At 43.7% G+C, this 55,966-nt stretch carries 66 protein-coding genes and 1 pseudogene (1 of these 67 cut by a window edge); 16 read left to right on the plus strand and 51 right to left on the minus strand.

Annotated features, from left to right (window positions below; all coding sequences use genetic code 11):
- Positions 1–35 precede the first annotated feature (35 nt).
- Genes BM278_RS00005 through BM278_RS00015 form a run of 3 tightly spaced genes read right to left on the minus strand, consistent with a single transcriptional unit; the run spans position 36 to position 791 of the window.
- Positions 36–311 (minus strand): hypothetical protein, encoded by a 276-nt coding sequence (locus BM278_RS00005; protein WP_090947376.1) that lies wholly within the window; start codon positions 309–311, stop codon positions 36–38.
- Positions 283–477, minus strand: coding sequence for a hypothetical protein (locus BM278_RS00010; protein WP_090947377.1), 195 nt, complete (start codon positions 475–477; stop codon positions 283–285). Before BM278_RS00010 ends, BM278_RS00005 begins: the two co-directional genes overlap by 29 nt.
- Before the next feature lie 53 nt (positions 478–530).
- Positions 531–791, minus strand: a complete 261-nt coding sequence (locus BM278_RS00015; protein ID WP_244151060.1) for a helix-turn-helix transcriptional regulator — start codon at positions 789–791, stop codon at positions 531–533.
- 174 nt (positions 792–965) lie between these two features.
- On the opposite strand from BM278_RS00015, the gene BM278_RS00020 reads away from it, so the two are divergent.
- Positions 966–1,637 carry a helix-turn-helix domain-containing protein gene (locus BM278_RS00020; RefSeq protein ID WP_208601723.1) on the plus strand — a complete coding sequence of 224 codons (672 nt, stop codon included), beginning with the start codon at positions 966–968 and terminating at the stop codon, positions 1,635–1,637.
- Positions 1,638–1,717: 80 nt separating this feature from the next.
- Entirely contained in the window at positions 1,718–3,169 is a 1,452-nt protein-coding gene (locus tag BM278_RS00025) for a recombinase family protein (protein WP_090947379.1), read from the plus strand.
- A gap of 29 nt (positions 3,170–3,198) precedes the next feature.
- Here the strand turns inward: BM278_RS00025 and BM278_RS00030 are convergent.
- A pseudogene (locus tag BM278_RS00030) lies at positions 3,199–3,906 on the minus strand (ATPase, T2SS/T4P/T4SS family); the annotation flags it as partial.
- Between the two features lie 200 nt (positions 3,907–4,106).
- Between BM278_RS00030 and BM278_RS00035 the strand changes: the two are divergent.
- Together BM278_RS00035 and BM278_RS00040 are read left to right on the plus strand one after the other, a co-directional pair.
- Positions 4,107–4,805: a helix-turn-helix transcriptional regulator gene (locus tag BM278_RS00035; protein WP_090947380.1), complete on the plus strand. Its 699-nt coding sequence runs from the start codon at positions 4,107–4,109 to the stop codon at positions 4,803–4,805.
- A gap of 199 nt (positions 4,806–5,004) precedes the next feature.
- The gene (locus BM278_RS00040; RefSeq protein ID WP_090947381.1) at positions 5,005–5,247 is read left to right on the plus strand and encodes a DUF2626 family protein; all 243 of its coding nucleotides are present in this window, start codon (positions 5,005–5,007) and stop codon (positions 5,245–5,247) included.
- A gap of 48 nt (positions 5,248–5,295) precedes the next feature.
- Here the strand turns inward: BM278_RS00040 and BM278_RS00045 are convergent, their stop codons facing one another.
- Both BM278_RS00045 and BM278_RS00050 read right to left on the minus strand, forming a co-directional pair.
- Positions 5,296–6,429, minus strand: a complete 1,134-nt coding sequence (locus BM278_RS00045; protein ID WP_090947382.1) for a class I SAM-dependent methyltransferase — start codon at positions 6,427–6,429, stop codon at positions 5,296–5,298.
- A 323-nt stretch (positions 6,430–6,752) separates the two neighbouring features.
- Positions 6,753–7,385 carry an MBL fold metallo-hydrolase gene (locus BM278_RS00050; RefSeq protein ID WP_090947383.1) on the minus strand — a complete coding sequence of 211 codons (633 nt, stop codon included), beginning with the start codon at positions 7,383–7,385 and terminating at the stop codon, positions 6,753–6,755.
- Positions 7,386–7,722: 337 nt separating this feature from the next.
- Between BM278_RS00050 and BM278_RS00055 the strand changes: the two genes are divergently transcribed.
- The gene (locus BM278_RS00055; protein WP_090947384.1) at positions 7,723–7,899 is read left to right on the plus strand and encodes a DUF2759 domain-containing protein; all 177 of its coding nucleotides are present in this window, start codon (positions 7,723–7,725) and stop codon (positions 7,897–7,899) included.
- 31 nt (positions 7,900–7,930) lie between these two features.
- Here the strand turns inward: BM278_RS00055 and BM278_RS00060 are convergent, their stop codons facing one another.
- The 5 genes from BM278_RS00060 to BM278_RS00080 all read right to left on the minus strand — a co-directional run bounded on the left by BM278_RS00060 (position 7,931) and on the right by BM278_RS00080 (position 12,341).
- Positions 7,931–8,242 (minus strand): MTH1187 family thiamine-binding protein, encoded by a 312-nt coding sequence (locus tag BM278_RS00060; RefSeq protein ID WP_003249171.1) that lies wholly within the window; start codon positions 8,240–8,242, stop codon positions 7,931–7,933.
- 57 nt (positions 8,243–8,299) lie between these two features.
- Positions 8,300–9,463: a M14 family metallopeptidase gene (locus BM278_RS00065; RefSeq protein ID WP_090947736.1), complete on the minus strand. Its 1,164-nt coding sequence runs from the start codon at positions 9,461–9,463 to the stop codon at positions 8,300–8,302.
- A gap of 119 nt (positions 9,464–9,582) precedes the next feature.
- Positions 9,583–10,539, minus strand: coding sequence for an ROK family glucokinase (locus tag BM278_RS00070; protein ID WP_090947737.1), 957 nt, complete (start codon positions 10,537–10,539; stop codon positions 9,583–9,585).
- A gap of 8 nt (positions 10,540–10,547) precedes the next feature.
- The gene (locus BM278_RS00075; RefSeq protein ID WP_090947385.1) at positions 10,548–10,760 is read right to left on the minus strand and encodes a YqgQ family protein; all 213 of its coding nucleotides are present in this window, start codon (positions 10,758–10,760) and stop codon (positions 10,548–10,550) included.
- 117 nt (positions 10,761–10,877) lie between these two features.
- A complete protein-coding gene (locus BM278_RS00080; RefSeq protein WP_090947386.1) occupies positions 10,878–12,341 on the minus strand; it encodes a spore germination protein in 1,464 nt (487 codons plus the stop codon).
- 125 nt (positions 12,342–12,466) lie between these two features.
- On the opposite strand from BM278_RS00080, the gene BM278_RS00085 reads away from it, so the two are divergent.
- Positions 12,467–13,327 carry a hypothetical protein gene (locus BM278_RS00085; RefSeq protein ID WP_090947387.1) on the plus strand — a complete coding sequence of 287 codons (861 nt, stop codon included), beginning with the start codon at positions 12,467–12,469 and terminating at the stop codon, positions 13,325–13,327.
- Here BM278_RS00085 and BM278_RS00090 read toward each other — a convergent pair.
- The 5 genes from BM278_RS00090 to rpmG form a co-directional block, all read right to left on the minus strand.
- Positions 13,324–14,493 carry a rhomboid family intramembrane serine protease gene (locus tag BM278_RS00090; RefSeq protein WP_090947388.1) on the minus strand — a complete coding sequence of 390 codons (1,170 nt, stop codon included), beginning with the start codon at positions 14,491–14,493 and terminating at the stop codon, positions 13,324–13,326. The two genes, BM278_RS00085 and BM278_RS00090, sit on opposite strands and share 4 nt — an antisense overlap.
- Positions 14,494–14,662: 169 nt before the next feature.
- Positions 14,663–14,839 (minus strand): hypothetical protein, encoded by a 177-nt coding sequence (locus BM278_RS18580; RefSeq protein WP_167359558.1) that lies wholly within the window; start codon positions 14,837–14,839, stop codon positions 14,663–14,665.
- A 133-nt stretch (positions 14,840–14,972) separates the two neighbouring features.
- Complete coding sequence (locus tag BM278_RS00095; RefSeq protein WP_090947389.1) at positions 14,973–15,752, minus strand: DUF92 domain-containing protein; 780 nt, start codon at positions 15,750–15,752, stop codon at positions 14,973–14,975.
- The gene (locus BM278_RS00100; protein WP_090947390.1) at positions 15,745–16,314 is read right to left on the minus strand and encodes a 5-formyltetrahydrofolate cyclo-ligase; all 570 of its coding nucleotides are present in this window, start codon (positions 16,312–16,314) and stop codon (positions 15,745–15,747) included. Before BM278_RS00100 ends, BM278_RS00095 begins: the two co-directional genes overlap by 8 nt.
- A 142-nt stretch (positions 16,315–16,456) precedes the next feature.
- On the minus strand, positions 16,457–16,606 hold the full coding sequence (gene rpmG, locus BM278_RS00105; RefSeq protein ID WP_003249157.1) for a 50S ribosomal protein L33: 150 nt from the start codon (positions 16,604–16,606) through the stop codon (positions 16,457–16,459).
- 151 nt (positions 16,607–16,757) lie between these two features.
- Here rpmG and BM278_RS00110 point away from each other — a divergent pair, with 151 nt between their 5' ends.
- Together BM278_RS00110 and BM278_RS00115 are read left to right on the plus strand one after the other, a co-directional pair.
- On the plus strand, positions 16,758–17,120 hold the full coding sequence (locus BM278_RS00110) for a hypothetical protein (RefSeq protein WP_090947391.1): 363 nt from the start codon (positions 16,758–16,760) through the stop codon (positions 17,118–17,120).
- Positions 17,117–17,563 carry an endolytic transglycosylase MltG gene (locus BM278_RS00115; RefSeq protein ID WP_090947392.1) on the plus strand — a complete coding sequence of 149 codons (447 nt, stop codon included), beginning with the start codon at positions 17,117–17,119 and terminating at the stop codon, positions 17,561–17,563. The genes BM278_RS00110 and BM278_RS00115 overlap by 4 nt, the downstream gene beginning before the upstream one ends.
- A gap of 46 nt (positions 17,564–17,609) precedes the next feature.
- Here BM278_RS00115 and pstB read toward each other — a convergent pair whose 3' ends face one another.
- The 4 genes from pstB to sodA form a co-directional block, all read right to left on the minus strand.
- Positions 17,610–18,425, minus strand: coding sequence for a phosphate ABC transporter ATP-binding protein PstB (gene pstB / locus BM278_RS00120; RefSeq protein ID WP_090947393.1), 816 nt, complete (start codon positions 18,423–18,425; stop codon positions 17,610–17,612).
- Between the two features lie 213 nt (positions 18,426–18,638).
- A complete protein-coding gene (locus BM278_RS00125; RefSeq protein ID WP_090947394.1) occupies positions 18,639–20,768 on the minus strand; it encodes a peptidoglycan D,D-transpeptidase FtsI family protein in 2,130 nt (709 codons plus the stop codon).
- A 95-nt stretch (positions 20,769–20,863) separates the two neighbouring features.
- The gene (locus BM278_RS00130; RefSeq protein ID WP_090947395.1) at positions 20,864–22,150 is read right to left on the minus strand and encodes an MFS transporter; all 1,287 of its coding nucleotides are present in this window, start codon (positions 22,148–22,150) and stop codon (positions 20,864–20,866) included.
- Positions 22,151–22,396: 246 nt separating this feature from the next.
- A complete protein-coding gene (sodA, locus tag BM278_RS00135) occupies positions 22,397–23,011 on the minus strand; it encodes a superoxide dismutase SodA (protein ID WP_090947396.1) in 615 nt (204 codons plus the stop codon).
- A gap of 227 nt (positions 23,012–23,238) precedes the next feature.
- On the opposite strand from sodA, the gene BM278_RS00140 reads away from it, so the two are divergent.
- Both BM278_RS00140 and BM278_RS00145 read left to right on the plus strand, forming a co-directional pair.
- The gene (locus BM278_RS00140; protein WP_090947397.1) at positions 23,239–24,969 is read left to right on the plus strand and encodes a methyl-accepting chemotaxis protein; all 1,731 of its coding nucleotides are present in this window, start codon (positions 23,239–23,241) and stop codon (positions 24,967–24,969) included.
- A 118-nt stretch (positions 24,970–25,087) separates the two neighbouring features.
- Positions 25,088–25,864, plus strand: a complete 777-nt coding sequence (locus tag BM278_RS00145) for a DUF1189 domain-containing protein (RefSeq protein WP_090947398.1) — start codon at positions 25,088–25,090, stop codon at positions 25,862–25,864.
- 29 nt (positions 25,865–25,893) lie between these two features.
- Here the strand turns inward: BM278_RS00145 and pstA are convergent, their stop codons facing one another.
- Genes pstA through BM278_RS00160 form a run of 3 tightly spaced genes read right to left on the minus strand, consistent with a single transcriptional unit; the run spans position 25,894 to position 28,653 of the window.
- Positions 25,894–26,811 (minus strand): phosphate ABC transporter permease PstA, encoded by a 918-nt coding sequence (gene pstA, locus BM278_RS00150; protein ID WP_090947399.1) that lies wholly within the window; start codon positions 26,809–26,811, stop codon positions 25,894–25,896.
- A gap of 1 nt (position 26,812) precedes the next feature.
- Positions 26,813–27,703 (minus strand): phosphate ABC transporter permease subunit PstC, encoded by an 891-nt coding sequence (gene pstC, locus BM278_RS00155; RefSeq protein WP_090947400.1) that lies wholly within the window; start codon positions 27,701–27,703, stop codon positions 26,813–26,815.
- A gap of 59 nt (positions 27,704–27,762) precedes the next feature.
- Positions 27,763–28,653: a phosphate ABC transporter substrate-binding protein PstS family protein gene (locus BM278_RS00160; RefSeq protein WP_090947401.1), complete on the minus strand. Its 891-nt coding sequence runs from the start codon at positions 28,651–28,653 to the stop codon at positions 27,763–27,765.
- A gap of 175 nt (positions 28,654–28,828) precedes the next feature.
- On the opposite strand from BM278_RS00160, the gene BM278_RS00165 reads away from it, so the two are divergent.
- Together BM278_RS00165 and ispG are read left to right on the plus strand one after the other, a co-directional pair.
- Entirely contained in the window at positions 28,829–29,146 is a 318-nt protein-coding gene (locus BM278_RS00165) for a LysM peptidoglycan-binding domain-containing protein (protein WP_090947402.1), read from the plus strand.
- A gap of 89 nt (positions 29,147–29,235) precedes the next feature.
- Positions 29,236–30,333: a flavodoxin-dependent (E)-4-hydroxy-3-methylbut-2-enyl-diphosphate synthase gene (ispG, locus tag BM278_RS00170; RefSeq protein ID WP_090947403.1), complete on the plus strand. Its 1,098-nt coding sequence runs from the start codon at positions 29,236–29,238 to the stop codon at positions 30,331–30,333.
- A gap of 25 nt (positions 30,334–30,358) precedes the next feature.
- Here ispG and BM278_RS00175 read toward each other — a convergent pair whose 3' ends face one another.
- Positions 30,359–30,706: a hypothetical protein gene (locus BM278_RS00175; protein ID WP_090947404.1), complete on the minus strand. Its 348-nt coding sequence runs from the start codon at positions 30,704–30,706 to the stop codon at positions 30,359–30,361.
- A gap of 238 nt (positions 30,707–30,944) precedes the next feature.
- On the opposite strand from BM278_RS00175, the gene BM278_RS00180 reads away from it, so the two are divergent.
- Entirely contained in the window at positions 30,945–31,505 is a 561-nt protein-coding gene (locus tag BM278_RS00180) for a hypothetical protein (RefSeq protein ID WP_090947405.1), read from the plus strand.
- 23 nt (positions 31,506–31,528) lie between these two features.
- On the opposite strand, the gene zur is transcribed toward BM278_RS00180, so the two are convergent.
- From zur to BM278_RS00200, 4 genes are all read right to left on the minus strand, one after another.
- On the minus strand, positions 31,529–31,954 hold the full coding sequence (zur, locus tag BM278_RS00185; RefSeq protein WP_090947406.1) for a zinc uptake transcriptional repressor Zur: 426 nt from the start codon (positions 31,952–31,954) through the stop codon (positions 31,529–31,531).
- Positions 31,955–31,959: 5 nt separating this feature from the next.
- The gene (locus BM278_RS00190) at positions 31,960–32,793 is read right to left on the minus strand and encodes a metal ABC transporter permease (protein WP_090947407.1); all 834 of its coding nucleotides are present in this window, start codon (positions 32,791–32,793) and stop codon (positions 31,960–31,962) included.
- Between the two features lie 15 nt (positions 32,794–32,808).
- The gene (locus BM278_RS00195; protein ID WP_090947408.1) at positions 32,809–33,567 is read right to left on the minus strand and encodes a metal ABC transporter ATP-binding protein; all 759 of its coding nucleotides are present in this window, start codon (positions 33,565–33,567) and stop codon (positions 32,809–32,811) included.
- A gap of 80 nt (positions 33,568–33,647) precedes the next feature.
- Positions 33,648–34,529: a YitT family protein gene (locus BM278_RS00200; RefSeq protein WP_090947409.1), complete on the minus strand. Its 882-nt coding sequence runs from the start codon at positions 34,527–34,529 to the stop codon at positions 33,648–33,650.
- Positions 34,530–34,618: 89 nt separating this feature from the next.
- On the opposite strand from BM278_RS00200, the gene BM278_RS00205 reads away from it, so the two are divergent.
- Entirely contained in the window at positions 34,619–34,879 is a 261-nt protein-coding gene (locus BM278_RS00205) for a DUF2624 domain-containing protein (RefSeq protein WP_090947410.1), read from the plus strand.
- A 24-nt stretch (positions 34,880–34,903) separates the two neighbouring features.
- On the opposite strand, the gene BM278_RS00210 is transcribed toward BM278_RS00205, so the two are convergent.
- A complete protein-coding gene (locus tag BM278_RS00210; protein WP_090947411.1) occupies positions 34,904–35,800 on the minus strand; it encodes a deoxyribonuclease IV in 897 nt (298 codons plus the stop codon).
- A 28-nt stretch (positions 35,801–35,828) separates the two neighbouring features.
- Positions 35,829–37,136 (minus strand): DEAD/DEAH box helicase, encoded by a 1,308-nt coding sequence (locus BM278_RS00215; RefSeq protein ID WP_090947412.1) that lies wholly within the window; start codon positions 37,134–37,136, stop codon positions 35,829–35,831.
- Between the two features lie 184 nt (positions 37,137–37,320).
- On the opposite strand from BM278_RS00215, the gene vrrA reads away from it, so the two are divergent.
- Together vrrA and BM278_RS00225 are read left to right on the plus strand one after the other, a co-directional pair.
- A complete protein-coding gene (vrrA, locus tag BM278_RS00220; RefSeq protein WP_090947413.1) occupies positions 37,321–37,845 on the plus strand; it encodes a VrrA/YqfQ family protein in 525 nt (174 codons plus the stop codon).
- Positions 37,846–37,934: 89 nt separating this feature from the next.
- Positions 37,935–38,891 (plus strand): 4-hydroxy-3-methylbut-2-enyl diphosphate reductase, encoded by a 957-nt coding sequence (locus BM278_RS00225; RefSeq protein ID WP_090947414.1) that lies wholly within the window; start codon positions 37,935–37,937, stop codon positions 38,889–38,891.
- A gap of 51 nt (positions 38,892–38,942) precedes the next feature.
- On the opposite strand, the gene BM278_RS00230 is transcribed toward BM278_RS00225, so the two are convergent.
- The 21 genes from BM278_RS00230 to rpsU form a co-directional block, all read right to left on the minus strand.
- Positions 38,943–40,064: a Nif3-like dinuclear metal center hexameric protein gene (locus BM278_RS00230; RefSeq protein ID WP_090947415.1), complete on the minus strand. Its 1,122-nt coding sequence runs from the start codon at positions 40,062–40,064 to the stop codon at positions 38,943–38,945.
- Complete coding sequence (locus BM278_RS00235) at positions 40,061–40,765, minus strand: tRNA (adenine(22)-N(1))-methyltransferase (protein ID WP_090947738.1); 705 nt, start codon at positions 40,763–40,765, stop codon at positions 40,061–40,063. Before BM278_RS00235 ends, BM278_RS00230 begins: the two co-directional genes overlap by 4 nt.
- A gap of 84 nt (positions 40,766–40,849) precedes the next feature.
- Positions 40,850–41,212: a cytochrome c550 gene (gene cccA / locus BM278_RS00240; protein WP_090947416.1), complete on the minus strand. Its 363-nt coding sequence runs from the start codon at positions 41,210–41,212 to the stop codon at positions 40,850–40,852.
- A gap of 136 nt (positions 41,213–41,348) precedes the next feature.
- Entirely contained in the window at positions 41,349–41,888 is a 540-nt protein-coding gene (locus BM278_RS00245) for a hypothetical protein (protein WP_090947417.1), read from the minus strand.
- Positions 41,889–41,970: 82 nt separating this feature from the next.
- A complete protein-coding gene (gene rpoD, locus BM278_RS00250; RefSeq protein WP_090947418.1) occupies positions 41,971–43,092 on the minus strand; it encodes an RNA polymerase sigma factor RpoD in 1,122 nt (373 codons plus the stop codon).
- A gap of 34 nt (positions 43,093–43,126) precedes the next feature.
- Positions 43,127–44,923 (minus strand): DNA primase, encoded by a 1,797-nt coding sequence (dnaG, locus tag BM278_RS00255; protein ID WP_090947419.1) that lies wholly within the window; start codon positions 44,921–44,923, stop codon positions 43,127–43,129.
- A 37-nt stretch (positions 44,924–44,960) separates the two neighbouring features.
- Entirely contained in the window at positions 44,961–45,410 is a 450-nt protein-coding gene (locus tag BM278_RS00260) for a YaiI/YqxD family protein (protein WP_090947420.1), read from the minus strand.
- 303 nt (positions 45,411–45,713) lie between these two features.
- Positions 45,714–46,514 (minus strand): pyruvate, water dikinase regulatory protein, encoded by an 801-nt coding sequence (locus BM278_RS00265; protein ID WP_090947421.1) that lies wholly within the window; start codon positions 46,512–46,514, stop codon positions 45,714–45,716.
- A 25-nt stretch (positions 46,515–46,539) separates the two neighbouring features.
- The gene (gene ccpN, locus BM278_RS00270) at positions 46,540–47,169 is read right to left on the minus strand and encodes a transcriptional regulator CcpN (RefSeq protein ID WP_279625731.1); all 630 of its coding nucleotides are present in this window, start codon (positions 47,167–47,169) and stop codon (positions 46,540–46,542) included.
- Positions 47,170–47,292: 123 nt separating this feature from the next.
- Complete coding sequence (gene recO, locus BM278_RS00275) at positions 47,293–48,087, minus strand: DNA repair protein RecO (protein WP_090947423.1); 795 nt, start codon at positions 48,085–48,087, stop codon at positions 47,293–47,295.
- A 29-nt stretch (positions 48,088–48,116) separates the two neighbouring features.
- Positions 48,117–48,260, minus strand: a complete 144-nt coding sequence (locus BM278_RS00280) for a YqzL family protein (RefSeq protein WP_090947424.1) — start codon at positions 48,258–48,260, stop codon at positions 48,117–48,119.
- 98 nt (positions 48,261–48,358) lie between these two features.
- Positions 48,359–49,267 (minus strand): GTPase Era, encoded by a 909-nt coding sequence (era, locus tag BM278_RS00285; protein ID WP_090947425.1) that lies wholly within the window; start codon positions 49,265–49,267, stop codon positions 48,359–48,361.
- Complete coding sequence (locus tag BM278_RS00290) at positions 49,260–49,658, minus strand: cytidine deaminase (protein ID WP_090947426.1); 399 nt, start codon at positions 49,656–49,658, stop codon at positions 49,260–49,262. The genes era and BM278_RS00290 overlap by 8 nt, the downstream gene beginning before the upstream one ends.
- Before the next feature lie 130 nt (positions 49,659–49,788).
- Positions 49,789–50,142, minus strand: a complete 354-nt coding sequence (locus BM278_RS00295; RefSeq protein WP_090947427.1) for a diacylglycerol kinase family protein — start codon at positions 50,140–50,142, stop codon at positions 49,789–49,791.
- 3 nt (positions 50,143–50,145) lie between these two features.
- Positions 50,146–50,616, minus strand: coding sequence for an rRNA maturation RNase YbeY (ybeY, locus tag BM278_RS00300; protein ID WP_090947428.1), 471 nt, complete (start codon positions 50,614–50,616; stop codon positions 50,146–50,148).
- Positions 50,613–52,718: an HD family phosphohydrolase gene (locus BM278_RS00305; RefSeq protein WP_090947429.1), complete on the minus strand. Its 2,106-nt coding sequence runs from the start codon at positions 52,716–52,718 to the stop codon at positions 50,613–50,615. Before BM278_RS00305 ends, ybeY begins: the two co-directional genes overlap by 4 nt.
- Before the next feature lie 50 nt (positions 52,719–52,768).
- Entirely contained in the window at positions 52,769–53,731 is a 963-nt protein-coding gene (locus BM278_RS00310; RefSeq protein ID WP_090947430.1) for a PhoH family protein, read from the minus strand.
- 2 nt (positions 53,732–53,733) lie between these two features.
- Positions 53,734–54,921, minus strand: a complete 1,188-nt coding sequence (gene yqfD / locus BM278_RS00315; RefSeq protein ID WP_090947431.1) for a sporulation protein YqfD — start codon at positions 54,919–54,921, stop codon at positions 53,734–53,736.
- Positions 54,922–54,975: 54 nt separating this feature from the next.
- Positions 54,976–55,260: a sporulation protein YqfC gene (gene yqfC / locus BM278_RS00320; RefSeq protein ID WP_090947432.1), complete on the minus strand. Its 285-nt coding sequence runs from the start codon at positions 55,258–55,260 to the stop codon at positions 54,976–54,978.
- Positions 55,261–55,374: 114 nt separating this feature from the next.
- Entirely contained in the window at positions 55,375–55,824 is a 450-nt protein-coding gene (locus BM278_RS00325; protein WP_003249066.1) for a GatB/YqeY domain-containing protein, read from the minus strand.
- Positions 55,825–55,838: 14 nt separating this feature from the next.
- Positions 55,839–55,966, minus strand: partial view of a 30S ribosomal protein S21 gene (rpsU, locus tag BM278_RS00330; RefSeq protein ID WP_003249064.1) — the 3' portion only. It continues 46 nt past the right edge of the window; 128 of the gene's 174 nt are visible here — the last part of the coding sequence; its start codon lies off the right edge, out of view; it ends in the stop codon at positions 55,839–55,841.

The raw sequence follows: 55,966 nt of genomic DNA on the forward strand, positions 1-55,966 counted from the left end.
TCCCGCTTGTCCGCTTTTCTTCCAAAAGGAATGCCTCATTCGAGACCAAAGCGTTCTGGATACTTTTTGAGTGCCTCTACCACCGTTCCAAGCATGACCGTTGATTCGTGTCTCACACCTGCTCCTTCCTCGAATGTCACTTCAGCGATGACGTTCCGGTCTAAATCCAGCACACACACTTCGTACAATGAAGGCGCAAAGGAAAACTCAAACACAGTCGCTTTGACAAAGAGTGGCTTCTTATATCCGGCTTCAATCCCTTTGCGAACGAATTCAGGCAACTCATCGAACGAGACGTTGCGGATTTGCATGGGCGGTCACCTCCTTCGCTCGCACAAGCTGCCCGTTTTCCCAAACAAGTTCTCCGCGATCAAGTGCAGCTAAAATACGCGGAATGGACGTTTTCATGAAGAACTCAACCATAATTCGCTGAGCTTTTTTAGACGGTTGATTCATGATAACATTGTCATTCTGCATAACATCTCGCCCCTTGTTTGTTTTGAAGATGGACAGTATTTGATTAGCTCAAATCATGATGCGTCTTGTTTCGTTTTCGAAACTTGCGGTTCAATAAAAAATTCGTCAGCACTAATGCCTAGAGTCATGCAAATCAAACGCACTTCGCTTAATGAAAAATCGCCGCCGGTGCCATTTAGATTTTGGTTGAGTGCGTATCTTGACTTGTTAAGCAATTTAGCTAATTCAGCCTGCGTCATGCCAATTTCATTTAAGTATGCTTTTAACTTCGTATATGGAGCATGACGTCTTTTTATTTCTTTTTTCATACCCATATCGATCACCACCCCTCCATGTTTCGTATTCGAAACTCAACTTCTGATTCAAATATACTATTTATATGTTTCGAAGTCAACTACTTTTTTATCATTTTTTTGCAAAAAATATTGCGGTATCGAAACCGATACCGTATAATGTGTTTAGATGTATCTAAACTAAATAAAAAGGAGGTGAGTAAAATAGCGGAATATTCGTTTGGTAAAAAATTAAAAGCGTTAAGAACATCAATGAATTTAACACAAGAAGGACTGGCGAAAGCTCTTAATACCAAATATGGGACAAACTTTAATAAGGGTATGATCTCAAAATGGGAAAACGATAAAGAAGAACCTAGAATCGACTCTGTGCGATACATAGCAGACTTTTTTGGTATGTCGTTGGATGAAATTCTAGGCTTAAAAGATAATGAATTAAGTATGTATGAAGTAATAAACAAGGATTTTTCAAACATTACAAACATTCCTATTGTCGGAACTATTGCTGCTGGGCAACCTATACTTGCTGAACAAAATATCGAGGGATACATGCCAATCCTTTCATCTTTCTTAAATAAACATAAAGAGTATTTTTATTTGAAGGTAAAAGGCAATAGTATGAATTTAGAGTTCCCAGAAGGTTCTTATGTTCTTGTGGAGAGAACCAGCACGGTTGAAAACGGCTCAATCGCTGTGGTGTTAGTGAACGGCTACGAAGCCACAGTGAAAAAAGTATCGATAAACAAAAATATAATCACTCTTATTCCGATGAGTAACGATCCATCTTACCAACCGCAAATATATGACATCATGAAAGATGAGGTTAAGATTATTGGTAAAGTTGTACAAGCTGTAAAAATTTATTAAATCTCTAGCACTAGGGATTTAATCAAAACAGGTGGGCAGGCAACATGCCCGCCCTCCTTTTTTCAAGGAGGCGAAACACATTGAGAACAGCACTATACATTCGTGTCAGTACAGAGGACCAAGCACGGGAAGGATATTCGATTCAAGCGCAAAAGAACAAATTAGAAGCATACTGCGTTTCCCAAGGATGGGATATTGCAGGATTTTATGTTGATGATGGGTATAGCGCAAAAGATTTAGAAAGACCCGAAATGAAACGAATGATAAAACATATCAAGCAAGGATTGATCGATTGCGTTTTGGTATATCGACTCGATCGCTTGACACGTTCCGTGCTAGACTTGTACAAACTCCTTGAACTATTCGAGAAGCACGATTGCAAGTTCAAGTCGGCTACGGAAGTGTATGACACCACAACAGCGATGGGTAGAATGTTCATTACCATCGTCGCTGCACTGGCGCAATGGGAACGTGAAAACCTTGCTGAGCGTGTGCGGGTGGGATTACAAGAGAAGGCTCGACAAGGGAAATGGGTTACCAATAAAGCGCCGTTTGGTTATGAAATTGACCGAGAGAACGATACGTTAAAAATTATTGAGGAAGAAGCTGCAGTGGTAAGAAAAATATTTGACTTATATATTTCTGGAAAAGGAATGAGCAAAATAGCAGTTGAACTGAATAAATCACAAATTCGTACTAAATCGGGATTTGGATGGTGTGACAGTAAAATAAAGTATATCCTCAAGAATCCTGTTTATATCGGCACAATGCGTTACAATTATCGCGTCAATCAAGAAAATTATTTTGAGGTAAAAAACGCGGTTCCAGCAATCATTTCAGAAGAAACTTTCGAAAAGGCGCAAAAAATAATGAATAAACGTAGCAAAGTACACCCTAAAGCAGCTACAAGCGAATTTATTTTTTCGGGTATAGCCAGATGCGCTCGCTGTGGAGGCCCTCTTTCCGGAAAACATGGCTATTCAAAACGTAAAACAAAAACACACAAATTAAAAACATACTATTGCTACAACCGTCGTTACGGATTATGCGATCTGCCGTATATGTCAGAACGATTCATTGAACAACAATTTTTAAAATTTATTGAAACTATTAAAATTCAAGATGAAATATTAGATGATTTGCAACACAACGATGAGGATGATTCAAAAGAACGTATCAAGGCTATTCAAAACGAACTGAAATCAATTGAAAAAAGACGTGCAAAATGGCAATATGCTTGGGTAAACGAAATAATAAGCGATGATGATTTTGCACAACGAATGAAGGAAGAAAACGAAAAAGAAGAAGAACTTAAGAAGGAACTTGAAAAGATACAACCTAAACAAGGGAAAATGCTGCCTATAGATAAACTAAAAGAACTAGCAAAAAACATTCGTAATAACTGGGAATACATGGAGCCTCTCGAAAAGAAATCTCTGTTGCAAATGATTGTAAAAAAATTGGTTATCGATAAAATTAGCCGACAACCTAAACCAGAAAGCGTGAAAATTGTGGATATTGAATTTTATTGAATTGGTGTTTATATGCATAGGTCTATTATAATGACCAAATGTCCTGTCATCGCAGAACGTACCGCAATTTTTGCCGTCTCGGCGTCCCGGATTTCACCGATCATCACGACGTTCGGGTCGTGCCGCAAAACTGCTTTTAAACCATTTGCATACGTGATTCCTGCTTTCTCATTAATTTGCACTTGCAATATATTGTCGATTCGCTTTTCAACGGGATCTTCGAGTGTGATGACATTGCGATTCCATTCGGATTGGCAGACGCGCAACAACGTATACAATGTCGTCGTCTTTCCTGACCCGGCTGGTCCTGTGAAAATAATTAACCCTTGAGGCTGCTGAAAAAGGGAAAGCAACGTTTTCGCGGCGTTGGCGAATAAAGAAAGCTGTGATAGAGGAAGAAACAAGTTTTGCGGAAGAAGCCGAATGACGAGGCTTTCATCGTAAGCGGTCGGCAATGTGGAAAGGCGCAAGTGAATGATTTCTCCATGCTGCTTCGTTTCCATCGCTCCGCTTTGCGGCCGGCGACGTTCTCCAATGTCCATTCCAGCTAAAAACTTAAAATGCGTAATAAGGCGCTCGCATATTTCTTTTGTGAGCACTTCTTTTTCCATAAGCGATCCATCTAATCGGAAACGCACTGCTGCATCGTCTTTACGCGGAACGATGTGAATGTCAGACACATGAAGTAAACTCGCTTCTTTGATGAGACGATCAGCGAGATATTCGATTTCGTTCATTTGTTCATGCCATTCCCCCTTTCTGTTTTTTACATATTTCGACTCGTTTTTTTATTTTCCTGCTTCCAACATAAAAATTTTTCATGAACATTTCATGAACTTTTCACGATATTGATGATAGCAGCGATAAATACCATTCCCTTCAAAAAAACCGTTGTATTATAATAAAAATGTAATGATTGGTTTAGGAGTGAAAAGGAATGGAACAAACATTAAAAATTACGAACGTATTATCGGACCCAACACGCTACCATATTTATGAGTACATTATAAAAAAGCATAAGAAAGTATCGGTGCAAGAAATCGCGGAAGCGTTTAACATCCATCCAAATGTCGCGCGCCTTCATTTAACAAAACTGGAAGATGTGAATATGATCGTGTCGGAAACGCAAAAAACAGGAAAAGGAGGACGCCCAAGCCGACTTTATCGTCTATCTGACGACGTAATCCAACTTTATTTTCCGTTTCGCGATTACCAGCTTCTTTCTAAAATTGCGATACAAACAATGATGAAGCTTGGAGACGCCGGAAAACAAGCGCTTTATGAAACAGGGAAAACGTTTGGAAAAGAACTTGTTGCCCAACGAATCCCTCATGACAAATCTCCACAGCAGCTAACGTTCGCCGAAAAAGCGGAAATCATTAAAGAGGCAGCGGAAACAGCAGGATTTTATCCGACATTGGAATATAATGAAAAAGAAAAGAAAATGTATTTACAAATTTTCAACTGTCCATTTAAAGAAATTGCTCTGCAAGAACCGGAAGTCACTTGCCAAATGCATCACGCCTTTTTGCAAGGAATGTTTGAAGTTCTTTTCCCAGACATCGAACTAGCGGAAATCGAAAATATAACGAACGGATGCGACCGTTGTTCCTACCGTGCGGACGTGGCAAAGTAAACATGTTGCACTACGCTTAACGATACGCAAATTCACCGCTTTTCTGTCGATTGCGGCAGAAAAGCGGTCTACGTTTGGCTGCCATCGCCAATTCATATATCAACATCGCTTCACACTGAAAGCGTTATTTACATTCATATAAATTGTACATTATAATAGTTAAAGATAGGGACTTGCTTATAAAAAGGAGGGATACATAATGGATCGCATGTTCCGCGTCCTCGCATTTTGGACTGGAATTTTTGCAGTTATGTTTTATCTCGGACATATGCCTACGACCTCATTAATTTTCTTTGGTCAAACGGTGTTTTTCTTATTTCTCGGCTTTTTGAAATTGACGGAAAGAATGTACATTTATATTTTTGGGGCATACTTAACAATTTTCTTCGCTGCGTTTACGTATTGGACAACATTTATGATGGTTCCGGGAATGGGAGAATAAAGAAAAAGAGCGGGAGGACGATTTCTCCCGCTCTTTTTTGCACAGTGCTTATGAAAATGATAAAAACTCCCGTTGCGCCCATATATGATCCCAATGAACGTTCACTCCTTTTTGCTGGATCATTACATGAAAAGCGGCACTCATCCCATCATCCATCATTAACGAACGAATTGCACGATTTTGCCGGACTTTTTCGGAAAACGGATTCTCGTCATCATGTTCTTCTAAATATTGTAATATCCCCGCTGCAAGCAAAAAGCGGTCTTGCCTTAACAGAGAAACGCATTGCCATCCCGCTTGTTCGCCGTACATCCGCAACGCGTCCCATTGAATATGGGCAGTTATATCCATTTTGCCGGGATGACAAAGCGGGTTTGCTATCAACTTGTGGCGATAATACCCTCGCAAACTTCCTTGCCGCCTTGCCGGCAATCGTAATTCTTCGTCCGTGTAGCCATAATCAATCGTAAACATGACGCAATGACGAAAAAACTTTGCTGTCTTCAAAAGAAACGTTTTCAGCGCGAGCGGCACTTCCAAACGTTGTCCCTCTGCTAAAGAAAGCTGCCTTTCGCGCAAATATTCGATAATGCGTTCATTTTCTAACGGATGTTTTTCCTCTACTAATTTGTCGCCGTCTATCGTAATAAACAGTTCATATAACGTTCCATTTTCTTTTGTGATGACATGAACGGGAAAAGCATCAAAAAACTCATTGCTAAACACAATTCCTGAAAACGAAGCGGCGTGCTTCTGAAACTCCTGTATATTTTTATATTGCTTCACTTTTTCGGAAACAGCGCCAAGCGTTTGCAGCTGTCGTGCCCGTTGCTTTAGACTTGTTTCAAGCACCGTATACGTTAGCTGCTCATACGTATTTGGGCTTTTTTCTTTCCATTCGTTCAACACGGCGCGAGCGAATTTGCCGTCTCCGCCTCCAAATTCGCAAATATGCGGGGGGACATAATTTCTCTCAACGAGGCGAAGAAAAACAGAAGCGAACAGTTTGCCGAACACATCGGAAACATGGCTGTTCGTAAAAAAGTCCCCTTCTTTTCCTATCTGCGCTCTTTCCCTCATATAATAGCCATACCGTTCATCGTATAAAGCAAGCCGCATGTACTCTGCGTACGATAATCGCCGCTGCGCCGAAGCTTCGATCGCTTTATAAATCGGATTCATCGCCCGCTTATTCTCCTTCTATCCCATTTTTACTATTGACATAATGAAAATACTGTTATATTGTTATAGTAGCTTAACTATATCCCCTCCCATTATATGGATAGAACATCCCCCAAAAACTCTTCTTTACTAAAGAAGGGTTTTTTGTTTTTCATGAAGATGAAGCGTAGAAATCGAATAAAAAGAAAACGACAAAAAGCAAATCTTGTTTGTCAACGCCCTATTGCGAACTTTTACGTAATAATCAAAACTTGACCTTTTCGACAAAAAGCGAATCGACACAATTGACTTAAAAGAAAAGGAAGGAGACATCCTTCCACTCATTAAAATCCATGGAGAAACGGATTCGTATCCATCTCCGCTCCAATGGTTGTTTCACGTCCGTGTCCAGATAACACGATCGTTTCTTCCGGCAGCGCAAGCAGCTTATCATGAATGCTGCGCAACAGCTGTTCGTGATTACCACCAGGCAAATCAGTGCGTCCAATGCTTCCTAAAAAAAGCACATCACCTGAAAACACCGCTTCTATCTCTTTGCAATAATAAGAAATGCTTCCTGGCGAATGGCCCGGTGTTTCCAACAGTTCAAAAGCAAACGCTCCGATTTGTAACGTTTGCTCCCCGCGCAAGCACGTCGGTTCATGGTGGACGACAACTTGCCCGCCGCCAAAATAAGCGGATCCGTTTAAAGCAGGGTCAACAAGCCACTCTTTTTCTTTTTCATGAATATAAATCGGCAACTCCCATTTTTGCTTCATTTCATTAATGCCGCCGATATGGTCAAAATGAGCGTGCGTCAATAAAATCGCAAGCGGCGTTAATTGCTGTTCTTCAATGCGCCGCACAATTTTGTCACCTTCGCCGCCCGGATCGAAAATAACGCAAGTCCCATCCTCGTGTGATAAAATGTAGGCATTTGCCTGAATCGGCCCAACCGGGATACGTTCCCATTTCATGATGATTCCTCCTTATCGTTCCAAATAAAATCCGTTTCAACGAATGCAACAGTAAATATAAAAAATACACTTTCTCTGCTTCGTCCAAAAGCGATTGGCACATCATTATTTTATCGCAACCTTTATTTATTTGCCATTCGCAAACGGATGCGCTTACATCTTTTCAAAAATCGTGTTACAATGAAAAAGGATGTAAAAAAGTCGTTGATGGGTATTTGTGATGGTTCATATTTTCGCCCTCGACAAATAATGAAAAAATGATTACAATGAAAAGGAATTAGTCGGTTTTCTACATAATCTTGTATACGGACGATTCCAAAAAGGAGGGGAAACAATAGTGGGCACAGTCATTATCTTTGGATTAATAACACTGTTAGCGCTTTACGGAATTGTACGTTCATTGCGCGCCAAAAATATACTCGGAATTCTTTTCGCCCTCGGGACTTTCGCCGTATTTGGCTGGTTTACCGTCATGACCGTATTACACCACGGTTTTCCGACAGGTACGCATTAAAACGCAAGAGGCGTGCATGCCTCTTGCGTTTTTATTTCATTTTTTCCTGTACGCTTGCGATTTTGTCCGCCATTCGCCGTTTCTTATCGCGACGGTCGTCGATGCGAATATTTGTCGCCACGCGTTGAATTCCTTTCGAAAACGGCACTTCGTGAATCGCTTGAATCACTTCAAACAATACAGGCAATTCGCCTTCAATAATCGTATTCATCGGAGTTAACATAAAATCGATTTTCCCGTCACGTTTGTACGTTTCGAGCACTTTTTGCATTTCTGCGACATATTCGCTAACACTCGGCGTCGGTGTGCCGATAGGAATGACCGTTACATCGACAATCGCCATCTTCTTTTCTCCTTTCCCTACTCTTTACTTTATTATAGTGCGATATTTCTTTTTTCCTCAAGCCATATACAAGGCTGCTAGAAAAATGCCAAGGCTATCTTCGTAAATCTCCGTAAACTGTTCCATTGGTAGCGGATTGACTCCTTCCCCCAATTCCACCGTATACCCTCTTCGTTTCCATGTTTGAATAAACCAATCGCGATATCCCGCGTGGCTGTCGATATACTTTACCGCTTGATAACCGCTCGTTTTCGCAAATTCCATCGCCGTTTTTTCCGCACAAGGCGGCTCCAATCCTTCATACCCCCAGTATATCTCTTTTCCTTGCGTATGAAACGCTACAATCATGTCAAAATCACTTTCTTCTGTCAATGCGGCCATCGCTTTTGCTTCCGGTTCCGTAAGCGGCGCGAATCCCGGAAAATCGCGGGGCGCCGGCGCTTTCGGAATTTTCCGAGCGCGTTCCACTTCCCATTTTGCCGGAAATTGGTTATTCAAATCAACGCCGCGAATGTTCGCCTTCCATTGCGAAAAATCAGCGGATCCCCCGTTCATTCGCACAACTTCGCTGCGATGCGGTTCTTGCCTAGGGGGGCCGTGCAACACGAGGTTGACGCCATCCGGATTCACCATCGGCACAGCCGATAATGTCACTTTTTGATAATAATCAAGCATATGATGCCCTCGAAGCGTTTTTCCGTTTGTCACTGCCAACAAGTAATCGTTGAGAAACGTCATGATAATCGCCGACGTAATCCATTCGTTCGCATGGAACGAACCGTTCAGATGGACGCGAATCGGTCCTTGCCCAATTTGAATTTCGATCAATGGCAAACCGAGCACACTATATCCGACCGCCCTTGTGCGCATAAACGGATAGCAGCGGCAAAGCGCTTCAATATCTTGCTTTAGCGCGAAAAAATCGTACGCCTTTTGTCCTTGAATGACACGGGAAATCACGCGTTTTGGCAACTGCACCGATCCGCGGACGATTTGCTCCGTTCCTTTCATCCGCCGCAACGCTTCTTTATGCACAAAGAAAAAATGCTCCAACTCTTCCCACATACAAACGGTTTCATATCCTGGGATACGCACCACTTCTCCTTGCTCTAGCCGATCTTTTTTGATGTGCGGATTAGAATCTCGCAGTAATTCGTAAGGGACAGAAAACCATTCGCTGTACGCTGTCAACGCGTCACCGCGAGAAGCATATATGTCCAAAGCATCCTCCCCTTCCTGATGTTCTACCTTCAACATATGAGCGCGGGAGGCGGAAAATGAAACAAAAAAACGATTCACCGAAAGCTATTCCCTCGGTGAATCGCTTCATTTCTCGGTAATCAAACGCAGAACGACGTTTTCGCCAACCATGCGCCGCCGATGACTCCCGCGTCGTTGCCAAGCGTCGCCAGCACCATCGTCGCTCCTTCTGCGACGCGCGGAAACGCAAAGCGCCGGAAATAAGCGTTGACGCGTTCTACCAATATATCGCCTGCTTTTGACACGCCACCGCCAATCACGATTTTTTCCGGATTGGACACGTTCGCGGCGTTTGCCAGCGCCAATCCTAAGTAAAACGTCGCTTCATCCACCACCTCGAGCGCCAATTCATCGTTCGCTTTCGCCGCATCAAACACCGCTTTGGCGGTTACAGTTTCGCTGCGAAGCAATGTCGGCTTGTTCCACCGTGATAATTTTTCTTTCGCGATTCTCACAATTCCCGTTGCAGAAGCGATCGTTTCCAAACAGCCGGTTTTGCCGCAATTGCACGGCGCGCCACCTTTTGGAATCATTGTCATGTGGCCAATTTCTCCACCGGCGCCATTGACGCCATGCACAATTTGGCCATTGGCGATCACTCCGCCGCCAACGCCGGTGCCAAGCGTGACGCAAATAAGATCGCGCGCACCATTGCCGGCCCCTTTCCACATTTCTCCAAGCGCAGCAATATTTGCGTCATTATCTACCGCGACAGGAAGCGCTGTTTCCTGCTCTAGCCGTTCTTTGAGAGGATAATTTTTCCACCCCAAATTCACCGTTTCATAAAGCATCCCTGTTTCCTTATGTACCGGTCCCGGCGCGCCAATCCCGATCGCTAACAGCCGGTCTTTGCTTTCGCCTAGACGACGCAACGTATCCTCTAGCGATTGCGCGATATGTTTGACGATGTTTTCCCCTTTGTTTGAAAGATCCGTATCGATTTCCCATTTATGTACAATATCACCATCTGTCGTCAAAAACGCCATTTTAACCGTCGTTCCACCTAAATCAACACCAACAAGCCATTTTTCCGCCATGTTTTGCTTCATTCCTTTTTCATTCGTTTTTCTCTTTCGATTTGTGCCTCATGCCTTAATATGAAAAGCGCCATTTGGTAATCTTTCACATCGATCAACTGCGACCGATATAGCTCTTTTAATTCCTCCTCCATCAACTCTAAATCTGCCAAACGATCCCCTACGTAAATAATCGTCCCAAACCGCTTTAAAAGCTGCTGCACATCGTATACCGTTTTCATTGTTTCACCTGCACGTTTTTTTACCCAATATAAATGTATAAAGAAACAGATCATCCGTCAAGAAAAGAGCAAAAAGAAAAACAGGCTGCTTGGGGGAAAACGCTTATAGAGCCTGTTTTACCGATCAGGATCACGTGGATGTAACACCGTCGGGCGCCGGTTTTTTAAAGGCATTGGAGAGCGAATAAGCACATCGCGCATCGCCCGATAAGAAAATGGGATAAACGGCCACAAATACGGGATGCCAAACGAATTCATCCGCATAAGGGCGATAATCCACGCGGTAATGCCAATCATGTAACCGTATATGCTAAACAATCCCGTCAACACTAACAACCCGATCCGCACAAGGCGATTCGCGAGCCCCATTTCATAGCTTGGCGTCGCAAACGTGCCGATTGCCGCCACCGAAAAATATAAAATGACTTCGTTCGAAAACAACCCGACTTCCACCGCTATCCCGCCGATCATCAGTGCGGCAACGAGCCCAAGTGCGGTAGCTAACGAAGAAGGGGTATGAATAGCCGCCATCCGCAACATATCAATGCCAATTTCAATCATGACAATTTGCGCAAACAGCGGGATATCGCCAAGTTTTGCTTTTGCTAAAAAGGATAACGAAGACGGCAACCATTGCGGTTCTGTCATCATTAAATACCAGAGTGGCAAAAGAAAAAGAGACGCCCAAACCGCCAAAAAACGAACTAGCCGCAAATACGCGCCAACGATCGGTTTATTCCGGTATTCTTCCGCATGCTGAAGATGGTGCCAAAACGTTACCGGGGCAATTAACACGCTCGGGGAGCCATCGACAATAACTAACACATGACCTTCATATAAATGGATTGCGGCTGTATCCGGTCGTTCCGTATAACGGACGACCGGATACGGATTCCAATGCCGCCCCGAAATAAACTCTTCCACTGTTTTCTCTCCCATCGCCAACCCATCCGTATCAATATTGGCAATCGCTTTTTTTACATTCTGGATAATTTCAGGGGCGGCAATATCTTCAATATAACAAACGCAAATATCCGTTTTGGAACGACGGCCAACTTGCAAATATTCCATGCGCAATGATGGGTCGCGAACGCGCCGACGAATTAACGCCGTATTGAATACAATCGTTTCTACAAAACCGTCACGCGCCCCGCGAACAACCCGCTCAACGTCAGGTTCTTGCGGACCGCGAACAGGATATGTGCGCGCATCGATGAGAATGATATAATCAACACCATCGACGACCAATGCCGTCGGTCCAGCGAGCACCGCATCGACGGCTTCATCTAAATCATTCGTTTTGTTTAATTCCACGTAAGGAAGATACGTTTTCAGCAATTTTTCGAGCGGATGTACTTGCAGTTGTTTTTCCTCAAGGAAAGACAATCTCCTCATTAAGTAATGCAAAATATCATCTTTGACAAATCCATCAATCATAAATAATGACATTGCTCTCCCGGCATACTCTACATCAAGCTGAATCACATCAAAACTTTTTCCAACGCCAAGTTTTTTACGCAAATACGCTATGTTTTCGTGAATATGCGAAGAAACGAATCGCTTTTTTCTTTCCTTTTCCATTCTCTCACCTGCATCTTGTTCCAACCGTGATATCATCCATGATTGACAACGAAAAATAAATTCATACATACTTTTCCCTTTACGCTCATATATTGGTAACAAACTTGTCCACATAGGGGGCTATGATGAAAAAATTAGTTTCGATAGCGATGCTTTTATTGATCGTCTCATTATTTTCTCTTTTCATCCACCGCCCGACAAAGGAAACGATCATCTTTTTCCCGATTCATCCGCACGTAACGTTTAGCGAGGCAACAACAACGCTTGAGTTGCAACCGCAAAAGCGGGAAGGAACATATTCTTTGCTTTGGTCGACGTCATCTGCATTAGACCGGAACGCCTACTTGCGCCAAGATATTTCCTTGCTTTTTGCAGACGGGCGTCTCATTGATCGTCTCTCCAAATGGAAGACGAATAGCCAAACATTAACGCAAGAAAAAATAGTGAAAGCGAGAGATAGCCGTTTTTTTCAAGCTATTTCGTTTCACCATGGAGAACTTCATGAAGGGGAAGCAATTATGAGCAGCCAAACGATGACAAGCGATTACTTATACGTGATCGATTCTCCGTACAGCCCGCTTGCCTCCTTTCACAGCGCAGCGACACGGGAGGAAAAAGAGTGGCAAAACGTATTAAACAAAGCAACAACCGAATTCCTTCGACGCACATCGGAATCGCTTTTATCGCATTTTTCCATCCAAAAGCAGCAATACTATTCTTTATATTTGCCTGACTTAATCGTTTACAACGAACAACCATTGCCCGATCTTTCCATGGAAAAAACGCAAGAAATAATCGGAAAACTGTGGGAAGGATTATATAAATCCTATTTTCTCGGCATAAAAAAAGAGGATGGATCCATCCTCTCGCCAATCGGCAGCACAATGCCGCTTATTTTAATAAGCAAAGATTATTCCCATTTACTTGTGCTCACCGAGACAAAAGACGGAGAAAAAATCCGCCTCATCCAGCAAATTTTTCGTTAAAACCCGACATATAAACCGAAAGCGGCGATGCTTACTGTGATAAGCAATGATCGCATTTGTCTTTTCCAATCGAAATGGTTTGGCAAATGGACGATGCCAGCGGCAAGAAATCCGCCAATTAATCCGCCGATATGCCCAGCATTATCAATTCCCGGCACCATCATTCCAAATACTAAATTGATAACGATCAAACTGATAATATTTGTTCCGATCGTTTGAAAAAACAGATGGCGATACACCGTTCCAAAATATAGGAGCGCTCCAAACAAGCCAAAAATGGCGCCTGACGCTCCTGCGGAAAGAGAAGCAGTGAATAAAAAGCTGCCAAGCGTCCCAAAAAACCCGGCGGTAAAATAGATAAAGAAAAATCGCCACGATCCGTAAAGCCGTTCAACCGCCATGCCCAAATAGTAAAGGGCGAACGTATTCATTAATAAATGCAAAAAACCGATATGTAAAAAAATCGGCGTAAAAAAGCGCCACCACTCCCCCGCTTGAATAAGAGGATTAAATTTTGCGCCATATTGGATCAACACGTCCGGATTCGTGCTGCCTCCGCTTCGCTCCATGAGCAGAAAGACAATCACTTGCAGCGCGATAAAAATATACGTAAAAACAGGTTTGCCGTATTCAAACAATCGTCTTTCTCTTTCCTGCTGTTCTCTTGCTTCCCGTAAAATAGCCCGCTTGAGCCGCTCTGCTTCGAAAAATGGATCACGGTCGCCCGCTAACGGCGGAAAAGCGATAGGCGTTTGGACGATATCCGCTAATTGCTGCAATGAAATATGGATGTTGCCGGAATGAATAAGAAATGTTTGAAAAGCAGCATTGCGCTGCTGTGAAAGCGGCAGCGGTTTCTCGATTAAAAATTCCCAATCGTCAACTGGGGGATATGTTGAAATATAAATATTGACAATTTTATTGAATTTCCCTAGCCTCCGTTTTGAAATTTGTTCGGCAACGCGCCAAGCATATTCTATATCCCGTTTCAACCATTGGCTCCAATCGATGTCATCACGCACAAGCCGAACAATCGGAACATGTTTGTTTTCCAACGACTCCAGCCAAATTTCACGTGAATCGTTTGCGAGCTGGACGATGCGATAACGCTGCTTAATAAAAAAATAAACAAGCTGCCAAAACAGCAATTCCATTTTCCCATTCAAAGTCTCCTCTCCCTTCTTTTCGCAAAATGAAACTCCCCGCAATTTTACATGATCACATAATGAAAAGAGAACGTCTTTTTGAAAAAAACATAGGGAATGACAGCGCGAAACGCGCCCTCATAGCCAGCAAATGCGGCAAATAGCATCCTGCTGTTTCATTGTACCACACTTATCGGAATACTTGAGAAATGATTGTATTGCGGACAAACGGAACGCTCATCGCAGAGCGAACGAGCCATGTTTGCAAAGGCCGGATGCGCAATATCGCGTTCACAAACGAGTAACGGTAACGATACACGATGACACCGGTAATCAGCACCAATGCTAAATAGACAAACTTATTCATTCTTCTTCCTCCCTCATGATACGAATCCCTTTTTATTTCTTTTTCCCATCCGCTCATCCATTTATGAAACCGCATTTATATAAGACAACAAAAAACGGGCCAAAAATGGACCGTTTTGTATGAAAATATTCGCCTAATCAATTGCAAAGAAAAGATAAACGATCGTGCTGCAAGCAATCGATAAAGCATTGACTACATCGTTATTGACAAAGCGGCACCCTTTGATATGCATTGTTTGCTGCCCACAATGTTCCTTCCGTTCCGTCTCAAGTCCGCACACTGGACAACGGTAAACCGCTTGCCAAACCGCGCCGAACAATGTGTCAAAAAAGCTGCCGAGCCATCCGAAAAACGCTATCGTAATAACGGAAATGTCTTTCCATTGGATAGCGCTCGCAGCGCCAATAAAAGCGGCTCCTAAAAAAGCAGCAATCGTTCCTAACAGCGTCACCGCCCCTGACGTTCCAGCTTCGACCTTTTTGAAATTTGTCAATAATCTCGGCGCTTGCCGGCTTAAACCGCCAATTTCTGACGCCCATGTATCCGCGTTCGCGGCAGCGATGGAAATAATAAAAAGATCGAGCCAAAGCGAAGATGGATGAAAAATCGCCAATAAACTAATAAGTGCGGCGACTCCCCCGTTCGCAAACACTTGAATATAGTCGCGCCGTTCCCCTTTTTCTACTTTTTCCGTCAATTTCTTTTTTCTTTTTTTGCCAATTTTACTCCAAACGCTGGAACTGATGAAAAACACGCCTAATAAAATCATCCCTTTCCATGAAAATGCTTTGCCGACTATCGTTCCGACAAGCACCGTTGCCATCGCGCCGGAAATGGAAAGGGAACGAACAAACAAGCCGCCAATCGCCACCATGGCGGAAGCGAACGCGTACAGCCATTCGTTTTCATTCATTACATTTGATAACTCCTTCGTTTGTAATAATCATTTGAACAGGAATGTCATGTTTTTCGACAGGAAGAGACTCAACGACTTGAAACGAATAAGCTAATGAAACCGTCGGCATAGAAGCATGCTGCAAATAGCGGTCATAATACCCCCCTCCATATCCAATCCGGTAGCCATCTTTTGCAAAACATATTCCCGGAACAACCATGATATCGATATTGCTTCCTTTGACTTCATCCGTTAGCTTCTCAATTGGCTCCCATAGCCCGAAATAAACGGATTCTAGTTGCGAAAAAGATTGAATTTTCCGAAATACCATTGTCTTTGTTGCTGGATCGCATTTTGGCACGCTCACCGTTTTCCCTTCATGCCATGCCCGTTCAATAATCGATTTTGTATCAACTTCTTTTCCTTTAGAAATAGTAATGCCGATCGTTTTCGCCCTTTTCCATAATGGAAGCTCGTATAGCCTTTCAGCGATTTGTTTATCATATGCTCGTTTTTCTTCTTCTGTTAATTGTTGCAGCTGCACTTTCATTTTGTTACGAATCTGCTTTTTTTCATCCATCGCGCTTTTCCTCCATTCATCTCGCTTTTTCAGCGTTCCGCCAAAAATTTTCTGATCGTCTCACTGTTTCGCGGCAACCGAAAAAAACAGTTCCCTGCCGCATAAAAAGACAAAAAGCAGCAGGAAACCTGTTTCCTACTGCTTACTTCGTTTCGCGATGAAGCGTCACCTTTTTGTCTCTTGGGCAATATTTTCTTAATTCAAGGCGATCTGGATTGTTGCGTTTATTTTTGGACGTAGTATAGTTACGTTCACCGCATTCTGTGCAAGCTAATGTGATGTTTACGCGCATGCATCTTCCCTCCCAAACTACTATAGTTAAACTTATTATAATCAGACTTTTCTATGATAGCATTTTTTCGCGGCAATTTCCACATCTAAATTTACGATTAAGTATTTATCGAAAAAACAAAGCTATGATATAGTGAAATGGGGTGATGATAATGATCGAATATGCAATGATCGCTTTGCTCGGCTTATCGGTTTTCCTTTTTTTTATTTCTTTTTTTGCCAAAGACGATATAAAACAAATAGAAGAACAGCTCGATCATCTCACACTATCGCTCGCGCAAGAAACGTATCAACTGAAAAAACGATTGCAAGTGTTAGAAGAAGAATTGTTAATTCGCCATGAAATCGCGCCGAATACCGCGTCAGCACATGACAGCGATCGACACGCTTCCACTTCCATAAAAAACCGCGTATTCATGCTCTATAAGCAAGGGCTTTCGTATGAGCAAATCGCCCGCGAAACCGCCCTGACAATAGAAGAAGTGCGCATGATTTTAAGGGGGCTTGCACGATGACGAAACAAAAAATACGCGCCATCGCCCTTGGCATGCTATTTGCTACTTCCGTTATTGGCGCCGCTTATTACATGGAGTTTGGCTCCATGGCCGCTGCCAAACTTCATGACACCTTGAAAAAAGAAGGAAAGGTCGCCATTAGCGAAACGGAATATAAAAAATTGAAAGAGGCGGCGAAACAAAATAAAAACACTGCCGTTTCCAACAATCAGCAGCCTCCAAAAATCGTATATGTTTACTTTTTGACGATTCAAAAAGGCGAAAAAACAAACGACTTCGCACAAAAGTTGGAGGACGCTCATATTATTCCCGATGCGGATAAGTTTGTCGCTTATTTACGAACGCACGGGCTAACCCGCTACGTCCGCGCCGGCACTTACAAAGTACATAGCGGCATGAACTATGAAGAAATAGCCAATTTGATCGCGAAAAAACCCGGATAAAAACGGGGCATTCCCTAACGCAAGGGAATAGCCCCGTTTTCGCTTTTTATCCGAACCGTCCTGAAATATAGTCTTCTGTCCGTTTATCTCTTGGATTCGAAAACAATTGCTGTGTATCTCCGTACTCTATTACTTCCCCGTTTAAGAAAAACGCCGTTTTATCCGAAATGCGAGCCGCTTGCTGCATATTATGTGTAACGATAATAATGCTATAATGCTCTTTCAGCTGTTGCATCAATTCTTCAATTTTCGCCGTCGAAATCGGGTCGAGCGCCGAAGTAGGTTCGTCCATCAAAATGACGTCAGGCTCCACCGCCAAACAGCGGGCGATGCACAGCCGTTGCTGTTGTCCTCCGGAAAGCGCGTGCGCATGCTCATGAAGGCGGTCTTTTACTTCATCCCAAAGCGCCGCAGCGCGCAAACTTTTTTCGACAATCTCGTCTAATACGCGTTTATTTCGTATTCCATGAATGCGCGGACCGTAAGCAACATTATCGTAAATCGATTTCGGAAACGGGTTCGGCTTTTGAAAAACCATTCCGACATTCGTGCGCAATTGTTCTACATGATAAGAACGATCAAAAATATTGCGGCCGCGATAAGTAACTTCTCCAGTAATGCGAACATTTGGCGATAATTCAATCATTCGGTTTAGCGTTTTAATATAGGTGGATTTTCCGCAACCAGACGGACCGATGATCGCCGTAATTTCATTTTCATAAAAAGATAAATTGATATTTTTTAAAGCGTGATGCTCTCCGTACCATACATTTAGTTGATGTGCACGGTATATCGTCTCTTTTTTTACCGCTTCCCTTAATGTATTCACATTCGCCCGTTCCATTACCACTGTTACACCCATAAATGTCTCCCCTTTTATTTTTACTATAAAAAGGTAAATCCCACCCAAATCTCTATCACTTTCATGAAAAACGTCCCATCACTTGATTTTACTTAGTTCTTCTTTATTTAGCTTATAACGAAACTATTAACGACATTTTAATCGAATGTTAAAATTTTGTTAAAAAAAGAAGGCACCGTACGAAAAGTGCCTTCTTTTTGCTATGAATGGTTGTTATTCATTTGCTTCGGCATTTGTCGCCGCGTCTGTGGTTGTCGCATCGTTCGTGACATTTCCTTTTGCTCTCTCGGCTTTCAGCTCAAAATACGTATCTAAAATTCGTCTGCCGATTCGATTGTTAATTCCGTCGCTATTTCCTTGCGTCGCCCAAGGGACGACAACAGCAAACGACACTTCCGGATTATCATACGGAGCATATCCGACTAATGTCAAATTATATGTTGGATCATTTCGTCTGCTTTGTATTGGCCCGTCATAAAATGCTTCCGCTGTTCCTGTTTTTCCAGCCGGTTTATATGGCGCGCCGGAGAAATACGCATACGCAGTTCCTTTCGGAGTCTGCATCACGCGGCGAAATCCTTCCTGCACCCGTTTAATATACTCTGTTTTCATGTCAATACGGTTTAATACAACCGGCTCAAAGCGTTGAATGACCGGCCCTAATTCCTTCGCATCATCCGTTGGTTTGCGAATCTCTTTGATAATTTGCGGTTTCATGCGATAGCCGCCGTTCGCAATCGTTGATACATATTGCGCCATTTGCAGCGGGGTGTACATATCGTATTGGCCAATGGAAAGGTCTAGCAATTTCCCAGCTCCCGTTTCTTTTCCTTGAAAGCCGCCGAGTTCGTTTGGCAAATCAATTCCTGTTTTCACTCCAAGTCCAAACTGAGCAAAATATTTGCGAATTGTCGTAAATGCTTCGGGATTAATCTTTAATGACCGGTGTGGACGATACTTCCCGCCGCCGATGGCAATCGCCGTTTTAAACATGTATACGTTCGAGGAACGCTGCAATGCGGTCAACTCATTGATCGTCCCCATCGTCTGCCACGATTTTTTACGAGGCGTTCCTTTAATATATAACGGTTCGTCAACGATGTAAGTATTCGGATGCAACACTCCTGTTTGAAAGCCCGTCAGCACCGTCGCTCCCTTTACGGCCGAACCCATGGCATAAGCGGAAGTGATGTTGCCAATCGCAAAATCAACAAATTGCGTTTTTCCATCTTCCCCCTTTGTAAGCAGTTTTCCAGCCATAGATAACACTTCCCCCGTTTTCGGGTTCATCATCACCACAAACGCCCGATCAAGCAAAGGGGAGTTTCCCTTCCGTTTTGTAGCCATGATTTCTTCTTCGATGATCTTTTCCACCCGCTGCTGCAGTTCGACGTCAATCGTCAGCACAAGATCCTTTCCTCGCTCCCCATCATATACTTTCTCTGTAGCGATGACATTGCCAGATTTATCAACAATGTTTCTAATTTTTGCTTTTTTGCCGTGCAATACATCCTCGAATTGCGCTTCAAGATAGCTTTTGCCAACGCGATCATTGCGGCTGTAATCACGCGCCAAAAAATAATCTAAACGTTCGCGCGGTACACCTTCGTCATCTTCTGTAATGTTGCCGAGCACCGAGCGGAACGTATTTTCATATACATAATGACGCTTCCAATCCGTCGTTGCGCTTACTCCCGGCAACTCCTCCAAATGTTCGCTGACAACTGCGTATTCTCTATTCGTTACCCCATTATTTTTTACGATTTGCGGCGTTAGCGCATAACCGCTATCCATTTCATGCTTGATCGCGATAATTTCCAATTCTTCTTTTGTAATCTCACGCAAATCCTCTGGAGTAATGCGCTTTAATGTAAGTTCATATATTTTTTTATCGATTTCTTTTTGCGATAATCCTTGCTTTTCAAACTCTTTTCGCTCTTTTTTGCTTACTTTTTTCTCTGCTTTCTCTTTTCTCGTTAAAATCCAATAGTCTTTCATATCGCGTTCCGTCACTTTGTCAACCGGTTTGTCGATATATTTCGCCAATTTGCGCGCCACTTTCAACGTATCTTCCGGCGTTGTCGTTTTCGAACGCGTATATGTAATCGCATTTTCCGGAATATTATCGACAATGACGCGATGAAAGCGGTCGTAAATTTTTCCGCGCGGCACCGGAGTGTTGACAATTTCATCTTCCGTACGTTCTACCTCTTTCCGGTAGTCTTCCCCATAGACAATTTGTACGACGCCGAGCCGTAAAATAAGCGCTGAAAACAGCAAAAACACAACGAAAAAAAGTATATTCAGCCGAAACGGCACTTGTGCTATTTTTTTCTTTTTCAACTAGCCTCCTCCTTTTCTTTTGCCGCTTTTTTTTCTATTGTAAAAGAAAGATGGCAACTTTTCTAGAAAAAAGACCATGGAAAAAGAGGGCTTGCCTATACTGGAGAGCCCCCTTCTTCGTTTGCTAGCTTTGGCGGAATGAGGGAACGCTTCTTTTCATCTGTTCCGTTATCTTCTAAATGAATGCGCCGCACAAATAAATAAATGATCAAATGCCCAGCGCCGAGCATCAACATTAAAACAGGGATGCCCAATTTTTCCTCGAAAAACGCGATCATAGTCAAAAAAGCGAGAATGGAAGCGATGCGTCCGCCGTTTAAAAACAACTCGCGAACAACAATGTATTCGATTCGCATTTCCGCCGACTTCCAGCTTCTCCCTATCACGTCAAATGTCAGTGACGAATATGGGACGAGCAATAAAGGGTAAGCGATGGCAATAGTAACCGCGTACAAAATAAGGCGTGGGTAAGAAACGTGAAAAACGATTAGGAAAATGGCGCCATATAACAATAGGCCGCCGCATAAAATCGCTTTCTTGCGATATTTTTGCTTCATCAATCTCGAAACAACATAGTAGGCGATAAACGATGTCAGCGAGTTCACGAAACCGAATTTTCCAAGCGCCAACTCACTGTTCGAAGTAATGTACACAAATACGGAAATGACGAAAACGAACGTTCCTTCGCGCAATCCTTGAAAAAAATGGGCGTTCGTAATTAACCGCCAATTTTTATTATAACTTCTCTCTCTTAAAATGCGAAGAAATAAATAATTACCTTTTGCGGGGCGGCGCTTGAGAAAAAAACTGAAAATGACAGCAATGACGAACAAGCCAAGCGAAATCGAAAAAATCAGCGTATATCCTTTCGCATTCGCCAATGAAGAAATAATATATCCGGAAGCGATCGGTCCAACCATTCCAGCCAGCGAAGTGAGAATGCCGAAAAACCCGTTAAAAAAATCGCGAGTTTCCGGTTCGGTAATTTCAAATGTTAATACGTTAAAAGCAAGCCAATAAAACCCATACCCGACACCTAAAAGAGCGCCTAATAAAATCAAGTAGTTATGCGCGCTGCTGCCGACAAGCAAAACGGTAATAAAAAAAACCGCCAAAAACGATACGCCTAACCGCAATACGATAATGCGGTCGACTTTTTTCGCCAATTTTCCAGCTACAATAAACGTCAGCGGCTGCAATGTAACAATCGACAAATTGTACACTGCTAAATCGCGGAACTCTCTAGATTGTTTCCATAAATACACGTTGACAAACGTATTGGAAAGGGAAACGCTCAATGCGTAAAGCCCGCCGATGCATAACAGCAAGACTAAATCCCGGGTAATTTGTTCTTGACCAGTAATTTTTTTGATGATTGCCATAGTAAACTCCCCTTTTTCGTCTAAAGGGTAGTTTGGCGATTTTCCGCTGTTCTATGCATCAATGATAGGTTAAGCTCTAATGATTGTGTAAAATTTCATCCTCGATTCAGCGAACTTATATCTTCGGAAAAATAACAGCGCTTTTTGCTGTTTCTTTTTACGCAAATTCCCAAACTTTAAACATTCGACAAAATAAAAAAAGACTAAGCTAAACGGTGCGTTTAGCTTAGTCTTTTTCGTTTATGATTATTTCGCTTTTGCTTCGCTGTAACGTCTTGCTACTTCATCCCAGTTTACAATGTTCCAGAACGCTGCGATATATTCTGGACGGCGGTTTTGATATTTTAAATAATAAGCATGTTCCCAAACGTCTAAACCAAGAATCGGAGTTTTTCCTTCCATTAATGGCGAGTCTTGGTTTGGGGTGCTTGTCACTTCAAGTTCGCCGTTGTTGACAACAAGCCAAGCCCATCCGGAACCGAAGCGAGTCGCAGCCGCTTTTGTAAATTCTTCTTTAAACGCTGCAAAGCTTCCGAATTTTTTGTTAATAGCTTCCGCTAATTCGCCAGTTGGTTCGCCGCCGCCGTTTGGCGAAAGAATCGTCCAGAATAGAGAATGGTTCGCGTGTCCGCCGCCGTTGTTGCGAACTGCTGTGCGAATGCTTTCTGGAAGTGCTTCCAAATTGCCGAGCAATTCTTCAAGCGATTTGTTTTGTAAATCCGCATGCCCTTCTAAAGCGGCATTTAAGTTTGTTACATACGTATTATGATGTTTCGTGTGGTGAATGTTCATCGTTTCTTTGTCAATGTGCGGCTCTAGCGCATCGTAAGCATAAGGTAATTGTGGCAATTCAAAAGCCATATGAACTCCTCCTTTTTTGTTTTATGTATCCGAACGCAAAATAGTATAACCACTATGCGTTCGTTTAAAATTAGCTTATCAAAATTACCACAATGTTTCAATTTATTTGTTTGTAAACTTCCCCCTCTCACTTAACACACTCTATACACTCCCTTAACAAAATATTCAAAATGATTCGCTACATTGAGATATGACTAGATTTCATATAAGATAAAGGAGCGTATAAAATGAAACGACAAAAGCGTGCTTGGCCAAAGCTGCCTTCATTCTCATCTAAAACCAACGCCACGCGTTTCGCGCTGTTATCGTGGATCAGCAACTGGAACTTACAAACTATCTTAATGTTCATCATTATTTTGATTACGTGCATCTCCTCATCAATAACCGCTTATATCGGTTATGAAAAAAACAAGCAAGTCGCCATCCGCGCTGTTGAACAACAAATGCAACTTTCCACCGAAGTAATGGTTGAAAAAATTTCTATGTTAAAATCTTCAACCACCAATGAAGAATTTCAGAAAAAGCTTCCTTATGCGCTCATGCTGAATCAGCGCAAGTTTCAATCCCTTGGCTTGCGGCCGATGCAATTTGTCATTACAAACGAAAAAGGGGTTGAAAAGCTAGGGGATTTTTCTAGCCGACTACCGTCCTTGCCTCGTTCGGTCATCAAGCAAATCGAAAAACAAAAACAAGGAATCATCCATTTCCAAGGATTGACTTTATCATTTGCACGTTCGATTGATTTAAACGGTCAAATATATGTTTTAGCTCTCGAAAAAGAAGACTATTTGCGGCCCGTTGTGGAATATGGATGGATTAGTATCCTTGTCTCGCTGCTTACCATATTGTTTGCGAGCTTCATTGGCTTTTTGATGATCCGCCGATTTACTCAACCGATCGCTTCGCTAAAACAAGCGATGAACGAAGTGGGACAAGGAAATTTGCGAACAAAAATCGAGCTTGCTTATTCTAGCAAAGATATCCGAACATTGGCGGATGGATTTAACCAAATGGTCGACAGCCTTACGACACTTATTGAACATGTCGATGTAAGCTCGAAACATATTGCCGCATCTTCGCACACGCTACGTCGCATCTCCTCTGAAACGAAAAAAGCGTCAGAACAAATTGCCATCGCCATGGACGAAGCGGCAAGCGGCACCGAAAAGCAAGCGAATTCTTCCGCAAACATTTCGCAATTTTTTCGGGAAATCGCCAGCGGAATGGAGCAGGCGGCCGCTTCCATCGCTGATGTGGAAACTTCGACAAGCAAAGCAAGCGAGCAAGCTCGTGCAGGAAATGAACTTGCAAATCAAACAGCAAAACAGATGGGCGTCGTACAAAAAACAGTGGGAGAAACGGCGGAATCCATCTATCTGTTAGGAGAACAATCGAAGCAAATCGGCCAAATCGTCTCCTTAATTAGCAATATCGCGAACCAAACGAATCTTCTTTCGCTCAACGCGGCGATCGAAGCGGCCCGGGCCGGGGAGCATGGTAAAGGGTTTTCTGTAGTGGCCAACGAAATTAGAAAATTGGCTTCTCAAACTGGCCAAGCTTCGAAACAAATTCAAACTATTATTAAAGAAATTCAGCATGAAGTCGAACGAGCGGTGCAATCGATGACCCGCGGTTCGCAAGTGCTCGAGTACGGAATGGACATGGTCTATCAAACGGAGGCGGCGTTTAAAGGAATTGTCCATGCGGTAAACAACGTTTCACGACAGTCGCAAGAAGTATCTGCCATTATTCATGACGTCAATACACAAACAAAACAAATGTCCACGAGCATGGAAGAGATTGCTTCGATTGCGCAACAAATCGCTGGAAACATGGAACATGTAGCGGCCGTCACTCGTCAGCAAAGCGCCTCCATGGACGAAGTTTTACATGCTTCCCAATCGTTAACCGAACTCGTCGATCAGTTGAATGGACTTTTGCAAACGTTTAAAGTGTAATGATGTTTTCCCTAGGAGCAAAAACGTTCCTAGGAATTTTTTTGTTTGCGTCTTTAGTTGAATTATCAACGTGCACAATATACAATGAACAATGGAGAATAGGAAGGATGTGTCAAGGATGAACGTATTTGTGCAGCTATGGAAAAGTTTATATTCGCCAAAAGATATCGCGCGTTTCCGTTTTCAAGGAATTGGAAAAACAATCGGATATGTGTTTTTGCTCACTTTTCTTTCAATTTTGCCGATGGCCTATTACTTAACGACTTCTTTCGTAGAAGGAATCCGCAATACGAGCGCTCTTTTACAAAACGAACTTCCTTCATTTACGATTGAAAACGGCCAATTGCATTCTTCTGCAAAAGAGCCGATTCATATCGATCAGCACGGCTTTACGATCATTTTTGACAGCACCGGCCAAGTAACAAAAGAGGACATGGAACGCTTCAACAACGCCATCGGTCTTTTAAAACACGAGGTCGTATTAATTGCCAATCATCAAACGCAATATTACAGCTACTCAACGTTTCCAGATGTGAAAATAACAGACGAAGACGTCCATTCCTTTATCGAAACGATGCAGTCGCTATTGCCTGTTTTTATCCCGCTATTGTTCATTATTATTTATTTATTTGCCAGCGCAAGCAAATTTATCGGCATCTGTATTCTCGCTTTCTTCGGATTGATTTTGCGCAGCACGCTTGATAAAAAATTGCAATATCGCCATACTTGGATTATGTCAGCATATGCCGTTACTTTATCCACAGTATTTTTCGCGGTGATGGAGGCGCTGCAAACGGTTGTGCCATACGCCCCGTTTATTCATTGGTTCGTCTCGATTGCCGTGCTATTTTTGGCAATGAAAGAAGTTCCTTCATCCAAACCGCACAACGAATAGGCCACTATCAGCAACGATAGTGGCCTTTTTTATGCAGCATCACTCATCTTCTTTTTTGTTGTTCGACGATTTCCTGCAAAATAGCGCTGCAAGGCAACGGATGCAAAACGGGCGGCAACATTAAATAAAAGAACCATAATCACTAATATCGCCGCGGATTTCGCTGCAATAATTTTGGCGTCCGGAACAATTCCTTCCGAATTTAGCTTCCAAATGTGCACGGTCAACGTTTCCGCCGGCCGAAAAATATTCAACGGATGCGCCGGACTTGATAAATCAGCGGCAAAGTTCAATAACGGCGTCGTTAACCCTGCTGTATAAATTAATGCGGCCGCCTCGCCAAAAATCCGCCCCGCCGCCAAAATAACCCCTGTCATGATTTGCGGGAGAGCGGCCGGGAGAATGACTCTCACTAACGTTTGCCACCGCGTCGCCCCTAATGCGAGACTGCCTTCCTTTATGTTTGCAGGAACGTCTAAAATCGCGTTTTCACATATGCGCGTCAATCCCGGCAAATTTAATATCGTAATCGCCAGCGCGCCGCCAATTAGCGTATAGCCCCATCCCGTCAGCGTCACAAACGCCAACAAGCCAAACAATCCGACGACAATCGACGGAAGGGATGCCATCGTTTCGATGCACAGCCGAATGAAGTTAAGCATTCTTCCTTGCTTGGCGTATTCCGCCAAATAAATTCCCGCTCCTAATCCTAACGGAACAGAAATCAACAACGTAATGACAAGCATATAAAGCGAGTTAATGAGCTGCGGACCAACCCCTCCCCCCGCCTGCGTGTTGCTCGGTTTGCCAAACAGAAAATCCGGTTGCCAAAATCCCCAACCTTTCGATAAAATCGCCGCAAAAAATAAAACAAGCAAGCCAACGACGAATGCCGCGACGACATAAAATACGCCCGTCCAAACTTTATCCACTATTCTTGATACCATATTACCGTTCCCCTTTTCGTCCAATCATTCTTATCAGAAAAATAAAGAGAAAGGAGATAAACAACAAAATCATCGCCAATGTCCACAACGCATTGTTCCAAGCAGTGCCGTTTATCGTATTAGCCATATCCATCGTTAAAATTCCCGTCAACGTCGCTGTCGGACTATACAATCCTGACGGAAGTTTCACCGCATTTCCGATCACCATCTGAACAGCCAACGCTTCGCCAAACGCTCGCGCTAATCCAAGGACGATGCCGGTGAAAATTCCTGTTTTTGCTGCTGGAACAATCACCCGGCTGATCGCCTGCCATCTTGTTGATCCAAGCCCGTATGACGCTTCTAAATAAGAAAACGGAACGCCGCTTAGCGCGTCTGACGCAATGCTAGTGATCGTCGGCAAAATCATCACGCTTAACACGATAATTCCGGCCAGCAAACTAAATCCTACGCCGCCAAACGATTCGCGAAGAAGCGGGATAAGAATCGTGACACCTAGCCAACCGTAAACGACGGACGGAATGCCGACAAGCAGTTCCAAAACAGGTTTTAGCACAGCCGATCCGAACTTTGGCGAAATAAAATTAATAAAAATAGCAAGAGCAAGCGCGATCGGCGTACTTAATAACACCGCTCCAATCGACACAAGCGTCGATCCGACGATAAAAATAACGGCGCCGTATTTCGGATCAGAATCGCTCGGCTTCCACTCGGTCGAAAACAGCATTTCCTTAAGCGAAATACCGCTTTCTGTAAATGACTGGATTCCTTTTCCGCATATAAACACGATAATCGAAAGAGTAGTAATAACGATCAATAGGCCGCAAAAAGTGACGAGCGCTCTTCCGATATATTCGCTTTTCCAATAATTGAGCTGTCCTTTCCCTTTCATTCTTCCATCACCTCACGAAGAATAAGACTGGCTAACGGTATAGCCAGCCTTTCATCAAATTACTCCAATTCCGACATAGGAATGTAACCCATTTCTTTTACTTTCGGAGCAAATTCTTCGCTTTTTACATATTCGATAAATCCGCGCACTGCATCTTTTGGTTCGCCTTTCGTAATCATGTATTCATAAGACCAGAAAGGATATTTTTCCGTTTTGATATTTTCGACCGTCGGTTCCACACCATCGATTTTTAACGTTTTTAAATCTTTCTTTTCGCCGATTAAGTATGACATCGCAACATAACTAATCGATCCTGGCGTCGAGTTGATCGCTTGTTCAACAGCGCCATTGGAATCTTGCACCGTTCCGATCGCTTCGTTTATTTTTACGCCTTTCATCACCGTTTTTTCAAACGTCGCGCGCGTTCCAGAGGAAGCAGGGCGGTTAATGACATTAATTTTTTCATCTTTTCCGCCAACATCTTTCCAGTTTGTAATTTTTCCAGAGAAAATATCTTGAATTTGTTTCAATGTTAATGAATCGACGTTGACATCTTTATTCACTACAATCGCAAAAGCAATTCCCGCTACTTTATGATCAATGAGCTCTCCTGCTTTTGATTTATCTTCCAACTTTTCCGCAGATGGAACATCCGAGTTCCCGATTTGCACAGCGCCAGCGGCAACTTGGTTCACACCTGTTCCGCTTCCGCCTCCTTGCACCGTAATCGAGACGTTAGGATATTTTCCCATAAATTCATTCGCTGCTTCCTCTGCCAACGGTTGAAGGGCGGTGGATCCAGCTAACGTAATCGTTCCGGAGTACGATTCTTGCTTCGCTTCTCCATTGTCAGCATTTCCTTCCGCGGTGCTATCCGATTTTCCGCACCCCGCAAGCACCCCCGTTATTAGCAATGCAGCGATTCCAAATTTTACGGACTTCTTCCACATCGGTTGACCCTCCTATTGTCATTTGTCATCCACGTACAAGCACATTGTAACGAAAAAGTTTTATGCGTTTATTAAGCGAATGTTAAGTTTCCGTAAAACAAGCAAACGCATTTTACATATTCTTTTCGGGACAAGCATACATAGTTACTAACAACGTTCATTGGGGGAATAACGCGTGAAAAAAGCGATCATCATCGCCTTCGTCGTGTGCCTTTCCATCTATATCATTTACCATGATGTCACAACAGGAACATTGAGCATTTCCACAAAAACAGCGGCAGGACCCGAACGCGCGGCAGATGGAATTCCGTATGAAACGGTGACCGTCACTCCCGGGGATACGCTGTTATCCATTATGGAAAGGCAGCAAAACGGGCCGCTTCCGGTTTCCATTGACAAAGCCATCGCCGATTTTGAAGCGTTGAATCCAGGGGAAAAAGCGCAAACATTAAAAATTGGAAAAAAGTATAAAATACCGGTATACAAACGCTAAGCTGCGAATTTCTTGTCAAATGACGATAAACATTGTTACAATAATTCAGAAAGCGACATGAACTTGTTTCTTAAAGGAGCGAATTTCTCGTGGGTGAAATTATTCATCGTTCAAAAACTCGTCCTGTCCGCGTTGGCAATTTAACGATCGGCGGAAAAAACGAGGTTATCATTCAAAGCATGACAACGACGAAAACGCATGACGTAGAAGCGACAGTTGCGCAAATAAAGCGGCTGGAAGAGGCAGGCTGCCAAATCGTCCGCGTCGCCTGCCCGGACGAGCGCGCGGCCAACGCGATTCCGGAAATAAAAAAACGCATTAACATTCCGCTCGTTGCCGATATTCATTTTGACTATAAACTTGCCCTGAAAGCAATTGAGGGCGGAGCTGATAAAATCCGAATCAATCCCGGCAATATCGGGCGCCGCGAAAAAGTCGAAGCGGTCGTCAAAGCGGCGAAAGAACGCGGCATACCGATCCGCATTGGCGTCAATGCCGGATCGTTGGAAAAACGGATTTTGGAAAAATACGGCTATCCTACCGCTGACGGCATGGTCGAAAGCGCGCTATACCATATTCGCATTTTAGAAGAGCTTGATTTCCATGATATTATCGTATCGTTAAAGGCATCCGATGTGCGATTGGCGATCGAGGCATACGAAAAAGCGGCGCGCACGTTTGATTATCCGCTCCATGTCGGGATTACCGAATCCGGAACACTATTTGCCGGAACGATCAAAAGCGCCGTCGGCATCGGTGCGATTTTAAGCAAAGGGATCGGCAATACGATTCGCGTTTCGCTTAGCGCCGATCCGGTTGAAGAAGTAAAGGTAGCAAGGGAAATATTAAAATCGTTCGGCTTGGCGTCCAATGCAGCGACGCTAATTTCCTGTCCGACGTGCGGACGCATTGAAATCGATTTGATCAGCATCGCCAACGAGATCGAAGAATATATTTCGAAAATTAAAGCGCCGATTAAAGTGGCCGTGCTCGGATGCGCCGTCAACGGACCGGGCGAGGCGCGCGAAGCCGATATCGGCATCGCCGGCGCACGCGGCGAAGGCTTATTATTCCGGCACGGCAAAATCGTTCGCAAAGTTCCAGAAGAAAAAATGGTCGAAGAATTGAAAAAAGAAGTGGACAAATTGGCGGAAGAATATTTTGCCAAACAAAGCCAAAAAGCTTGACGCTTAAAGCGCCAAGCTTTTTTCGTTAATAATAAAATGGCATGATGAACAGACGGACGATCATCGCCACAGCTCCGATGCCGATTGCCCACGCGCCCAACGTTTCTGCGCCACGGCGGCGTGCGATAAAGCCGACAATAATGCCTGCCGCTCCCATTAAGACAGGCCAAATAAATAAGGAAATAATCGAAAGAGCGAGCGCCAGCCAACCTAGCCCTGCTCCATCGGTTTCTTCTTTGCCTCGTTCATCATAACGGCGGACCGGTTCGGCCATTTCTGCCGCCGTTTCTTCCATAAAATCACGTTCTTGTTCATCTTTCCCTGTCGATTGCACGTAGCTTTCGTTATACGTGCGATCGCGATCATCCACCATATGCTTCCCTCGCTTTCCTTAAGTAAGGAGCATTTATTAGTATGAAAAGTTTATGCGAAATTATAAATGTGAATATTTTCTATGGCGAAAAAACGAACGGGAAGCATTGTTATCGTTTTTGTCCAATTACGGGTTCCGCACATGTAAAACAAACATGTTAGCAGCGAAACATATACTATCTGTTCGAATGGTGCTACAATATACACGGACGTTCGATTAAAGGGAGTGGAGAAACAATATGAAAAAACGGCTTGGCATCGATATTGACGGAACGGTTACTTGCCCGAGCACTTTTATTCCGTACTTGAACAAATCTTTTCAAAAAAATTTGACATTAAATGACATCACCCAATATAATTTAGCCCCGCTGTATGATACGACAGAAGAAGAAATGGACCGGTGGATGGAAAAATACGAGGCGATGATTTACGAGCGCGCCCCGCTCGCGGAACATGCGCTTGAAGTAATCAACAGCTGGAAAAACAAATTTGAATTATTTTATATAAGCGCCCGCGGAAAACATTTATATGATCTTACGGAACGGTGGTTCCAAACAAACGGCGTTCATTATCATCATATTGAATTGGTCGGCTCGCACGACAAAATTGAAGCGGTAAAAACGTACCATATCTCCGCCTTTTTCGAAGATAAATACGACAACGCTTGCGATATTGCCGAAAAATGCAATATTCCCGTCATTTTATTTGATACGCCATATAATCAAGGCCCTCTTCCAAAACAAGTGATCCGCGTCAAAAACTGGCTTGAAGCAAAGCAGCATATTGAACGGCTTCTATAAAATAAGCAAAGGGATATCTCGCCTTACGTCGAGGTATCCCTTTGACATTCCGGGCATTTTCCGTATATTTCGAATTTATGATCCGATATTTTATATCCTTCCAATTGTTCGCGTAAACCGTCCATCGGGCAAGTCGTAATTTCTTTCGCTTTTCCACATTGTACACAAATAAAATGGTGATGATGATGGTACGCGCTGCATGCGAAACGGAAGTGTTTTTCGCCCGATAACTCGGTCATCTCCAAAATGCCAAGGCCTACAAACAACGATAAATTGCGGTAAATCGTATCAAAGCTTAATCCCGGATAATCGTCCCGCAATGCTTCTAATACATCTTTGGCAGTTAAATATTTATCGGTGCTGGCAAATAGCTGCAGCATATCTTCCCGCTTGCCCGTATGTTTAAACCCTTTTTCTTTCATGAGGCGAATCGCTTCCGCAACATTCATACCTCTTATCCCCTTTTCCATTTTTTCCATATGATGACGATCAGCAAAATGAGAACGGCAAGCATGACGATCGTTCCACCAGGCGCCAGATCAAGCTGATAGGACAGCAGCAACCCGACGATCACCGATAATTCACCAAACAAAATCGAATAGCCAATCGCCTGCTTAAACCCTTTCGCAATTCGAATGCTCGCAGCAACAGGAAGCGTCATTAACGAAGAAATAAGCAAAACGCCGACAATCCGCATCGACGCGGCGATCACAAGCGCTACCAAAACGATAAAGATAAAATGAATCAGCTTTGCGCGAATGCCGGAGATCACCGCATATTCTTCATCGAATGAAAGGAGAAACAGCTCTTTATATAACAATACGACAATGCCGATAACGACACAGGCGATTGCCAGCACTGCCCATACGTCTTGGCGGCTTACAGCACTGACACTGCCAAATAAATAGGAAAATAAATCGGTATTAAATCCATCCGCAAGGGAAATAAAAATAACGCTAAGACCGATTCCTCCGGAAAGAATGATCGGAATCGCCAACTCTTGATAATATTTATATATCGACCGCAATTTTTCCACAAACAGTGCGCCGACGACAGAAAATCCCATTCCAGCATAAAGCGGGTTCCAGTTCGCAAAATAAGCAAAGTTTTTCCCTAAAAGCAAATTTGCGGCAATGCCGGCAAGCGTCACATGGCTGAGCGCATCGGCAATTAACGACAAACGGCGAACGACAATAAACACACCGAGGAGCGGAGCAACAAACCCAATTAATATTCCAGCGATAAACGCGTTACGTAAAAATTCGTATTGCCATATTGCTTCAATCATCGCGCCATTCCTCCATCAATGCTGATGAGAAAGCACTTGCAGTGGATGTCCGTAAAACTGTGACAATGTCTGCTCCCCGAGCTTTTCAAACTCTTCGGCTTTCCCATGAAAATATAAATGTTTATTTAGGCACGCAACGTGCGTCACTTTTTCCGTGATCGTTCCAATGTCATGCGTGACGAGGATCAGCGTCATGCCGAGGCGCCGATTCAGCTCATCGAGCATGGTGTAAAAACTTTGCACATGGTGAATATCGACGCCAACCGTCGGCTCATCTAGAATCAACAATTCAGGCTTGCTGACAATCGCCCGGGCAATAAATACGCGCTGCTGCTGCCCGCCGGACAATTCTCCGATGTTTCGTTGCGCAAAAGCGCTCATCCCCACTGCTTCAATCGCTTCTGACACGGCCTGTCTGTCTTTTTTCGTAAAAAAGCGGAACATTCCTCGCTTAGCCGCCAATCCGCTTGCGACGACCTCGTAGACGGTGGCGGGGAACCCGGTATTAAAACTGTTTGCTTTTTGCGATACATAACCGACACGGTGCCAATCTTTAAACGCTTCAATGGGGGTTCCGAACAAATAAATCTTGCCTTGCTGCGGCTTTAATAATCCTAATACACATTTGAACAACGTCGATTTTCCCGATCCGTTCGGGCCGACGATTCCTACAAACGCACCTTTTGGCACGGCCAAATTAATATCCTCCAATACGTTCTCTTTTTCATATCGAAACGATACATGTTCCATTTTCAACACATACTCTGTTTCCATAGCGTTCTCTCCCGATAATTCAGAATGATTACGATTTATCTACGAACGTAGTATAACGGATCGAACGCCATTTGTAAACGTTAATGAATCGCCGATTTAAATTTAGCACCTTTTACCTCGTGCGTTACCATAATCGCAATGAATGCGTCAGGATCAATTTCATTCACAATTGACTTTAATTTCGTGACTTCCAAACGGGTTACTACCGCGTAAATGACTTCTTTTTGTTCATCGGTATAGCCGCCCTTGCCGAGCAGTTTAGTCGTGCCGCGCCCTAACCGATGCAAAATCGCATCCGATATTTCTTCATAACGATCGGAAACGATGAGAACCGCCCTTGTTTCGTCCAATCCTTCAATGACTGCATCGATCGTTTTAAATGCGATGTAATACGTCATCACCGAGTACATTGCTTGTTCCATCCCAAAAACAAACGCCGCCCAGCTGAAAATAAAAACGTTAATAAACATTACAAACTCGCCGACGGAAAACGGAAGCTTTTTCGTCAATAAAATTCCTAAAATTTCTGTTCCATCTAGCGACCCGCCGTGCCGAATCACAAGGCCGACGCCAAGCCCGAGCGCGAGCCCTCCGAAAACAGTGGCCAAAATCGGCTGTGTCGTCAGCGGTTCAAAATGGTGAAAAAAACGTTCCGCACCAGCAAGAAATAGAACGCCAACGATCGAGGAAAGCATAAACGTCTTTCCGATTTGCTTATAGCCAAAATACATAAAAGGGGCGTTAAGGAGAATGACAAGAGTCGCAAAGTTTAACAACGACCAATCATCCGGAATTAAATAATCTAAAATAAGCGAAACCCCGATGACTCCACCGTCAATAATTTGGTTTGGTATTAAAAGCCGCTCGATGGAAAATGCCGCAAGCGAAGCGCCTAAAAAAATAAAGAAAAGGCGATAGGCAATATGGCTGGGAGTCTCTTTTTTATGTTGTTTCTGTGCCAAAAAACCACCCTCCTTTTTTTATTTTATTATACCATACACGCTTATGTTCTTCATTTCATATGATACGTATGGAAGAGGAGGAGTCGAAAATGAACCTTTATCAACAGCTTATTCAGCAAAAAATAAAAACGATAACCCCAGAAGAGCTTGTTTCCTACAGCCATGATTACGGCATTCCATTAACAGTGGAACAAGCGAAAAAAATTCTCCATATCGCCCGGACGAATAAAATTAATGTGTTTGATCCGCAGGAAAGAAAAAAATGGATCAAAGAACTTGCAAAAATTACATCGCCGCAAATCGCGAAAAAAGCAAACGAACTATTTTTAACATTCGTTCATAAAAAATAAAAAGGGCATTTAGCTTTGCCCTTTTTATTCTTCATTCATGATTTTTGTCAACAATTCTTCATCGAACGTTTGCGCGCGCAACATGGCGATTTCGTGCTTGTACGGCGGCTTTTTATTGTTTTTATCCTCTCCGACGTACGGTGTCTCTAAAATTTTTGGAATATCGGCAAGCTGTGGATGATGAACGATGTAGTTTAATGCGGCAAAGCCGATATGCCCAAAACCGATGTTTTCGTGGCGGTCTTTCCGGCTTCCGCGCGGATTTTTGCTATCGTTAATGTGAAGCACTTTAAGACGGTCTAAACCGATGATCCGGTCAAATTCTTGCAAAACGCCATCAAAATCATCAACGATGTTATAACCGGCATCATGCGTATGGCATGTGTCAAAACAAACAGACAATTTCTCGTTATGGGTGACGCCGTCAATAATTTGCGCGAGCTCCTCAAAGCTGCGTCCACACTCCGAACCTTTTCCCGCCATCGTTTCTAACGCGATTTGCACCGTTTGTTCGCGCGTTAACACTTCGTTTAACCCTTCAATAATTTTGCGGATTCCCGCTTCCGAACCCGCCCCGACATGCGCCCCTGGATGAAGAACGATTTGTTTCGCGCCAATCGCCTCCGTCCGTTCGATTTCCGAACGTAAAAATTCTACGCCGAGGGCGAACGTATCCGGATTTTTCGTATTGCCGATATTGATGATATACGGAGCGTGCACGACAATTTCTTCAATGCCGTGCTCTTTCATATGGGCAAGCCCCGCTTCAATGTTTAATTCCTCGATTTTTTTGCGCTTTGTATTTTGCGGCGCTCCCGTGTAAATCATAAACGTGTTTGCTCCGTAGGAAACTGCTTCCTCGCTTGCTGCAAGCAGCATCTTTTTTCCGCTCATCGATACATGTGAACCGATTTTTAACATTTCTCTTCTCCCTTTCCTGTGTCACGTGTTATTGTTTCTTTAAGCGCCGCAGCCGCTTTTTTTGTTTTGCCATTTCAGCAAGCAGCTTTTTCTTATAGCCCGGCTTGACCTGCTTCACTTTTTTGATTTTCGCCAGAAGCTGCTCTATTTCTGGATCTTGCTTTGCCCGCTTACTGCGTCGATTCCAAGGCGGCAAATCTACCCATTCTCCGCGGATAAGGTCACGGTGAAGAAATTCAATCCCCATTTTTTCTAATTTGGTGATCGCATCTTGATCCGACGGCTCATAAATCGTCGCCGCAATTCCCGTGTAACCGGCGCGCGCCGTGCGTCCGACGCGATGGATGTAAAACTGCAAATCTTTTGGCAATTCATAGTTAATGACATGGCTTACCCCTTCAATATCAATGCCGCGGGCCGCCAAATCGGTAGCAACGATATACTGAAACTCTAAATCGCGAATTTGCTTCATCATCTTTTTTCGCTCGCGCGGCGACAAATCGCCGTGCAAAATCCCGACTTTCATTCCTTTTTCAATCAGCTTGTCCGCCACTTCATCCGCCATTTTTCTTGTATTGGTAAATACAATGGCTAAATATGGATTATACGCAATCAACATGTCATATAGCAATTTCACTTTATCGCGGCTGCGAAGCGGCACAAGAACGTGCTCAATTTTTTCCGCCGCCACTTGATTTGGCGCAACGTGGACGTATTTTGGATTTTCCATATATTTTTTCAAAAACGGCTTTAACTTTTCCGGAATTGTCGCGGAAAAGACGAGCATTTGCAGCTCTTTCGGCATGCGTGCGGCAATTTGGTCAACATCGACAATAAATCCCATATCTAGCATTAAATCTGCTTCGTCGACGACGAGCGTATTTGCCGTACGAACGAGCAGCGCCTGTTCGCGAATGAGGTCGTTAATTCGTCCCGGCGTTCCGACGACGATATGCGGCTGCGTTTTTAATTTTTCGATCGCTTTTTGCTTATCGGTTCCGCCAATAAAACAGCGCGCCGTAATTTGTCGATCGTTCGGACAAAATTTTGTAATTTTTAAAATTTCATGGTAAATTTGCGTCGCGAGTTCCCGCGTCGGTGCGGTAATCACCGCTTGTACTGCTTGGCGATCCGGATTGATTTTCTCAATAATTGGCAGCAAATAGGCGTGCGTTTTTCCCGTTCCTGTTTGCGACTGGCCGATCACGCTTTCGCCGCGAAGAGCGATTGGAATGACCCGCTCTTGAATTTCTGTTGGTTTATAAAAACGAAGCGCCTTAATCGCTTCAATAATAAATGGCTGAAACGAAAATCGCTCAAACAACGTTTCCTTCATTATACCACTGCTCCCTTCTGCTTTGACTAAACAAAGCCGAATAACTCGATTCATCATTATATCCGATTTTGCGGCAATACCGCAACTTTAACCACGATGGAAGTGAAAAACATTTCTTGCTTTTTCGCATACTTTATGAAAAGGATATCGTTTCTATTCTTAGCCTAGAAAGGAGGAGAAAACAATGATATATAACAGACCGCCAACCTTTCCATCTCCCCCGATGGTCCGTTCTTTTCCGTTCCCCCCAATAAGAGCGGCCGGGCCACGTCCAACATTTGGCGGTTTCTTATCGCGATTGTTTTCGCGAGGGCAGCCTCTGCCGCCGTCATCTCCTTGGTTGGGGCCGGCACTCCAACGCGCTGCTAGTACAAGCGCCAGCACGAACGCGGGCGGGGGCTTTCTCGGCATGTTGACAAACGCGCAAAAAATGCTAGGCATCGCGCAAAACGTTATGCCAATGGTGCAGCAATACGGACCGCTAATCAAAAACCTTCCTGCCATGATAAGAATATGGAAAGAATTAAAAACAACCGATCAAGAAGAAAACGGCGCAGAAAAAAACATTCAAGAAAATAAGAAAAAAACGTCATCTTCATCCAAAAAGCGATCCAAACAGCGGACCGTACCGAAAGCGAAAACAGATGAAAATAAACGTTCCGCATCGGCAAAAACACCGCGGCCATCTACACCAAAGTTATATATTTAATAATTCTTTGTATTCAATTCCTTTCTCCGATATAATGTAAAAGAAAGGGACAGTCTCCCTTCGCACGCCGGAGTTGAGGAGGAACAAACATGGAAGTGATCAAAATTACCCCGCGCGGTTATTGCTATGGGGTTGTTGATGCGATGGTGATCGCAAGAAATGCGGCGTTAGATCCTACGTTGCCAAGGCCGATTTATATTCTCGGAATGATCGTTCACAATAAACATGTTACCGATGCGTTTGCCGAAGAAGGGATTATTACGCTCGACGGCGAGAATCGGTTAGAAATTCTTGAAAAAATTGACAAAGGAACCGTGATCTTCACCGCGCACGGCGTATCTCCTGAAGTGAAAAAGCGCGCGCGCGAAAAAGGGCTTGTCACGATCGACGCGACGTGCCCAGATGTGACAAAAACGCATAACTTAATTCAAGAAAAACTAGCGGACGGTTATGAAATTATATATATCGGCAAAAAAGGGCACCCGGAACCAGAAGGGGCGGTCGGCATCGATCCAATCCACATCCATCTTGTTGAAACGGTCGAAGACGTGGAACGCCTGACGATTGAAAGCGACCGCATCATGGTGACAAACCAAACAACGATGAGCCAATGGGACGTTGCCGACATTATGAAAAAAGTAAAAGAAAAATACCCGCATGTTGAAATGCATAAAGAAATTTGCCTCGCAACCCAGCTCCGTCAAGAAGCGGTGGCAGAGCAGGCAAAAGAAGCAGACGTCACGATCGTTGTCGGCGATCCAAGAAGCAACAACTCCAATCGCCTTGCGCAAGTGTCGGAGGAAATTGCTGGCACGAAAGCATATCGCGTTGCCGATGTGACGGAAATCGAGATCGACTGGATTAAAGACGCAAAAAAAGTAGCTGTTACAGCGGGGGCTTCTACCCCGACTCCGATTACGAAAGAAGTCATCGACTTTTTAGAACAGTTTGACCCAAACGATCCAAAAACATGGAAGCGCGAACGGAAAGTGCCGCTGCATAAAATTTTGCCGAAAGTAAAAGCAAAAAAAGACGAGCGACAATGAAAGAAAGGCTGGCTCCAAAAGATCGATCGCCTTTTGAGCCAGCCATATATTTTATACAAACGTAAATGGATCCGTATGGACGTTGGAAATATAGACGGCCGTTGCAAATTCATGTTTGGCAAACTCGTTTTCTAAAAAGCGGGCAACCCCTTGTTTCATTACTTTCTCGACGTTATGTCCCGGATCGACGATATTTAGCCCAAGCATCATGGCATCGTGCGCCACATGATAATAAACATCCCCTGTCACATACACATCAGCGCCAGCTGATTTTGCCTGCAAGACATATTTATTTCCGTCGCCGCCAACCACCGCAACTTTTTGCACCGCATCTTGCAAATCACCAACAACGCGCACCGCCGGAACGTCGAGCGCTTTTTTCACATGTTCGGCAAACTCCGCGAGCGTCATCTTTTCTGGCAAACGTCCGATTCTTCCCAAGCCAAACGTTTTTCCTTTGTTTTCAAGCGGATATATGTCATATGCCACTTCTTCATACGGATGTGCTTTTAACATCGCAGCAATCACCTTGTTTTGCAATGAAGCTGGAACAATCGTTTCGATACGCACCTCTTCCACTCGCTCGAGCGTCCCTGCTTCCCCGATAAACGGATTCGCCCCTTCTAGCGGCAAAAAAGTGCCGATGCCGCAGCCGTTAAACGTGCAATGGCTGTAATTGCCGATATGGCCTGCCCCCGCGTTGCCGATCGCCTCGCGAACGAGGTCGGCATGCGTCTCCGGAACATAAACGACAAGCTTTTTCAACGGCTCTTCATACGTCGGAACCAATACATCTACATTCTCCAGTCCCAGCGCCTCGGCCAGCCAATCGTTTACTCCGCCAGCGGCAATATCTAAATTCGTATGGGCAGCGTAAACGGCAATATGATGTTTCATGCACTTTTCAATAATGCGCCCTTGCGCTTGATCGGTGACGATCTGTTTTAGCGGGCGGTAAAGCGGCGGATGGTGCGCGATAATAAGGTCCACATTTTCCGCTATTGCTTCATCGATGACTTCTTCTAACACATCCAAGGCAATCATCACTTTTTTGACCGGTTTATTTAACGTGCCAATTTGCAGCCCGATTCTGTCGCCTTCCATCGCCAAATGTTTCGGCGCAAATTGTTCGAATAATTGAATGATTTCTTGACCGCTTGGAATTTTGTTCACCGCAATGCCTCCTCAACAAGCTTAATTTTTTCCTCTAGCTCTCGTCTTTTTGCAATGGCCGATTCCGTTTCCGCCTTTTCTTTTAGTTGACGGACGATCTGTTTCCAATGAGCAAGTTCATTGTTCCATTTTTTTAAAAATATATCATTTTTTTCTTTCAATAAAAATGGGCCTAGCAATAATTCTGCCTCTATATTTTGATATGGTCTTTTCCCATCTCCTTTTTCTGCAACAAGCACTTCATAAATTTTCCCTTCTTCTTCCAATATGCGCTCTGCAATCAGTTCCCAATCATGGTCGAGCAGCCATTTACGGACAATATGCGCGCCGACATTTGGCTGCAAAATCAGCCTCTTGACACCGGAAAGCTTCGTTTTTCCAGACTCTAAAATGTTGGCAATCAATGTGCCTCCCATGCCAGCAATCGTAATGCAGTCCACTTCTCCAGGTTGAATCACTTCCAGGCCGTCACCTTTCCGCACAGAAATGACGTCTTTTAACCCGGTCCTTTCGACTTGCAGTTTGGCGGAACGAAGCGGGCCATCCGCTACTTCGCCGGCTACCGCTTTCGTAATATATCCATGCAAATATGCGTAACACGGCAAATACGCGTGATCCGAACCGATATCAGCGAGCTTCGCTCCTTTCGGAATAAAAGAAGCAACCGTTTCAAGACGTTTGGACAGACGAAATTCATTCATCTCTTTCATTCACATCCTTTAGTCTTCTGTATATTGTATCACAAACAAAAAATCCCTTCACCTAAGGTAAAGGGATTTTTTGTTTTATTTCAACTCAGAAAGCCATTTTGCCATTTCATCCGCTTTATCCGGCGGAACAAGGCCTGGAGGCATGTTGCCACGACCGTTTTGGATCACATTTTTAATTTCGTCTAGCGAAAGCCGCTTACCTACTCCTTTTAACGACGGGCCAACCCCGCCTTCATAATTTTGTCCATGGCAGCTGCTACAAGTTTGTTGATAAAATTGCTCCGGATTTGCCGCGGCAGCCTGCTCCGTTTTTTCGCCGCCTTTTTTCTCTTTCGCTAGTTCTTTTGCGTCGCCAAGCCCCTTAAATGAAAGACCGAGAGTAAGACCGATTCCAAACACCATAATGATGAAAAATGGGATTAGCGGGTTTCGATTCATTTTTTTACCTCCCTCGTGCATGACCATTGTTCGGAAAATGTAACCGCTACAAACAATTTTATTTTACTGTAAATTATCGCAAAGGAAAAGCCCTAATCTTATATCTGTCATAAAATTGCCGAAACAAAAAATCAAGTCAAAACCGAAGAAAAACAGCTAAAATCCCTATTCCAATCACGCCTGATATCAATAAATAAAGAAACCGAAACCGCTTTCCTATCCATATCCATACTAAACAGTTTGCGAAAACAATCGCTGCGGTCACCAACTTTTGTTTCGGAAAATAATATTCACCGACTTCGATCGACGCGATGAGAAAAATGAACGCACCGCTAATCAGCGGGATATGAACGATATTTCCTTTTCGCTTCCACATCCACACTGCGATCGCACATATAAAGAAAAAAAGACATAAAAGGAGCATTTGCAAAACGAATGACAATTCAGTAAAATAAATGACAAGAACACTCGCTGGCAACAATAGACAAATGAATGCCACTAAAAGGAAACGGATCATTCCTTGTTGGCGAATTCGCACGATGTCGCTTGGGCGTTTTTTATATTCGCCCTCCGTATATAATGCCAGCAAATAATCGCAATATTGCTCTGGAAGAAGGCGGGAACGCTTCCAATATTCAATTTCCCGCACAATGATTTCACGTCTTCGTTCGTCCATGCTCATCCGCCTTTCGAAAAGAAAAAAAGAAAAAATAGTTTACTTCTCAAGAAGTATGAAGAAGTAAACTATTGTAAAAAGATTACTCTAAAAAGTCTTTCAGCCGTTTGCTGCGGCTCGGATGGCGCAATTTGCGGAGCGCTTTCGCTTCGATTTGTCGGATGCGTTCGCGGGTAACTCCGAACACTTTTCCGACTTCTTCAAGCGTCCGCGTACGGCCGTCATCTAGTCCAAAACGCAAGCGAAGCACGTTCTCTTCGCGGTCTGTAAGCGTATCTAGCACATCTTCCAGCTGCTCTTTTAGCAGTTCGTACGCCGCATGCTCGGAAGGCGACGTCGCTTCTTGATCTTCAATGAAATCGCCTAAATGCGAATCGTCCTCCTCGCCAATCGGCGTTTCGAGCGACACCGGTTCTTGAGCAATTTTTAAAATTTCGCGCACTTTCTCCGGAGTTAAATCCATTTCTTCAGCGATTTCTTCCGGAGTTGGTTCGCGGCCAAGGTCTTGAAGCAATTGCCGTTGCACACGAATAAGTTTATTAATTGTTTCCACCATATGCACTGGTATGCGAATAGTCCGGGCTTGGTCGGCAATCGCCCGCGTAATCGCCTGACGAATCCACCATGTTGCATATGTGCTAAATTTGTATCCTTTGCGATAGTCGAACTTTTCGACCGCTTTAATTAGGCCCATATTTCCTTCTTGAATCAAGTCAAGAAACAGCATGCCGCGACCGACATAACGTTTGGCGATGCTAACGACAAGACGGAGGTTTGCTTCCGTTAAACGGCGTTTTGCTTCTTCATCGCCTTGCTCGATCCGTTTTGCCAGTTCAATTTCTTCTTCGGCAGACAATAGCGGCACACGACCAATTTCCTTTAAGTACATGCGCACAGGATCGTTAATTTTCACACCAGGAGGAACTGACAGATCGTTTAAATCAAATTCTTCTTTTTCTAAATCGTCGATATCCGGATCATGTTCTAAATCAGATTCGCTAATGACTTCAATTCCTTGATCCGCTAAGTATTCGTAAAATTCATCCATTTGGTCAGAATCAAGATCAAACGCAGATAAACGTTCGGCAATTTCTTCGTATGTCAAAATGCCGCGCTTTTTGCCGAGCTCTGTTAATTGTTCTTTCGCCTGTTCAAGCGTTGCATCTGCATCGATTTGTTTTGAATGAGCTGGTTTTTCAGCCATTTCACTACCTCCTTTTTAAACTAATAACATCATATTACGAAGATAACATTTTTTTCATTTCAATAATTTCTTTTGCGATGCGTGCGGCAGTCAAAAAGTCTTTTTTTCGCTCCGCTTCCATCTTTTCTTGCTCTTTTTCTTTTAGCTTTAACCATTTTGGATAATTCAACACATGTCTCATGTAATCATTCAATTCCTGATTGGAAACTTCGTCATTGATCAACAATAGCGACAGCTCAGTCACAAGAGGTTTTAAGTCGTCAGGAAGGCGCGAAAGCAACAAACTGACGTCCGGATCATTTCCTTCTTCGTAAAACGCGTAAATATAAGCAGCAAGCGCCCGATGCTCTTCGAGATTGAAATTGCCTGCGATCTTTTCCTGAACTACCATCGCTACATCACGGCTTTGCAGCATATGAGCAAGCAACATTCGCTCCGCATTTTGAAATGCCGGAAGAAGTTTCTTCTGCAACAGCGGTTTCGGCGCTACTTCCCGGTCTATATGATGAGAATGCTTGACGGTGTCTCGATAGCGGTTTAACTGTTCCTGCAAGGCGGACAGCGAAAGGGAAAACTCGTCGGCCAGCTGCCGTAAATAGTAATCCCACTCAATTGGGTTCGGCAGCTTGCTGATTTCGCGGAGCACTTCCTCAATATAACGGATTTTGTCATTTTCATCTTGCAAGTTTTTTCCCTTGCGAAAATACATCATTTTAAACGCCATCAACGAGCTGCCCGCATCGATAATATCCCGCCGGAATCGATCCGGACCATATTTTCTTATATATTCATCAGGATCAAGGCCATCAGGAATTGTTGCAATTTTCACATGACACCCTGCTTCTGTCAACACCTCCGCTGCGCGAAATGTCGCTTCGATTCCTGAAGCATCGCCATCGTAGCAAACGATGACGGTGTCGACATTGCGTCGGAGAATGCGCGCATGCTCTTCCGTGAGGGCCGTTCCCATCGTTGCGACGGAGTGAGCAACACCTGCTTGCACAGCAGAAATAACGTCAGCAAATCCTTCCAATAAGACAACTTCTTGATGTTTTCGTATATGTAAACGAGCTTGATGAAAGTTGTACAAAATTTTCCCTTTATGGAAAATGGCAGTTTCTGGGCTGTTTAAGTATTTTGGCTGTCCTTCTCCTAGAAGTCTGCCGGAAAAGCCAACAGTATCTCCATGATGATTATGGATCGGAAACATAACTCGATGGCGAAAGCGATCAAAATAGTCACCGTTTTCTTTTCGAATAATTAGTCCAGCTTTCTCCATTAGTTCGAGCGAAAAGCCGCGTCCTGACAAAAGCTTGACCGCAAAATCCCACGAGTCAGGGGCATAACCGATTTCAAATTGATCAATGATTTCTCGCGTCCATCCACGGGCTTGTAAATAATCAAAAGCTTCCTGACCTTCCTTTGTATTTACGAGCAAATGATGGTAAAATTTTTTCAAAAGTTCATGCGCTTCCACCATCATTTTTGTTTCGCCTGCATCCGTGCGGCTTCTATTCGCATCGTCTAGCTGTAAATTAGACAAATCAATGTTCGCCTTTACCGCGAGCCGTTTTACGGCCTCAAGAAAGGAAATGCCTTCAATATCCATGAGAAACGAAAACACGTTTCCGCCGGCGCCGCAGCCGAAACAATGGAAAATTTGCTTTTCTGGGGAAACGGAAAACGACGGCGTCTTTTCCCCATGAAACGGGCATAACCCAAAATAGTTGCGCCCTTGTTTCTTTAATTGGACATAATCGCCGATCACGTCGACGATGTCAACGGTACGACGAATCGTTTCAATCGTTTCCTCGGGAATACGGTATCCCATATAAACAACTCCGTATCTTATTATTCTCGACCTATATCTATTTTCCTTCGAGTTTCGACAAAATTTTTTCGAAATTTTGCAGAAAGGCGCGACGATCCTGATCCGAAAACCGCTTCATTCCCTTCCGGTACACACCTTGTCTTCGCTGTTTCGCTTGAAGATAGCGGAAGTGGAGAACACCATCCATTTCTCCATCTTCGTACACCTTCCCACGTGGGGAAATGACATGTACGCCGCGGCAAACGAGCATGCTTGCCAACCCGATATCTTGAGTGACAACAACATCTCCCTTCACGGCACGGTTCAAAATATATAAATCGACCGCTTCCTTTTCTGTGTCCACATATATCCATTCCATTTTCTGTGAAGGAGAGAAATGGTTGTACGAAGAAATAAACACACTTTGTATATTATATTTGCAAGCAAGCAAGAAAATTTCATCTTTTATTGGGCAAGCATCGGCGTCGACAAAAACGATCGGCCTCAATGTTTAGATCTGACTGCTATCAGCTGCGCTTTCGTTCAAAGCCGATGTAGCAATCAGATTCGCACCTCCTAATTATTCTACACCGTTCTTGAAAATCCTTCTTTTTTCACTTTATTAGCAAGCAAATTTTGTCGAAAAAGATTTTTCTTTTCCCCCTTGACAATTGGCTATAAATAGTTTGCTCGTTCTCCACGCACTCTAAACCTGTTTTTGTTCATTTTTCTCGCAATTTTTCATTATAATACAAATGATAAAAATATGCTATAAAAAAGTAATAGCACAGTTCACATCATCGTGAATGTGCTATAATTTTTTCTTTTTCATAATAATGCTCGCCGTTTCTTCTACCGCCTTATTTGTCACATCGATAACGTCACAGCCAATTTTTTTCACGACCTCATCAAAATAGGCAAGCTCTTCTTTAATGCGATCCATATTCGCGTAAACAGCTTGATCGTTTAAGCCGAGTGATTTTAGACGCTCGCGGCGAATCGAAAGCAATTTTTCCGGGCTGATTTTTAATCCGAAACATTTTTCCCGTGGCACTTTAAACAGTTGTTCTGGCGGTTCGACTTCCGGCACAATCGGTACGTTTGCTACCTTTAGCCGTTTATGCGCCAAATATTGCGATAGCGGTGTTTTCGAAGTGCGTGATACACCGATTAAAACGATGTCGGCACGCAAAATTCCCCGCGGATCGCGTCCATCATCATATTTCACCGCAAATTCAATCGCTTCAATCTTCTTAAAATAATCCTCATCAAGCACGCGAACTTGCCCCGGCTCATATCGCGGCGTCAGCTTGAATAAATCGCTCATTTTTTCAATAAGCGGTCCAATAATATCGTACGCCACTACCCCTTCGCGTGCAGCTTCCTCAATAAGAAACTGGCGCATTTCCGGAACAACGAGCGTAAACGCAATAATTCCTTGGTTCATTTTCGCTAATGCAACGACTTCGGCAAGCGTCGTCTTGTCTTCCACATATGGTATGCGTTTTAATTGAATGTGAGAGCTATAAAACTGGCTTGCCGCTGCTTTCACCACAAGTTCCGCCGTTTCCCCACCTGAATCGGAAACAACATAAACAAGGCGTTGATTCATCTTTCTCCTCCTTCTTTATTCTATCCTATAACAAATCGTCTTTCGCTAGCGCGACGAACGCCTTTGTCATATTTGTTTTCGTTATTCGTCCAATGACTTCGTATCCTTTCTCTGTTTTCCGCACTACCGGCATCGCATCAATCTGCTTTTCAATTAACCGTTCCGCTACATCAATGAGCGGATCATCTTTATAACAAACCGCTATATTTGGCATTCTCGTCATAATAATATTGACAGGAATCGTCGTCAACTCCTGTTTGCCAATGCTTGCACGCAATAAATCTTTTCTTGATAACACACCAGCTAGAAGCGATTCGTCATCAACGACAAACAGCGTGCCGACATCTTCAAGAAACATGGTGACGATCGCATCATATACACTAACATTTTCGTTGACAACAACCGGAATGGATTGATAATCTTCTACTTTTATCTTCTTTATTTTATCAGCAAGCAGCTGAGAACCAGTTTTCCCTGTATAAAAATACCCTACCCGAGGCCGTGCTTCCAAATATCCGGCCATTGTTAATATCGCTAAGTCCGGACGCAATGTCGCTCTTGTTAAATTCAATTTTTCGGCAATGCTCTCTCCCGTGATCGGACCATGATCTTTTACGATTTGCAAAATTTGTTCTTGGCGTTTATTCAGTTCGATCGTTGCTCACCACCTTACTGAAAGCTATATCACGCTATCGTCTCCTAAATGTATTATACTACACTCCCGTTTTTAAGAAGGAAATTTTGTCTTCATAAAGTGACAGCATCTCGCATTTTTTCATCAGCCGTTCCCACTTTCGCCTCCCTCCTCGCATTTGCGGAAGCTACTAACCTTTTTTAGTTCATCGATCTGCATTAAAAATCGTTTTGTTTTTAACGATAGCCCCGAGTACTCATCGTAGTAAGAGGAAAGAACCGCGCGAAGCTCTTTTTTTGTTTCCTCTTTAACCGAAATCGCACCAAGCCTCGATAAATCCATATAGTAAAACAAACGCAATAATCTTACGGCAGCTGCAGAAAGCGGAATTCGGTGCGGATCGTATTTTTCGCAGCGATGGCAAAGAAAACCAGCCTCTTTTATCGAAAAGGAAAACTTTCCTTCTGTCTGACCGCATACGACGCAATGATCCAACTTAGGCGGAATGCCCATTACGGACAGCATTTTCGTTTCATAAATGCGAGTAAGGATTTCTAAATCGCGGCCTTCGTTCATATATTGTAACGTCTGCAAAAGCAGTTCAAACAAATACGGATTGCGTTGTTGGTCTTCCGTTATTTTATCTGTCAACTCCACGATATAAGACGCGTATGCCGCTGTGAAAATATCTTCGCGGGTCGCCCGCATCGAGTCAATAATATCTCCTTGATGCAAAACGCCGACGCCGCGGCTTTTTTGAATTAAGTAGTAACCGTATGTAAACAGTTGGGTAACGGCAGAAAGGCGGCTGCTCGGCTTTTTTGCTCCACGCGCCATCGCAGCCACCTTTCCCCATTCTCTCGTAAAGAATGTGACGATTTTATTTGTTTCGCCATAATCCGTTGCGCGAATCACGATCGCTTCACATTTTTCAAACAATCGCATCACCACCGACTATCAAATGCCGATCAAAAAACAGGTTGATCGACTTCTTTTCGTTCCGCCTCTCGTTCGTCGCCACTAGGTTGTTGTTCTCTTTCCAGTTCCTTAAAAAGAAGATATGTGTCGATGTTGCCAGTTTGACTAAACAGCTTCCATGTAAATTCAAGCATGGAACCACACCTCTTTCCGCCTGCAGCGTTGCTTATTTTCCCGTCTAGCTATAGGTTGACCTCGCCGGGAAACGTTTATGTTGCATAAAATTTTCTAATTAATACTCTTCTTCTCTAAACCCGAAATCACGCAGCTGCGCCAGCCGGTTGCGCCAATCTTTTTGCACTTTCACCCATAATTCCAAAAATACTTTCGACCCAAGAAGCGCTTCGATATCGACGCGCGCCCGTTGTCCGATCTCTTTTAGCATTCGACCTTGTTTTCCGATAATGATCCCTTTTTGCGATTCCCGCTCCACAATAATAACGGCACTGACATACACTGTGTCGCTATCTTCGCGCCGTTCAATCGTTTCCACCACGACGGCAATGGAATGCGGGACTTCTTCGCGCGTCAAGTGAAGCGCTTTCTCACGAATTAACTCCGCAATAATAAACCGTTCCGGATGGTCAGTCACTTGATCAGGCGGATAATATTGCGGACCTTCCGGCAAATATTTTTTGATTTGTTCCACCAATGTTTCGATGTTGTTCCCTTGCAGCGCAGAAATCGGAATGATTTCCGCGAACGGGTAAAGTTCTTTATACCGATCGATTAACGGCAACAAATCGTTTGGATGAACGAGATCGATTTTATTGATGACTAAAAACACCGGCGTATTTACTTCTTTCAACCGTTCAATAATATACGCGTCACCGCGTCCGAATCCTTCTTCGGCGTTAATCATAAATAAAATAAGATCCACTTCTTTTAACGCATTTAACGCTACTTTCATCATAAAATCGCCAAGCTTATGTTTCGGTTTATGCATTCCTGGCGTATCGATAAAAATAATTTGCGCGTCATCGGTTGTGTAAACGCCTTGAATTTTATTGCGCGTCGTTTGCGGCTTATCGCTCATAATCGCGATTTTTTGACCAATGACGCGGTTTAAAAATGTCGATTTTCCAACGTTCGGTCTACCAACAATGGAAACGAATCCTGATTTGTATCCTTCCTTATTCATGCAAATCCTCCGCTGAAAAAGCTTTTGGTAATAGTTCTTTCACCGTTAATTCGGCAATATCTCCTTTTAAATTTGCCAATATTACTTTCATGTCGCTTGGACATAACTCAAAAATGACTTGACGGCATGCCCCGCAAGGCGGTACCGGACGGGCCGTGTCAGCGACAACAGCAAGCGCAACAAACTCTGTATCTCCTTCCGAATACGCCTTAAAAAGCGCCGTCCGTTCCGCACAATTACATACGCTATAAGCGGCGTTTTCAATGTTGCAGCCGCGGTACACTTTTCCGTCTTTTGTTAACAAAGCGGCGCCAACTTTAAATTTTGAATAAGGGACATAAGCGTATTCTCTCGCCTTTTTCGCCTCATCGATCAGTTCATTTGTTCTCAACGTTTTTCTTCCTTTCCCTCTAGAAGAGCAATAGACGCTCTTCACTATATTATTTTACAAAAAAACTCCGTAATTTTCATCTTTCTTCATTAAAATAAGACAGAAAAATTAGAATTTTTTTACTCATTTGTTATACGAGATATGGCAGAAAGATGATGATTCCAACAATAACCGCAACCACCGCAGCGACCAAGACGGCGCCCGCGGCGATATCTTTCGCCGCTTTCGCCAAAGGATGAAAGTCTGCCGTTACTAAATCAACGACACGTTCAATTGCCGTATTTACTAATTCCAACGTAATGACGGTCCCAATCGTCAACAAAAGGATGAGCCATTCCAGCTTGGAAATGTGAAAGATCGCCGCGGCAATGATCGCAACAATGGCCGACGCAATATGGACGCGCATATGCGCTTCTTTTTTTACCGCGGCGACAATTCCCGCCCATGCGCAAGCAAACCGTTTTCTTTCCTTTCGCCAATTCATATTTTATCTCGTCAGCCCATATCGTTCTAGAATATCTTTTTGTTTGGAAAACATCACTTTTTCTTCTTCTTCTGTTTTATGGTCGTATCCTAATAAATGCAAAAAACCGTGCACCGCCAAAAAGCCAAGCTCGCGCATGAACGAATGTCCATACTCTTGCGCCTGTTCTTTCGCCTTCGGAATCGAAATAATAATATCGCCAAGCAACGGAGGAATGTCCGCGCCGACAATTTCAACCTCTCCTTCTCCCTTTTCCTCGAGAGCGAAGGAGATGACATCTGTCGGTTTGTCTTTTCCCCGATAGTCGCGATTGATGATGCGGATTCGTTCGTTATCCACAAACGAAATGCCCACTTCTGCTCCATTAGGGACACGCTCGATTTCTGCGGCATAGTTTAACAGCCGTTCGATAATATCCATTTGCTCTTTTGTCACTTCGTTTGTCTCGTCGATAAAGTCGATGTTGAGGATCATGCGTGTTTCACCTTTTCCTTTCGAATCTCCGGATATTCAATTCGCGAATGGAATACGCCATTTAACGTTTCACAAAGCGATGTCGCCACCGTTTCCAGTTCTTTTAGCGTGATATCACACTCGTTCAATTGATTGTCTTGCAGCCGTTCGGCAATAATGCCGCGGACAATTTTTTCAATTTTCTCCTGAGACGGATTAGAAAGCGATCGCACCGCCGCTTCCACGCTATCCGCGATGCTGATGATCGCCGCCTCTTTCGTTTGCGGCTTCGGTCCGGGATAGCGAAACTCTTCCTCGGGCACATAGCCCATCTGCTCAAGCGCTTTATGATAAAAATATTTTAACAATGTCGTGCCATGGTGCTGCTCAGCAATGTCGATAATTTCTTTCGGCATACGGTACTTTTTTAAAATAGCGACCCCATCGGATACATGTGCAAGAATAATGTTTTTGCTTAACTGTGGCGATAAGTGGTCATGGGGATTGCCGCCGATTTGATTTTCGATAAAATAGCGGGGGCGCTTTGTTTTCCCGATATCATGGTAATAGCAAGCAACGCGCGCTAATAAGCCGTTTGCGCCAATCGCTTCACAAGCAGCCTCCGCTAAATTAGCGACCATAATGCTATGATGGTATGTTCCAGGGGCTTCCGTTAAAATTTTACGAAGCAATGGATGATTCGGGTTCGATAATTCAATTAATTTCATCGATGACAAAACGCCAAAGCTTGTTTCCAAAACAGGCAAAAGCCCGATCGTTAAAATCGCTGAAAAAATGCCAGAAGCAACCGCCATCAGCAGAAACATGCCGGTTTCTGCTAACGAATAATGGCCATTTTTCAGCAAGTTTAACGCAAGCATCACAACAACATTAACAAAGGCGACAAATACCCCTGCCTGCCAAATTTTTGCTTTTCGCAGCTGTTTATGTAGGAAGAAACTTCCTGCCAGCCCGCTTGTCACTAAATAAACCGCCAACGAAACTTGGATCGTGCCGTTCGTACCGTTTTCCTCGTTAAACATTAAACTGCCGCATACAGCACAAAGGATGCTTGTAATAATCGCCATCCGCTCCCCGATGAAAATACGAACAAGCATGGTGCCAAAAGCAATCGGCACAAGATAACCGGCGGAAAACGTATCGCTCTCCGGGAGGAGACGAATGAGCCCCATCACAAGTATCATGATCGTAAAAATCGTCGCATATACGAACAAATTCTTGTTCGTCTTTTCTCTTCCAAAGTAGTAAACAATGGGAGATAGCAATAATAATACGAAGAGAAAAAGACCAATAAGCGGTTGAAAAGAACGATCGTTTTGCAATAAGCCGACAAGCTGGAGCTGACGATAAATTTCATTTGTAATAAATTGCCCTTCCTCGACGATGACTTGCCCTTGCAAAATTTTTACAGGCTTTACTTCATCCATCGCCTGTCTTCGCTTTTCTTCCGTAGCGGCACGATCGTAAATAACGTTCGGAATGATTGCCTGTTTCGTCAACTTTACAACAATGTTTTTTAACGGCGGCGGAAGAATGACATACTTCAATTCATCTTGCACTTTCGCCCTTGCCTTCTCCAAGTCCGATTTCGTAATGCGCTCCGCCATAATGGCATGAACAGCCGTTACCGCCGCTTCTTTCGCCGTGTTGATATCTTCTGGAGCCGCTTGAAGCAGCTTTTCCCATTCACTTTCAGACAAATAAGAAAACCATTCCTGCGGCAACCGTTCCTTCAGCTTATCGACCATTTCCGCTTGTTCCTTATTTTTTCCCTTGGCTTCATCGCGAATTTCAACGATCGTGGTAAATAGCGATGAAATTAAATCGACGCGATTTTCCGCGTATTCTTTTTTTAACGTGTAAACATCGGCCACTTTATTAGCGGCTTCTTTTTTTAGCTTTTCTGTCGTTTCCTTGTCTTCAATGGTAATCGGCGACCGAATCGTTTCCGTCGCGATATCGAATAAGCGAATCTCATATTGGCGCGGCTTTACTTGACCATATAACGCCGCGAATAAAAACAGCCCTAAAAACAAAAACAAAAGATAACGAACGAAACGAACGTGATTAATATGTTCTAGAAAAAAGCGAATCCTCTCCAACGGTTTTCCCCTCGCTTTAAAGAAAAGACCCTTTAAAAAGCGGGTCTTTTCTACATGCCAGCCTCTTCGTACGCCTCAATAATTTTCGCCACGAGCGGATGGCGTACGACATCCGCTTGCTCTAAAAAGACAAACGATACGCCGCTGACCGCTCCCAATATTTCTTTTGCCACAGCAAGCCCCGATTTCACTCCTTTTGGCAAATCGACTTGCGAAATATCACCGGTAATGACCATTTTCGAACCAAAACCTAATCGTGTTAAAAACATTTTCATCTGCGCCGGTGTCGTATTTTGCGCTTCATCTAAAATGACGAAAGCATCTTCGAGCGTTCTCCCTCTCATATACGCCAGCGGCGCGATTTCGATCGTTCCTCTCTCGATTAGCCGCTGCGTATGGTCCACCCCCAATACATCGTGCAGCGCATCGTAAAGAGGACGCAAGTAAGGATCGACTTTTTCTTTTAAATCTCCCGGCAAAAATCCTAAACTTTCTCCTGCTTCCACCGCCGGACGAGTTAAAATGATGCGCTTCACCTGTCCGCTTTTCAAGGCGCGGACAGCCATCACCACCGCCAAATACGTTTTTCCTGTTCCGGCAGGTCCAATTCCAAAAACAAGGTCATGCTGTTTAATGGCAGCGACATAATGGCGCTGTCCTAACGTTTTTACGCGTATCGATTTTCCTTTAGCATTTTTTGTAATTTCTTCCTCATATAAACCAATTAAATAGTCGAGCGTTCCTTGTTTCGCCAATTGAATCGCATACATCACATCTCGTTCACTAATGGCAATACCTTTCCGGATAAGGATCAACAAATGGCGCAACAAGTCGTCGACAAGCTGCACTTGTTCTGGGGTGCCAGAAACGCTCACCGATTCCCCTCTTGTTACGATGGAAACTCCCAGTTCTTGTTCCATCCGTCTTAAATGGGCGTCATGAATGCCGAAAAGGGCAATCGCTTCATTTGCGTTTTCCAATTGCTGACTGATCGTTACAAACTCTTCTGACATTCTCAATCTCCTTGAACTATTGGTTGTGGTATCGCGATGTTTTCAATCACTTGATAATGCAACTCTACCCTTACTTTACCATTCTCTCTCGCTTGATGCAAAACTTTTTCACCTTTAATCGCAGCATCTTCCGGCAATTTGTCCTTTAATTCTTCGCGGGCAAGTTCCTTTGCTTTTGCAAGCGCTTCTTCCCATGTATAGCTGCGCTTCGCTTCTTGCGTTTCCCGAAAAACGACGCGTTCGTAATAAATAGGCAAGTCCCATTTCCAAAAGCGAAGCGGTCTTTTTTGTTTGTCTATTTCATAATGGCGAAACGCAGGCTTTTGAAACCCCCATATTGGAAGCGAAATATTTTTCGTCACTATATAATGTTTTTCCATATATTTTCCCGTTAATACTTGAAACGTCGCTTCCAGCGGCAAGACAACGGTAGACTTGTACCATGTTTCGCCAAAAATTTTCCCTCGCGCCGGCACGAACGTTGTTTGCCCTTCCTTTCCGATAATGCCCGACACTAATAACTGCCCTTTCGTCACATGATCGTTAACCGAAACAAGCGGCTGCCCTTTTTCGACGAACATGTCGGTAATGACCGCCTTTTTTCTCGCCACTAAATGGCGGACGCCGATTTTTTCCGGCTCTTTTGGTTCGTTTTTCTCCACCACTTGAAAATAAAACGTCGTCCCTCTAAGTTCCACGCCGATCCATGTAATGGTGTCAATGCGGTCGATCAATTTCTTCTGAATCGTTTCTGGATCATCAATGAGAAATTGCAACGCTCCTTTTTCGACCCCCATTTGCTTTAACTCTTTCCATATGCGGTATTCCGTCTCCGGTTTTGCTCCTTTAATTTCGATCCCCCAAACCATGTTGGAAAGCAAAAAAACGATTGCCAAAAAGAAGCAGGCACCGACGACAACTCCAAAATTCGTTAGCATGTTTTTGAAAAAAAACGGGAATCCCGCCTTTCCCACGAAATAAAGTTTACAATCGCTCTTTCTGGCGACAACACGCAGCTGTCTGACGTCTTTTAGCAAAATAAAAAACGTCGCAATATGGTCGCCGTGCTTTTTTACATTCCAAACCGTAATATCGTTGCGTACGCACGCGTTAATCAATCGTTCTACACCTTTCCCTTGCGCTTTCACCCTTACGCTGCCTGCTAACAAGTTCATCCATTGGTTCTTCATCCGATTTCCTCCTTCCGTTCCTTTTCGAATCATCGGCTGCAAAACTGTTAAGTATTACTCATCTATATAAATGACTTGGCTTATTTTTCCTTCGAGCAAAATTTCCTCCGGTAAAATGGTTTTAATGACAAACTTTTCACCGCGGACAAGGAGCTGTCCTTGCTTTAAAAGCAAGCGAATCTCTTTGTCGCTAAACGTTAGCAGTCCGCGATGATTTTCGACATAAATATGTATTTGTCCAACCATCGTAATGCGGGGAAGGTCCATGACAATATCGGCGGGAAGCTCCAATTTGTCTGTAAGCCATCTTCTCATATGCTGCCGCCATTTTTTCACCATAAAAAGAACCCCCTTTCATCTCATACATATGAGAGGAAAAAGGGGGTTAGCACCAATTGTTGTTTCGAGCGACAAAAACAAAAGGTGCCCCGCTTTCGCGGAACACCCATTCCACTATTGTGAAAGTTGTTGTTGAACAAGCTTGTTGACGAGAGAGCCATCCGCTTTTCCTTTTACCTTTGGCATGATCGCTCCCATCACTTTGCCCATATCCGCTTTTGAAGAAGCTCCTACTTCTGCAATCGTCTGTTTGACAATTTCCAAAAGTTCTTCTTCTGTCAATTGCTTTGGCATATATAATTGAACAATTTCGATTTCCGCCTTTGCTTTTTCAACAAGGTCCGTACGACCAGCGTTTTCGAATTCCTGGAGGGAGTCTTTACGCTGCTTTAATTCGCGAGAAAGAACGGTTAGCTCTTCGTCTTCCGATAATTGACTTTTGCCGAGTTTAATCGCTTCGTTTTGCAACGCCGCTTTTAACATCCGAAGGACGGAGAGTTTATCTTTTTCTTTGTTTTTCATCGCTTGCTTCATATCGTCATTTAAACGATCAAGAAGACCCATATATACACCCTCTTTTAATGCTTGCGCTTTCTAGCCGCTTCAGATTTTTTCTTCCGTCTGACGCTTGGCTTTTCATAAAATTCGCGCTTTCTGATTTCTTGCAATGTACCTGTTTTCGAAACGGCACGTTTGAAGCGACGAA

The organism is Parageobacillus thermantarcticus, assembly GCF_900111865.1.
Taxonomy (GTDB): Bacteria; Bacillota; Bacilli; order Bacillales; family Anoxybacillaceae; genus Parageobacillus; species Parageobacillus thermantarcticus.

Excerpts from the sequence above, each read along its gene's own strand:
- BM278_RS00005 (WP_090947376.1), bottom strand. The coding sequence starts at position 311 with ATGCAAATCCGCAACGTCTCGTTCGATGAGTTGCCTGAATTCGTTCGC.
- BM278_RS00010 (WP_090947377.1), bottom strand. The coding sequence starts at position 477 with ATGCAGAATGACAATGTTATCATGAATCAACCGTCTAAAAAAGCTCAG.
- BM278_RS00015 (WP_244151060.1), bottom strand. The coding sequence starts at position 791 with ATGGGTATGAAAAAAGAAATAAAAAGACGTCATGCTCCATATACGAAG.
- BM278_RS00035 (WP_090947380.1), top strand. The coding sequence starts at position 4,107 with ATGGAACAAACATTAAAAATTACGAACGTATTATCGGACCCAACACGC.
- BM278_RS00040 (WP_090947381.1), top strand. The coding sequence starts at position 5,005 with ATGGATCGCATGTTCCGCGTCCTCGCATTTTGGACTGGAATTTTTGCA.
- BM278_RS00045 (WP_090947382.1), bottom strand. The coding sequence starts at position 6,429 with ATGAATCCGATTTATAAAGCGATCGAAGCTTCGGCGCAGCGGCGATTA.
- BM278_RS00050 (WP_090947383.1), bottom strand. The coding sequence starts at position 7,385 with ATGAAATGGGAACGTATCCCGGTTGGGCCGATTCAGGCAAATGCCTAC.
- BM278_RS00060 (WP_003249171.1), bottom strand. The coding sequence starts at position 8,242 with ATGGCGATTGTCGATGTAACGGTCATTCCTATCGGCACACCGACGCCG.
- BM278_RS00070 (WP_090947737.1), bottom strand. The coding sequence starts at position 10,539 with ATGGCGGAAAAATGGCTTGTTGGTGTTGATTTAGGTGGAACGACGGTT.
- BM278_RS00075 (WP_090947385.1), bottom strand. The coding sequence starts at position 10,760 with ATGAAAACGGTATACGATGTGCAGCAGCTTTTAAAGCGGTTTGGGACG.
- BM278_RS00080 (WP_090947386.1), bottom strand. The coding sequence starts at position 12,341 with ATGGAAAAGGAAAGAAAAAAGCGATTCGTTTCTTCGCATATTCACGAA.
- BM278_RS00085 (WP_090947387.1), top strand. The coding sequence starts at position 12,467 with ATGAAAAAATTAGTTTCGATAGCGATGCTTTTATTGATCGTCTCATTA.
- BM278_RS18580 (WP_167359558.1), bottom strand. The coding sequence starts at position 14,839 with ATGAATAAGTTTGTCTATTTAGCATTGGTGCTGATTACCGGTGTCATC.
- BM278_RS00095 (WP_090947389.1), bottom strand. The coding sequence starts at position 15,752 with ATGAATGAAAACGAATGGCTGTACGCGTTCGCTTCCGCCATGGTGGCG.
- BM278_RS00100 (WP_090947390.1), bottom strand. The coding sequence starts at position 16,314 with ATGGATGAAAAAAAGCAGATTCGTAACAAAATGAAAGTGCAGCTGCAA.
- rpmG (WP_003249157.1), bottom strand. The coding sequence starts at position 16,606 with ATGCGCGTAAACATCACATTAGCTTGCACAGAATGCGGTGAACGTAAC.
- BM278_RS00110 (WP_090947391.1), top strand. The coding sequence starts at position 16,758 with ATGATCGAATATGCAATGATCGCTTTGCTCGGCTTATCGGTTTTCCTT.
- BM278_RS00115 (WP_090947392.1), top strand. The coding sequence starts at position 17,117 with ATGACGAAACAAAAAATACGCGCCATCGCCCTTGGCATGCTATTTGCT.
- pstB (WP_090947393.1), bottom strand. The coding sequence starts at position 18,425 with ATGGGTGTAACAGTGGTAATGGAACGGGCGAATGTGAATACATTAAGG.
- BM278_RS00130 (WP_090947395.1), bottom strand. The coding sequence starts at position 22,150 with ATGGCAATCATCAAAAAAATTACTGGTCAAGAACAAATTACCCGGGAT.
- sodA (WP_090947396.1), bottom strand. The coding sequence starts at position 23,011 with ATGGCTTTTGAATTGCCACAATTACCTTATGCTTACGATGCGCTAGAG.
- BM278_RS00140 (WP_090947397.1), top strand. The coding sequence starts at position 23,239 with ATGAAACGACAAAAGCGTGCTTGGCCAAAGCTGCCTTCATTCTCATCT.
- BM278_RS00145 (WP_090947398.1), top strand. The coding sequence starts at position 25,088 with ATGAACGTATTTGTGCAGCTATGGAAAAGTTTATATTCGCCAAAAGAT.
- pstA (WP_090947399.1), bottom strand. The coding sequence starts at position 26,811 with ATGGTATCAAGAATAGTGGATAAAGTTTGGACGGGCGTATTTTATGTC.
- pstC (WP_090947400.1), bottom strand. The coding sequence starts at position 27,703 with ATGAAAGGGAAAGGACAGCTCAATTATTGGAAAAGCGAATATATCGGA.
- BM278_RS00160 (WP_090947401.1), bottom strand. The coding sequence starts at position 28,653 with ATGTGGAAGAAGTCCGTAAAATTTGGAATCGCTGCATTGCTAATAACG.
- BM278_RS00175 (WP_090947404.1), bottom strand. The coding sequence starts at position 30,706 with ATGGTGGATGATCGCGATCGCACGTATAACGAAAGCTACGTGCAATCG.
- BM278_RS00180 (WP_090947405.1), top strand. The coding sequence starts at position 30,945 with ATGAAAAAACGGCTTGGCATCGATATTGACGGAACGGTTACTTGCCCG.
- zur (WP_090947406.1), bottom strand. The coding sequence starts at position 31,954 with ATGAATGTTGCGGAAGCGATTCGCCTCATGAAAGAAAAAGGGTTTAAA.
- BM278_RS00190 (WP_090947407.1), bottom strand. The coding sequence starts at position 32,793 with ATGATTGAAGCAATATGGCAATACGAATTTTTACGTAACGCGTTTATC.
- BM278_RS00195 (WP_090947408.1), bottom strand. The coding sequence starts at position 33,567 with ATGGAAACAGAGTATGTGTTGAAAATGGAACATGTATCGTTTCGATAT.
- BM278_RS00205 (WP_090947410.1), top strand. The coding sequence starts at position 34,619 with ATGAACCTTTATCAACAGCTTATTCAGCAAAAAATAAAAACGATAACC.
- BM278_RS00210 (WP_090947411.1), bottom strand. The coding sequence starts at position 35,800 with ATGTTAAAAATCGGTTCACATGTATCGATGAGCGGAAAAAAGATGCTG.
- BM278_RS00215 (WP_090947412.1), bottom strand. The coding sequence starts at position 37,136 with ATGAAGGAAACGTTGTTTGAGCGATTTTCGTTTCAGCCATTTATTATT.
- vrrA (WP_090947413.1), top strand. The coding sequence starts at position 37,321 with ATGATATATAACAGACCGCCAACCTTTCCATCTCCCCCGATGGTCCGT.
- BM278_RS00225 (WP_090947414.1), top strand. The coding sequence starts at position 37,935 with ATGGAAGTGATCAAAATTACCCCGCGCGGTTATTGCTATGGGGTTGTT.
- BM278_RS00235 (WP_090947738.1), bottom strand. The coding sequence starts at position 40,765 with ATGAATGAATTTCGTCTGTCCAAACGTCTTGAAACGGTTGCTTCTTTT.
- cccA (WP_090947416.1), bottom strand. The coding sequence starts at position 41,212 with ATGAATCGAAACCCGCTAATCCCATTTTTCATCATTATGGTGTTTGGA.
- BM278_RS00245 (WP_090947417.1), bottom strand. The coding sequence starts at position 41,888 with ATGGACGAACGAAGACGTGAAATCATTGTGCGGGAAATTGAATATTGG.
- rpoD (WP_090947418.1), bottom strand. The coding sequence starts at position 43,092 with ATGGCTGAAAAACCAGCTCATTCAAAACAAATCGATGCAGATGCAACG.
- dnaG (WP_090947419.1), bottom strand. The coding sequence starts at position 44,923 with ATGGGATACCGTATTCCCGAGGAAACGATTGAAACGATTCGTCGTACC.
- BM278_RS00265 (WP_090947421.1), bottom strand. The coding sequence starts at position 46,514 with ATGAATCAACGCCTTGTTTATGTTGTTTCCGATTCAGGTGGGGAAACG.
- BM278_RS00280 (WP_090947424.1), bottom strand. The coding sequence starts at position 48,260 with ATGCTTGAATTTACATGGAAGCTGTTTAGTCAAACTGGCAACATCGAC.
- era (WP_090947425.1), bottom strand. The coding sequence starts at position 49,267 with ATGAATAAGGAAGGATACAAATCAGGATTCGTTTCCATTGTTGGTAGA.
- BM278_RS00295 (WP_090947427.1), bottom strand. The coding sequence starts at position 50,142 with ATGAATTGGCGAAAGGAAAGAAAACGGTTTGCTTGCGCATGGGCGGGA.
- ybeY (WP_090947428.1), bottom strand. The coding sequence starts at position 50,616 with ATGATCCTCAACATCGACTTTATCGACGAGACAAACGAAGTGACAAAA.
- BM278_RS00310 (WP_090947430.1), bottom strand. The coding sequence starts at position 53,731 with ATGTCAGAAGAGTTTGTAACGATCAGTCAGCAATTGGAAAACGCAAAT.
- yqfD (WP_090947431.1), bottom strand. The coding sequence starts at position 54,921 with ATGAAGAACCAATGGATGAACTTGTTAGCAGGCAGCGTAAGGGTGAAA.
- yqfC (WP_090947432.1), bottom strand. The coding sequence starts at position 55,260 with ATGGTGAAAAAATGGCGGCAGCATATGAGAAGATGGCTTACAGACAAA.
- BM278_RS00325 (WP_003249066.1), bottom strand. The coding sequence starts at position 55,824 with ATGGGTCTTCTTGATCGTTTAAATGACGATATGAAGCAAGCGATGAAA.